This is a genomic window from Streptococcus sp. HMSC078H03 (assembly GCF_001808655.1).
GTDB lineage: Bacteria > Bacillota > Bacilli > Lactobacillales > Streptococcaceae > Streptococcus > Streptococcus salivarius_G.
This window is the reverse complement of record NZ_KV794123.1, coordinates 1-52,326: the sequence shown is the minus strand read 5'-3', so window position 1 is coordinate 52,326 and position 52,326 is coordinate 1. Positions and strand designations below refer to the sequence as shown.

The following is a 52,326-nucleotide window of genomic DNA, read 5'->3' as shown; positions in this document are numbered from 1 at the left end:
TGTGTCGGCGGTTCGATTCCGTCTCGCGCCATTTGTTTATATTTTGGAAGGGTAGCGAAGAGGCTAAACGCGGCGGACTGTAAATCCGCTCCTTCGGGTTCGGGGGTTCGAATCCCTCCCCTTCCATAGTTACGGGCATAGTTTAAAGGTAGAACTAAGGTCTCCAAAACCTTCAGTGTGGGTTCAATTCCTACTGCCCGTGTTAGTAAAGTGGCGAATGTGGTGAAGTGGTTAACACATCAGATTGTGGCTCTGACATTCGGGGGTTCGATTCCCCTCATTCGCCTATATTTTTGGGGTATAGCCAAGCGGTAAGGCAAGGGACTTTGACTCCCTCATGCGTTGGTTCGAATCCAGCTACCCCAGTTATACTTTGCCGGCGTGGCGGAATTGGCAGACGCGCTGGACTCAAAATCCAGTGTCCGCAAGGACGTGCCGGTTCGACCCCGGCCGCCGGTATAAGTTACACTCCTTAAGGAGTGTTTTTTTGTCTATAGGAGTTTATTTTTTATGTCTGATAAATTTCAGCTTCTCTTAAAACAAATTCGTTTTCCTGAGGATCACGATGCTTTTAAAGAAATTAAAGATGGTTCTATCGAAACAGTAAAGTTATTTAAATCAAAGCGCCAGTGGTTTTTTGTTTTTTCTTTTCCTAGTGTTTTGTCTTATGAGTCTTTTGTTCTTTTTGATAGTTTACTTCACTCTTGTTTTAATTCTTTAGGTGCTAAAGCTTCTTTTGAGATTCGTTTAGTTTCTACTGCTTGCGATGATTCTTTACTTGGAGATTACTTTTCATATGCTTTAGATAGTTTAAAAGTGTCACACTTTTCTATTTACTCTTTATTCTCAAATCTAAAGCTTGAGATTTCGAATAATAGTATTTTTGTTAAGGCTCCAGAGCATATTATAAAGGAAAATTTACAGGATAGATTTATTTTTTTGATATCTAAATCTCTTTCTCAAGTTGGTTTATCTGATGTATCCATTTCTGTTGTCGAAGATAAGGAAGCTTCATCTTCTTTAGAAGAGGCTTACCAAACAAATAAGGTTTCTTTACAAGAACAAGCTGAGTCTCAGGCTAGACAGGCGCTTCAATCTATTATTGAAAGTGCCCCAGCACCGAAACCTGTGATCGAACCATCACAAAATTTTGCTGAGAAACAAAGTCAACGTCAAGCTAGTTTTGATAAGGCTGAAATAACGCCAATGGTTGATATTAATTCTGAAGAGAATCGTGTTGTTTTTGAAGGATATATTTTTGATGTAGAGCAACGTGAAACAAAGACGGGTCGAATTATTATTAATTTTAAGGTAACTGATTATACCTCTAGTTTTGCTATGCAACGATGGGTCAAAGATAGTGATGAGCTCGCTAAGTTCGATATGATAAAAAAGGGGAACTGGGTTAGGGTTCGTGGCCGTATCGAGAATAATCCTTTCACTCATAGTCTGACTATGAATGTGCAAGATATTAAAGAGATTTCCCATACTCCTCGTAAGGATTTGATGCCTGAGGGACAAAAGCGTGTGGAATTTCATGCGCATACCAACATGTCGACTATGGATGCAATGCCAACTGTTGAAGATCTTATTGATACAGCGTCTTCTTGGGGACATCCAGCAGTTGCCATTACTGACCATGCTAATGTTCAGAGTTTTCCTCATGGCTACCATAGGGCTAAGAAAGCTGGGATTAAGGCTATTTTTGGTCTTGAAGCCAATCTTGTTGAGGATAAAGTTCCTATTGTTTATAATTCCCAGAATTTGGAATTAAAAGAAGCAACTTATGTTGTATTTGACGTTGAGACAACGGGCTTGTCTGCTGTTCATAATGATTTGATTCAGATTGCGGCATCAAAAATGCATAAAGGTAATATTATTGAGCAATTTGATGAATTCATAGATCCAGGACATCCTCTTTCTGCATTTACTACTGAGTTGACCGGTATTACTGATAATCATGTTAAGGGTGCTAAACCTTTAGTGCAAGTTTTACAGGAGTTTCAAGAATTCTGTCAAGGAACTGTTCTAGTGGCCCATAATGCGACCTTTGACGTTGGTTTTATGAATGCCAATTACGAAAGACATCAGTTACCAACAATTTCACAACCGGTTATTGATACTTTAGAATTTGCACGAAATCTTTATCCTGAGTATAAGCGTCATGGTTTGGGGCCTTTGACGAAGCGGTTTGGTGTGGCTTTGGATCATCACCATATGGCCAATTATGATGCGGAAGCTACGGGCCGTTTGTTGTTTATCTTCATAAAAGATGTGTTTGATAAGCACGGTTTGACTAATCTAGAACAGTTGAATACGGAGTTGGTTTCTGAAGATTCGTATAAAAAGTCTCGTGTCAAACATGCGACGCTGTATGTTCAGAATCAAACTGGCTTGAAGAATATCTTTAAGTTGGTAAGTTTATCAAATGTCTCATACTTTGAGGGAGTAGCACGTATTCCTCGTACGGTCTTAGATGAGTATCATGAGGGAATCATTGTAGGTTCTGCTTGTGCTGATGGTGAGGTTTTTGATACGCTTTTGTCTCACGGTATTGACAAGGCGGTTGAAGTTGCTAAATATTATGACTTTATTGAAGTTATGCCACCGGCAATTTATGCGCCCTTGATTGCAAAGGATTTAATCAAGGATGAGGCGGCTATAGAACAACTGATTAGAGATTTGATTGAAGTCGCTAATCGTCTGGACAAGCCTGTGCTGGCTACAGGAAATGTACACTATATCAACCCTGAGGATGCCATTTATCGTGAAATCATTGTTCGTGCTTTGGGACAAGGAGCCATGATTAATAGGCCAATTGGTAAGGGAGAAAATGCGAAACCTGCTCCTTTACCTGAAGCTCATTTTAGGACAACTAACGAGATGCTAGACGACTTTGCCTTTTTAGGAAAAGACTTAGCCTATGAAATTGTTGTAACTAATACGCAAGCTATGGCAGATCAAATTGAAGAGGTTGAGGTTGTTAAAAAAGACTTGTACACACCTTTTATTGATCGTGCGGAAGAACAGGTTGCGGAGATGACATATGCTAGAGCGTTTGAGCTCTATGGTAATCCTTTGCCTGATATTATTGACCTGCGAATTGAGAAAGAGTTGTCTTCAATTCTTGGTAATGGATTTGCCGTAATCTACCTGGCTTCGCAGATGCTAGTTAACCGTTCAAATGAACGTGGCTACCTAGTTGGTTCGCGTGGATCTGTCGGTTCTAGTTTTGTTGCGACGATGATTGGAATTACTGAGGTCAATCCGATGCCGCCACATTATCTCTGTCCTAATTGTCAACACTCAGAGTTCATTACAGATGGATCTTATGGATCTGGCTTCGATTTGCCTGATAAGGAATGTTCAGAATGTGGAACGGAATATAAAAAAGATGGTCAGGATATTCCTTTCGAGACCTTCCTAGGTTTTGATGGGGATAAGGTTCCTGATATCGATTTGAACTTCTCCGGTGATGATCAACCATCAGCCCACTTGGACGTTCGTGATATTTTTGGAGAGCAATATGCTTTTCGTGCCGGAACAGTAGGAACTGTTGCAGATCGGACGGCTTATGGTTTTGTTAAAGGTTACGAACGTGATTACAATAAGTTTTACCGTGATGCCGAGGTCGATCGTTTAGCCATGGGGGCTGCGGGTGTTAAGCGAAACACAGGTCAGCACCCGGGTGGTATTGTTGTTATTCCAAATTATATGGATGTCTATGATTTCACACCTGTTCAATATCCGGCTGATGATGTAACGGCTGCCTGGCAGACGACTCACTTTAACTTCCACGATATCGATGAGAACGTGTTGAAGCTTGATATTCTGGGACATGATGATCCGACTATGATTCGTAAGTTGCAGGATTTATCAGGAATTGATCCAAAAGATATTCGAGCAGATGATCCAGATGTAATGAAACTTTTTTCAGGGACTGATATTTTAGGGGTAACACCTGAACAGATTGGGACACCAACGGGAATGTTGGGAATCCCTGAGTTTGGGACTAACTTTGTTCGTGGTATGGTCGACGAGACGCATCCGACGACCTTTGCGGAACTCTTACAGTTATCTGGATTGTCCCACGGAACAGACGTTTGGTTAGGTAATGCACAAGATTTGATTAAGGAAGGTATCGCCACTCTGAAAACAGTTATCGGTTGTCGTGATGATATCATGGTATACCTAATGCATGCGGGATTAGATCCTAAGATGGCCTTCACGATCATGGAACGTGTGCGTAAGGGGATGTGGTTGAAGATTTCCGAAGAAGAGCGTAATGGCTATATTCAAGCCATGCGTGAAAATAATGTTCCAGACTGGTACATTGAATCTTGTGGTAAAATCAAGTACATGTTCCCTAAAGCCCATGCGGCAGCCTACGTTATGATGGCCCTACGTGTAGCTTATTTCAAAGTGCACCATCCTATTTATTACTATTGTGCCTACTTCTCGATTCGAGCTAAAGCATTTGAGCTTAAGACGATGTCTGCGGGTCTTGATGCTGTTAAAGCTCGAATGGAAGATATTAAGGAGAAGCGCCAACGAAATGAAGCGACTAATGTTGAAAATGACTTATTTACAACGCTTGAAATTGTCAATGAAATGTTAGAACGTGGCTTTACCTTTGGTCAGTTGGATCTTTATAAGAGTCAGGCAACTGAATTTCTGATTGAAGGAGATACTTTGATTCCACCGTTTATTGCACTTGAAGGTTTGGGTGAGAACGTTGCTAAGCAAGTGGTTGCTGCGCGTGAAGAAGGTGAATTCCTTTCCAAGACAGAATTGCGTAAACGAGGAGGCCTATCATCAACCTTGGTTGAAAAATTGGATGAAATGGGCATCCTAGGAAATATGCCAGAAGATAATCAATTAAGTCTTTTTGATGATTTCTTTTAATGGCTGAAGAGAATTGTCATCAACTTTGAGAGAATGGAGTCAGTCTCCGTTCTCTTTTTGTTTAGGGGGCTGCATGTGATGCTAAAAAGCCAAAGCTGAGAGGAAACCTTTTTCTTCGTCTTATGGTATACTGATAGAAAATTATAGTTTCAAGGAGTTAATCATGGTTTTACCAAATTTTAAAGAAAATCTTGAGAAATATGCTAAATTACTGGTTGCTAATGGGATTAATGTGCAACCTGGTCACACAGTGGCCTTGAGCATTGATGTAGAACAAGCAGAGCTAGCACACCTCTTAGTTAAAGAAGCCTATGCTTTAGGAGCAGCTGAGGTAATCGTTCAATGGTCAGATGATATTATTAATCGCGAGCGCTTCCTGCATGCTGATATGGACCGCATCGAAGAGGTTCCTGCCTATAAAAAAGCTGAAATGGAATATTTGTTAGCCAAGAAGGCAAGTCGCTTAGGCGTTCGTTCATCAGATCCAGGTGCCCTTAATGGTGTAGCTCCTGAACGTTTATCTGCTCATGCTAAAGCTACTGGGGTGGCCTTTAAACCTATGCAGGTGGCAACTCAGTCTAATAAGGTTAGTTGGACTGTAGCTGCTGCAGCTGGTAAGGAATGGGCTAAGAAGGTCTTTCCTAATGCTTCGAGTGATGAGGAAGCTGTAGATTTACTTTGGGACCAAATTTTCAAGACCTGTCGTGTTTATGAAGAGGATCCTGTACGTGCCTGGAAGGAACATGCTGACCGTTTGGATGCTAAAGCACGCCTACTCAATGAGGCACAATTCTCAGCCTTACACTACCAAGCACCTGGAACAGATTTGACTCTAGGATTGCCTAAAAACCATGTTTGGGAGTCTGCAGGTGCCATTAATGCGCAAGGTGAAGGTTTCCTTCCTAATATGCCAACAGAAGAGGTCTTTACGGCACCAGATTTTCGTCGTGCAGATGGTTATGTCTCAAGCACAAAGCCTCTAAGCTACAATGGTAATATTATTGAGGGAATCAAGGTAACCTTCAAAGATGGTGAAATTGTAGATATCACAGCGGATCAAGGTGATGAAGTGATGAAGAATCTCGTCTTCAACAATAATGGAGCGCGTGCTCTAGGTGAATGTGCTTTGGTTCCAGATCCAAGTCCTATTTCACAGTCAGGCATCACTTTCTTTAACACTCTTTTTGATGAGAATGCATCCAACCACCTAGCTATTGGAGCAGCCTATGCTACCAGTGTTGAGGGAGGGGCAGACATGACAGAAGAGGAGCTTAAGGAAGCTGGTCTTAATCGTTCTGATGTACACGTAGACTTTATGATTGGTTCAAATCAAATGGATATTGATGGTATCCGCCAAGATGGTAGTCGTGTACCAATCTTCCGAAATGGGGATTGGGTAATCTAAGTATGATGGAGAATTTATCATGATTGGAAGTATGATAGTTGGTTTTCTAATTGGCCTTATTGCCTCTGCTATATCAAATAGGGGTGAACGTATGGGCTGTATTGGTAAGACCTTTGTTGGATGGCTAGGTGCTTTTGTTGGTCAGCTTCTTTTTGGAAATTGGGGACCGATGCTAGCAGATACTGCTATAGTCCCTTCGGTACTAGGTGCTGTTATCTTATTAGCCCTTTTTTGGAATCGTAATAGTTAGAAATGAAAGAGTTCTGAGGTATTGGTTAGATATCTAAGGACTCTTTTTTCTTATTTTTTCATTTTCATATACCACTTTTAGAAAAACTGTGGTAGAGTAATAAAAACAGCATCTATTTGGAAAGGACTAGAAATGAGTGACTTAGATAAAAACATGGCTGTAAAAAGTATGGTAGTTATGCGTAAGGCTTTTCGTACCATCGATGCCAAGGTTTCTGAGACCTTTAAAGAATTTAATTTGACACCAACTCAATTTGGAGTCATGGACGTGCTTAATGCTAAAGGACGTATGAAAATTGGCGAATTAATTGACCGCATGCTTGCCACCTCCGGGAATATGACTGTCGTCATTAAAAATATGGAGAAAAAAGGTTGGTTGACGCGAGAGGCCTGCCAAACAGATAAGCGTGCTTTCGAGGTTGATTTGACGGATGAGGGCCGTCGTATTATTCAAGCAGCAATCCCGCCACATCAGCGAGCTATTGAGGAGACTTTTTCCGTTCTGACACCTGAAGAGCAGGCACAGTTGGTAGAGCTCCTGAAAAAATTTAAGAATGTCTGAGCATATTTCTTTATATTTCTAATGGAATTATATATATTACTATGTAGTAGTAAATATTAATTATTAGAAATACAAAGGAAACGTATCATGAAAAACATTCTATTTATCGTTGGGTCTCTTCGCAAGGGATCATTTAACCACCAACTAGCAGAAGAAGCTGAGAAAATGCTAGCTGGTAAAGCTAATATTTCTTATCTTGACTATAGTCAAGTACCTGTTTTTAATCAGGATTTAGAAAGTCCAGTTCTTCCAGTTTTGGCAGAAGTTCGAGAACAGGTCTTGGCAGCAGACGCAATTTGGATTTTCTCACTGGTTTATAATTTCTCAATTCCTGGGCCAGTGAAAAATTTGCTTGACTGGTTGAGCCGTGCCCTTGACCTATCAGATCCTTCAGGGCCATCAGCTCTTCAAGATAAGATTGTAACCGTGTCATCAGTTGCTAATGGTGGTCACAATCAACTTTTTGATGCCTACAAAGACTTGTTACCATTTATCCGTACCCAAGTGGTCGGTGATTTTACAGCGACACGTGTAAATGATACAGCCTGGGCGGATGGGAAATTCCTAGCAACTGAAGAAGTTCTTGAAAGCCTTCAGAATCAAGCGGAAGCTTTGATTGAAGCCATTAAATAAGAATAATGGATACCCGAGGTTTCTAGCTTCGGGTATTTTTATATGCAATAATGAAAAAAAAGACACCCTAAGGTGTCTTCGCATTATGAAGGCGGTAGACGGATTTGAACCGACGATCAAGCTTTTGCAGAGCCGTGCCTTACCACTTGGCTATACCGCCATAACAGATACCATTCTATCGAAAAAAAAAAGATTCGTCAAGTCTCTTTCATCAAATTGACTGGTTGATTGTTCAAACTGCCTATTTACAAGAAACATAAAGAGGTTGAAAGACATTCAACCTCTTTATATTAATTATAACTGTTGAAGATAGATTACTAACACGTAAGTGTTGATTATTGTCTAATCAAGTAATCAAAGGCTCCAATAGCAGCCGTAGCACCAGACCCCATGGAGATAATGATTTGCTTGTAGGCACTATCTGTACAGTCACCTGCAGCAAAAATACCAGGGATATTTGTTGAACCAAATTTATCAACGATAATTTCTTGGCGCTCATTGAGTTCAATACCACTATCTTTGAGCCAAGCAGTACTTGGTACAAGACCAATTTGAACAAAGACACCTTCAAGATCAAGATGTTTTTCTTCGTTTGTATCACGCTCAACGTAATTCAAACCAGTTACATGATCTTGACCAACAATTTCTTTGGTTGCAACGTTCTTAAGAATGGTTAGATTATCAGTTTTAGCAGCTCGTTCTTGTAAGACTTGATCTGCCTTTAATTCAGGTAAGAACTCTAAGACTGTAACATGTTTAGTAATGCCTGCTAAATCTAAAGCCGCTTCCAAACCTGAGTTACCACCACCGATAACTGCAACATTCTTCCCTTCAAATAGTGGACCATCACAGTGTGGGCAGTAAGTAACCCCTTTATTGCGGAATTCTTCCTCGCCAAGAACGTTGATATTACGCCATTTAGCTCCGAGAGCTAGGATAGCAGTTTTGGATTTTAAAACGGCACCGTTAGCCAGTGTCACTTCAATAAGTTCTTTCTTCTCAATGCCAGTAGCTAATTGACTTTTGATGATATCAACATCATAAGATTTCGTATGCTCTTCAACTTGGGCCATTAACTTAGGACCTTCTGTATATAGCGTACCAATCATGTTCTCAATGCCGACTGTCTCGATAACTTGTCCACCAAAGGTTTCTGCTAAAAGACCAGTTTTTAAACCTTTACGGGCAGCATAGATGGCCGCACTGTTTCCAGCAGGACCACCACCAATAACCAAAACATCATAGACACCTTTATCAGCGAAAGCATCAGCATCAAGTGGTCCGTCCAATTTTTCAACAAGCTGTTCAATGGTTGCACGACCAGATGTAAATTCTTCTTGGTCTTTGTAAACCGTAGGAACAGACATGATACCTTTGGCTTTGACCTCATCCTGATACATACCACCTTCAATCATGGTGTGAGTGATATTTGGGTTCAAAACAGCCATTATATTAAAGGCTTGCACAACGTCTGGACAATTGTGACAAGTTAATGAAACATAAGTCTCTAAGTCGATGGGTTTATCAATCTTCTTGATACGTTCGATAGTATCCTCATCAACTTTAGGTGGACGACCAGAAACTTGCAAGAGAGCTAAAATGAAAGACGTGAATTCGTGGCCCATTGGTAAGCCTGAGAAAATAACGCGACTTTTTTGCCCTTTTTGTGCAATACCAAAACTAGGTTGACGTTTTAAATGTGTTGATTCAAGACTAATGCGGTCAGACATAGCGGCAATCTCGTCAAGAAATTCTTTTACTTTTCGAGAATTATCGTCATCCCCTAAATCTGTTTGTAATACAATATCAGATTCTAGTAAATTTAAATATTGTGCTAATTGCGTCTTGATTTCTTTATCTAAGACCATGGATACCCCCTGGTTGTTAAATTTTACCTACAAGATCTAAGCTAGGAGTAAGTGTTTCAGCTCCTTCTTTCCATTTGGCTGGACAAACTTCACCTGGATGTTGGCGAATATATTGAGCAGCACGAACTTTATCAATAAGAGTACTTGCATCGCGTCCAATACCATCAGCGTTGATTTCCATCATTTGGATAACGCCATCTGGATCAATGATAAACGTACCACGTTGTGCGAGGCCATCTTCTCCAAGAACATCAAAACCTTGTGAGATGTGGTGTGAAGGATCCCCAATCATAGGGTAAGTAATAGTTCCAACAACATCTGAGTCATCATGCCAAGCTTTGTGAACAAAGTGAGTGTCAGTAGAGACAGAGTAAACCTCTACACCAAGAGATTTAAGAGCTTCATATTGTTCTTGAAGGTCACCGAGTTCAGTTGGGCAGACAAATGAAAAATCTGCAGGGTAGAAGCAGAAGACCGCCCATTTTCCCTTAACATCTTCATCTGTAACAGTAATGAATTCCCCGTTGTGGTAAGCTTGTGCTGAAAATTCAATAATTTCTTTTCCGACTAATGACAAAATAATGTCCTCCTCTATTTTTGATAGCCTAATTATAAACGAAATACTTATCAACCTCAAAGAAAACGATTGCAATTTTAATAAGGGTGAATTTTTTCTAATGGTCAGACTGATTTTAGAGCTTGTCAAATGTCACTTTTTTTGATAAACTACTATAGTTGCGTAAAGTGACAAATACTCATTCTAAGCCGATTGTGGTCTTGTTGCCGCAGGGTGGGACTGCAAGTCTAAAGCTTAGAAGAGGAAAAAACAATTTTTAAGGAGAAATACTCATGGCAGTAATTTCAATGAAACAACTTCTTGAGGCTGGTGTTCACTTCGGTCACCAAACTCGTCGCTGGAATCCTAAGATGGCTAAGTACATCTTCACAGAACGTAACGGAATCCACGTTATCGACTTGCAACAAACTGTAAAAATGGCTGATACAGCTTACGAATTCGTTCGTGAAGCAGCAGCTAACGATGCAGTAATCTTGTTCGTTGGTACTAAAAAACAAGCAGCTGAAGCAGTAGCTGAAGAAGCAACTCGTGCTGGTCAATACTACATCAACCACCGTTGGTTGGGTGGTACACTTACAAACTGGGATACTATCCAAAAACGTATCGCTCGTTTGAAAGAAATCAAACAAATGGAAGCTGATGGAACTTTCGAAGTTCTTCCTAAGAAAGAAGTTGCACTTCTTAACAAACAACGTGCACGTCTTGAAAAATTCTTGGGTGGTATCGAAGATATGCCTCGCATTCCAGATGTAATCTACATCGTTGACCCACACAAAGAACAAATCGCTGTTAAAGAAGCTAAAAAACTTGGTATCCCAGTTGTAGCGATGGTTGATACAAACGCTGATCCAGATGAGATCGATGTAATCATCCCAGCTAACGATGACGCTATCCGTGCCGTTAAATTGATCACTTCAAAAATGGCTGATGCTATCATCGAAGGTAACCAAGGTGAAGATGCTTCTGCAGATTTCCAAGAAGCAGCTGCAGCTGATTCAATCGAAGAAATCGTTGAAGTTGTCGAAGGTGACAACAACTAATCTTTAAGATTGGTTAGGGCTCGATGCCTACTAAAGATACGACAAACACCTAAGGGGCGGGGCTCAGCCCTGCCCCTTAGTTTGATAAAATAAATTTGGAGAAAAACAAAATGGCAGAAATTACAGCTAAACTTGTTAAAGAATTGCGTGAAAAATCTGGTGCTGGTGTCATGGACGCTAAAAAAGCATTGGTTGAAGTTGAAGGTGATATCGAAAAAGCGATTGAATTGCTTCGCGAAAAAGGTATGGCTAAAGCAGCTAAGAAAGCTGACCGTGTTGCAGCTGAAGGTTTGACTGGTGTTTACGTTAACGGTAACGTTGCAGCAGTTGTTGAAGTTAATGCTGAAACTGACTTCGTTGCGAAGAACGCTCAATTCGTTGAGTTGGTAAACGAAACAGCTAAAGTAATTGCTGAAGGTAAACCAGCTAACAACGAAGAAGCACTTGCATTGACTATGCCTTCAGGTGAAACTCTTGAAGCTGCATACGTAACTGCTACAGCTACTATCGGTGAAAAGATTTCATTCCGTCGTTTTGCAGTTGTTGAGAAAACTGATGCACAACACTTCGGAGCTTACCAACACAACGGTGGACGTATCGGTGTTGTTTCAGTTATCGAAGGTGGAGATGATGCTCTTGCAAAACAAATCTCAATGCACATCGCAGCGATGAAACCAACTGTTCTTTCATACACTGAATTGGACGAACAATTTGTTAAAGATGAATTGGCACAACTTAACCACGCTATCGATCAAGATAACGAAAGCCGTGCTATGGTTAACAAACCAGCTCTTCCACACCTTAAATATGGTTCTAAAGCTCAATTGACTGATGCTGTTCTTGCTCAAGCTGAAGAAGATATCAAAGCTGAGTTGGCTGCTGAAGGTAAACCAGAAAAAATCTGGGATAAAATCATCCCAGGTAAAATGGACCGCTTCTTGCTTGACAACACTAAAGTTGACCAAGCATACACACTTCTTGCTCAAGTTTACATCATGGACGACAGCAAAACAGTTGAAGCTTACCTTGAATCAGTAAATGCTTCAGTAGTAGAATTCGTTCGTTTTGAAGTTGGTGAAGGTATCGAAAAAGCATCTAACGACTTTGAATCAGAAGTTGCAGCTACAATGGCAGCAGCTCTTAACAACTAATTCTAGTTGCTAGATAAAAAGAAAAGAAGTTACGTGAATGAATCGTAACTTCTTTTTTGTTGCTATTAAAAAAACGTCTGAGCATGGCCCAGACGTTGAAAAAGTAATTAATGAGCGAAGGTATTTACACCAAGTAGAAGAGAGAGTGTTCCCATGATGATACCTGCAAGGATAACCCCAAGCATAACAGCAATAACACTACGTTTAAAGTCCCAATCTAGGATAGATGCTGCTAGGGTACCAGTCCAAGCTCCTGTTCCTGGAAGCGGAATTCCCACAAAAAGGAGAAGGGCCCAAAAGACACCCTTATCTCCGGCAGCTTTTTCAAGTTTTTGGCCACCACTGTGACCTTTTTTAAGACACCAGGTAAAGAAGCCACCAATCAGAGGCTTGTCTGCCCCCCATTCGAGGACACGGCGGGCGAAGAAGAAGATAATTGGAACTGGAATCATGTTCCCAATGACACAAAGAATTAGGGCTTGCCACCAAGGGATACCTGAGGCAATAGCAACAGGAACGGCTCCACGGAGCTCAACCAAAGGAATCATAGAGATTAAGAGTGCAATGATGTATTTCATGAGTAACCTTTCATAGGGAAATAAAATAAGAGATAAGACTCAAAATGACATGAGCTTTATCAAGAGTGATAAGACTAGTACTACTGCTAAAGTGCTAAAAAGTACTTGTTGGATTAGGTGGGTCTCAGCCTGTTAAAGTGGATAGAAAATTTGAATCAAACACCTTAAGTAACCTAATATTTTAGTCTTATTTATTGTATCTTATATGGTCTCTAATGACAACTTTAAAAAGCTTTTTGAAGGTATAGTTTCCCATGAGCTGACATTTTTGGTATAATAATAGTCAGTTATAGTCAAATTAGACTGGAGGAATTAAGATGGCAAGAAATACATCAGATAGTATAGAAGAATATATTAAAGAATTGCTGGGCCAGTCTGGAATTGCTGAGATTCAACGCTCGAACTTAGCAGATACTTTTCAAGTTGTACCGAGTCAGATTAACTATGTTATTAAGACTCGTTTTACAGAAAGTCGTGGTTATATTGTTGAGAGTAAACGTGGAGGCGGCGGTTATATTCGTATCGTCAAGGTCAGATTCTCCGACAAGCACCACATGATTAATGATTTGCTTCAGAACTTAGCAGATCAGCTCAGCGAGCAGGTATTTACAGACTTGATTCAGTTGCTTTTTGATGAAAAAATCATCACTGAACGTGAGGGAAATTTGATTTTAGCAACTGCTAGTGATGATGTTTTAGGCGAAGATGCGGCTGCTATTCGTTCGCGTATTCTACGCTCGCTATTACTTAGATTGGATAGAAAAGGAAATTAGATGACGACATATTCAAGAAAAATGCAGGCCATTTTCCATCGTGCTCAGCTTGAGGCAGAGCGTTTTGGAAGTCCTTTCTTGGAGACTTGGCATGTGCTTCTGGCTATGGTTGAGGTTCCAGGATCTGTAGCCTACCTAACATTTACTGATTTTGAGGACCGTATTCGTGCGGAAGAGATTGAGACCGCCGCTGTACTAGCGATGGAGAAAAGTCCAAAAGACTTGTCTGAATCCGATATTATCGATTTACGTGCACAGTCACATGCTTTAGGGGCTATGTTGCAAGAGGCAGAGGGAATTGCTAGTGTGACTGGTGCTGTAGAGGTAGGGTCTGAACATGTATTGATGGCCTTCCTTCTTCATAAGGATTTGATGGTTTGTCGTCTCCTTGAAGTTGCTGGTTTTCAATATAAGGATGACAGCGATAAGCCTCGTATTATCGATTTACGACGTTCTTTGGAGCGTTACGCAGGTCTTAGTAAGCAAGATTTGAAGGCCATTCATGACCTTCGTAAGCCTAAAAAATCAAAGGCATCAGGAAATTTTGCTAATATGATGCAGCCTCCTCAATCTTCTACTGGGGAACTGTCAGATTATACCAAAGACTTAACGGCAGTAGCCGAATCAGGTGCTCTTGATCCTGTTATTGGACGTGAGAAAGAAATTTCACGCATGATTCAGGTTTTGAGTCGTAAAACGAAGAATAACCCAGTTCTTGTGGGTGAAGCAGGTGTTGGTAAGACGGCACTTGCGCTTGGCTTAGCACAGCGTATTGCTTCAGGCGAAGTACCTTTTGAGTTGGCTGATATGCGTATCTTAGAGCTTGATATGATGAGTGTGGTTGCAGGAACACGTTTCCGTGGCGATTTCGAAGAACGTATGAATCAGATCATTGATGAGATTGAAGCTGATGGAAAAATCATTCTCTTTATTGACGAATTGCATACGATTATCGGTTCTGGTTCAGGTATTGATAGCACCTTAGATGCGGCGAATATTTTGAAACCCGCTCTAGCACGTGGAACCCTTCATATGGTTGGAGCAACTACTCAAGCTGAGTACCAGAAGCATATTGAAAAAGATGCAGCTCTTTCTCGTCGTTTTGCTAAAATTACAATTGAGGAGCCAAGTGTACCTGAGGCGATTGATATTCTAAAAGGCCTACGGTCGTCTTATGAAGACTATCATCGTGTAACGATTACTGATGAGGCGGTTGAGATAGCAGTCAAGGCAGCCCACCGTTATTTGACGAGTAAAAACTTACCCGACTCTGCCATTGATCTTTTAGATGAAGCGAGTGCAACTGTTCAAGGTCGTATCAAAAAAGAAGCCAAACGTGAGATAACGCCTTTGGATGAAGCACTTCTATCTGGTGATATGAAGGCTGCTGTTAAACAATATAAGGCTAGCCAAAAAGCAAAATTACCAAAACCTGCCTTGGTAGATGCAAATCAGATTATGCAAACCCTTAGTCGTCTATCAGGTATTCCTGTTGAGAAGATGACACAGGCAGATAGCAAGCGTTACTTGAATCTGGAAGCAGAGCTTCACAAACGTGTTATTGGTCAAGATGAAGCAGTTTCGGCGATTAGTCGTGCTATTCGTCGTAACCAGTCAGGTATTCGTACCGGAAAACGCCCGATTGGTTCCTTTATGTTCCTTGGCCCTACTGGTGTTGGTAAGACAGAATTGGCCAAGGCTTTGGCGGAAGTTCTCTTTGATGATGAGTCAGCTTTGCTTCGCTTTGACATGTCAGAATACATGGAAAAATTTGCGGCTAGCCGACTAAACGGTGCTCCTCCAGGTTACGTTGGATATGATGAGGGCGGTGAATTAACAGAGAAAGTTCGCAATAAGCCTTACTCAGTTCTCCTCTTTGACGAGGTGGAAAAGGCTCACCCAGATATTTTCAACATCCTCTTACAGGTTTTGGATGATGGTGTCTTGACGGATAGCCGAGGTCGTAAAGTTGACTTCTCAAATACCATTATCATTATGACTTCGAACTTGGGAGCGACTGCTCTTCGTGATGATAAGACTGTTGGATTTGGTGCCCAAGACATTTCTCATAATCACCAAGCTATGCAGTCACGTATCATGGAAGAACTTAAGAAGGCCTACCGTCCAGAGTTTATCAACCGTATTGATGAGAAGGTTGTCTTCCATAGTCTAGAGGAAGAACAACTTCGTGAGATTGTCAAGATTATGGTGAAACCGTTGGTATCAGCTTTGGCTGAAAAAGGGATTGACTTGAAATTCCAACCAGCTGCTCTCAAGCATTTAGCTAAAGATGGCTATGATGTTGAGATGGGTGCTCGTCCATTACGTCGTACGATTCAAACTCAAGTGGAGGACAAGTTATCTGAGCTCTTACTAGGTGGTCAAGTAGTTAGTGGACAAACTCTTAAAATCGGCTGCTCGAAAGATAAATTAACCTTTACAGTAGTGTAAAAATCAAACAAAAAGACAGATTACAGGTGTAGTCTGTCTTTTTTTGTGTCAATAGGAGTCAAGGTAGAGTCAATCTTTCTGTAAAGATGGGGTAAAAGAAAAAGCCGAGCAAAGCTCGACTGTAATGATTAGAGTTTTTCGTTGACAAAGTTGACAAAGTGATTCCACCAGACCTTGAGGAAGAAGCTTTTCTTAACTTCTTTACCAGCAACCAGTTCCATGCTAGGCATACCTTGGTTAGGCAAGTAACCTTCTCCTACAAGTGACTTATCTTCAAAGGTAGCAGTTCCAACCTTGTCACTTGAGTTGACAGGGGCTTGGACTTGATTTGTAGTAACTTTAATATGTTTACTATTGTTAGCATCTATTTTTTGGATGATATTAAAGTCAGACTTAGCGACGGCAGTGACTTGCTTAGATTTACCATCAATAACATGGGCTTGACTTTTACCGATGGCTTGTCCTTTTTTGGCAATGGTCTTACTTTCCCAATGATAGACTACGTAGTTAAGTAGGTCATTGGTTGCAGTGAAACGGGCGTAGTCATCAGTATCGGTATTATCAGCATTCATAATGACTGTGATAATGCTCATGCCACTTTCATTTGAGTGGGCCACGAAGGAAGCACCAGCTAAATCAGTGGTTCCCGTTTTTAGGCCATCCACTCCTTTACGGTAACTAGGTTGTCCCTTAAGCATATAGTTGAAGGTTTTGAGTTTGTTGACACCATCAAAATCAGCCTCAGTTTTTTTAGTGATGTCGAGAATTTCAGGATATTCTTTTACCACGTGTTGTGCAATGATAGCAACATCTTTAGCACTCATGGTATTTTCTTCGTCTGATTTAGAGCCTGGATAGATATTGTCACCTAAGTAAGAATTATTGAGACCAGAGGCATTGACAATCTTGGCATCAGTGATACCCCAATCTTTAAGTTGGGCTTTCATCATGTCGACAAACTTACTTTCGGTTCCTCCGATTTCCTCGGCTAGAGCAATAGATGCACTGTTGGCACTGGAAATAAGAGTTGCGTCAAGAAGTTGTTTGACAGTGTATTTGCGGGCATCTAGTGGAATATTAGATACTCCTGCACTGACAGTTAGTTCAAAGGGGTAGTCAGAAATGTCAACTTTGCTGTTCCATTTGAGGTCTCCCTGATCTACCGCTTTATAAACCATATAGGCTGTTAGGAGCTTGGTAATAGAGCCAATCCCTGTAGAGGTGGTTGCATCTTTTTCATATAAAATTTTGCCAGTATTAGCTTCGACAGCGATGGCATGTTTGGCTGCGGCATCATATCCTTTTTTCTTATCTGCTGCAAAAGCAGGGGCTACGCTTCCCAGACAGAGTAAGAAGGTCATCATAAGCGTAATCAGTTTTTTCATGGTTTGTTCCTTCATGTGTTTTGGATATTTATTATACCACATTTTGAGAGGAACTTAAGGTGTTGAGAAGGGGCTTTTACTTACAAGACTAATTTTTATGGCAAGATAAAACTACCTTTTGATAGCTAAAAGGTAGTTTTGTGTTTACTTGTTTCCTGTAAAGAAATTAACGATATGGTTCCACCAAACTTTTAAGAAGAAACTTTTCTTGATAGATTGGTTGGCTGTTACAGAAATTTGAGGTGGATCAGAGATGTAACCTGTTCCAACGAGATCCTTATCATCAAAGGTTGCTGTTCCAATAGTGTCACCTTTTTTAATAGGTGCTGTTATAGTTTTTGCTTTGATTTTAACAGCATCATTTTGGCTGTTTATTTTTTGAACGACTGTAAGGTCCGACTCGAGTTTAGCAGAGATGGTTTGACTGTCTCCATCGGCTACCTTAATATCATTTTTCTTGACGATTTGTCCCTTGGTGTTAAGGGTTTTGATTTCCCAGTTTTGAGTCACATAATCTAGCAACTCATTTGTGGCTGTGAATCTGGCAGCTTCATCTTCTCCACCATTATCTGCATTCATGACAACGGTAATCAAACTCATGCCATTTTCATTGGAGTGGGCTACAAAGGATGCTCCTGCAAGTTCAGTTGTTCCAGTCTTGAGTCCATCAACGCCTTCACGGTAGTTGTCTTGCCCCTCCAACATGTAGTTGTGCGTCGTTAATTTGTTGTCACCTTCAAAATCAGTTTCGGTTTGCTTGGTGATTTCAAGTACCTGAGGATAGTCTTTAATGAGGTGGTTTGCAATAATGGCAACATCTAGAGCGCTCATAGTATTTTCGTCATCTGCTTTAGAGCCAGGATAGCGGTTATCCCCAAGGTATTTATTGTTTAGGCCAGAAGCGTTAAATAATTTAGCATCTGTAATGCCCCACTCTTTAAGTTGGGCTGTCATAGTGTCAACAAATGCACTCTCTGATCCTGAGATTTTTTCAGCTAGAGCAATAGCAGCACTGTTAGCGCTAGAAATGAGGGTGGCATCTAGGAGCTGTTTAACAGTGTATTTTCGGGAATCCAATGGGACATTTGAAACTTCTGAATCAACTGTTAGGTTGAAAGGATAGTCTGAGATATCGACTTCAGTGTCCCAGGTAATTTTTCCTTGGTCAACTGCTTTATAGACCATGTAGGCTGTTAGGATTTTAGTCATTGAAGCCACACCATCAGGAGTAGTGGCGTCCTTTTCATAGAGGACTTTCCCTGTAGTTGCTTCGATAGCAATCGCATGTTTAGCGGAAACATTGAAGTTATCTGTCTGTTCTTGTGCTAGAGCAGGTGTTACTAGGCCTAGTAAGATTAAGGCAATCATAATGATGTGTTGTAATTTTTTCATAGTCATTCCTTTGTCTCTCATAAGTGTTTATTATATCACAAAACGACTTAAATATCTGAGAGAAAGGGAGACTTGGGTGCTAACTTATGCCGGAGCTCTGCCATTTTTGACTATATTATGGTAAAATGAAAGTTATATCAAATGAATGACATAAAGTTGACCGGTTCGTTTTTGTAAGGGCTGGTCATGGATAAAAAGAGGGATCAAACATGGCTAAACAAACTTTTGAGATGACCTTTGCAGGACGCCCGCTTGTCGTTGAAGTTGGGCAGGTAGCTAAGCAGGCTAATGGTGCTGTCGTCGTGCGTTATGGAGATACAACGGTATTATCAACAGCTGTTATGTCTAAAAAGATGGCAACGGCAGATTTCTTTCCTTTACAGGTTAATTACGAGGAGAAAATGTATGCAGCTGGCAAGTTCCCGGGGGGCTTTAACAAGCGTGAGGGTCGGCCTTCAACAGACGCCACTTTGACTGCTCGTCTCATTGATCGTCCTATTCGTCCTATGTTTGCGGAGGGCTTTCGTAACGAAGTTCAGGTCATTAACACGGTTCTCTCTTATGATGAGAATGCTAGTGCTCCGATGGCGGCTATGTTTGGGAGTTCTTTAGCTCTTTCTATCTCTGATATTCCTTTCAATGGTCCAATTGCTGGGGTTCAAGTAGCCTATGCTGCAGAAGATGTCATCATCAATCCAAGTGCAGCGGATAAGGAAGTTTCACTTTTAGATTTGACAGTGGCAGGTACCAAGGAAGCTATCAATATGGTAGAGTCAGGTGCCCAGGAATTGTCTGAGGATATTATGTTGCAAGCACTCTTGAAGGGACATGAGGCAATTCAAGAGTTGGTTGATTTCCAAAATTATATCGTTGCAGCTGTTGGTAAGGAAAAGGCTGAGGTTGAACTTCTACAAGTTGATGCTGATTTGAAAGTCGAAATCGAAACGGCTTATTATGATCAGTTAGCTAAGGCTGTTCAGGTGGAAGAAAAACTGGCGCGTGAAGCAGCAACCCAGGCTGTAAAAGAAGAGGTCCTCGCTTCTTATCAAGAACGCTTTGCAGAAGATGAAGATAAGGAAACCATTCTGCGTGATGTAGCAGAAATCCTCGAGCAGATGGAACATGCTGAAGTGCGTCGTCTGATTACAGAAGACAAGGTTCGTCCAGATGGCCGTCGTGTGGATGAAATCCGTCCTTTGGACGCAGAGATTGACTTTCTTCCTAAGGTTCATGGTTCAGGTCTCTTTACACGTGGTCAAACTCAAGCCTTGTCAGTTTTGACTTTGGCACCTATGAGTGATACACAGCTTGTTGATGGTTTGGATCCAGAGTATAAGAAACGTTTCCTTCACCACTATAATTTCCCTCAGTATTCAGTGGGTGAGACAGGGCGTTACGGTGCACCAGGTCGACGTGAGATTGGTCACGGAGCCTTGGGTGAACGTGCCCTTGCTCAGGTTCTCCCAAGTGTCGAAGAGTTCCCTTATGCTATCCGTTTGGTAGCAGAAGTCTTGGAGTCAAATGGTTCTTCCTCACAAGCTTCTATTTGTGCAGGAACCTTGGCTCTTATGGCTGGTGGTGTACCGATTAAGGCACCTGTTGCAGGTATTGCCATGGGACTTATCTCAGATGGTACTAACTACACTGTCCTAACTGATATTCAAGGTTTGGAAGATCATTTTGGAGATATGGACTTTAAGGTAGCTGGTACACGTCAAGGAATTACAGCTCTTCAGATGGATATTAAGATTTCGGGTATTACACCGGCCATTCTCGAAGAGGCTTTGGCTCAAGCAAAGGTAGCTCGTTTTGAAATTCTTGATGTTATTGAGTCAGCAATCGCTGAGCCACGTCCAGAATTGGCACCAACAGCACCTAAGATTGATAGCATTCAGATTCCTGTTGACAAGATCAAGGTTGTCATCGGTAAAGGTGGCGAAACTATTGACAAGATTATCGCTGAGACTGGTGTCACAATTGATATTGATGAAGAAGGTCTTGTTCAGATTTTCTCTAGTGATCAGGATGCCATTAACCGTGCTAAAACCATCATCTCTAATCTTGTACGTGAAGCTAAGGTTGGTGAAGTTTACACTGTACCCGTTGTGCGTATTGAAAAGTTCGGTGCCTTTGTCCACCTTTTCAATAAGACAGATGCTCTCATCCATATCTCAGAACTAGCTTGGGAACGTACTGAGCATGTCGAAGATGTGGTTAAAGTTGGGGGTACGGTAACTGTTAAGATTATCAAAATCGATGAAAAAGGACGTATCGATGCCTCAATCAAGGCCTTGCTTCCTAAGCCTGAAAAACTTGAGGATGGGGAAAATGGAGGAGAGCATCGTCACCGCCGTCGTTCTCATCATAAACCACGCCACCATAATGAAAGTGGTGAAGCACCGAAAAATCCTGATAAATCAGAAACGAAAGAACAGGCAGAAGAATGACAGAAAATCAAGAATTGCAAGCTTTTGATGAAACTCTAAAAGAATTTTTAAAGGAACCAGACCACTTTTTGACTAGTCTGGCTTTGGTTAATCATCTACAACGTACTCCCGTCTTGGCTGCCCAAGACCTCTACGCAGTTGAAGTGGAAGGAAAGAAGGTTGTTCCTGTCTTCACCAACGAACAGGACCTACAATCTTTCAAATCTACTCAAGAGAGTGCTCGAGAGCAAACTTGGGTAGAACGTTCGAGCTTAGATGTTTTAACACAACTGGTTCAGGCAGAGCTTTTTGGTCTTGCTTTCAATTTAAAAGAGGATGGTGACTTCTCGAATACCACTCTTTTTGCAAGCAGTGAACTCATCCAGTTTATCAACTATTTCACTCAGACCCTTAATAATCTTTTGGGTGAGGAAAATCAAAAGGCAGATCCTAAAGATAAGATTTATCTTGTTCCAGCCTTCATTCATAAACGTGAGGAAGATGGCCAGGATGACCGTCTCTTTGCGACCATGTCGAATGCAGAGGGACAGAGTTATGTGCCTGTGTTTACGAACTTAACGAGCTTTGCAAAATGGTACGGGAACGAGACTTTTGGCCTACCTTTCCGTAAGGCTAAAGGGACGATTTTGCAATGGCCACTGTCAGAAATTTATCAGCCTTCAACAGGTGAAAATGAGTTGGATAAGGTTCAAGGTATTGTCATCAATCCGTTTGATGAGCAGCCTGAGTTAGTCGACTGGTCTTATTTTGAAGGGGATAGCGAGTAGACCTAGTGTTGGTAGCTTTCCACTTTAAAGAATAATAGGCCACAGCAAACAATAATAACAATAATGATGTAAGGAGTGACCTAAATGGGTTGGTGGAAAGAAAGTATTGATATAGTAAAGAAAAATGACCCGGCAGCTCGGACGAGTCTAGAGGTTCTTTTAACCTACCCTGGATTAAAAGCCTTGGCTGCCCATCGTATCTCACATTTTCTCTGGCGCCACCATTGTCGACTCTTAGCGCGTATGCATAGTCAGTTTTGGCGCTTTTGGACTCAGATTGAGATTCACCCAGGGGCTCAGATTGCTGAAGGTGTCTTTATTGACCATGGCTCTGGCCTTGTCATTGGTGAGACAGCTGTTGTGGAGAAGGGGGCTATGCTTTACCACGGTGTCACTTTAGGTGGTACTGGTAAAGATGTCGGAAAACGTCACCCAACCGTTCGTGAGGGTGCCTTGGTTTCAGCCCATGCTCAGGTCATAGGCCCTATTGAGATTGGAAAGAATGCTAAGGTGGGGGCGGCAGCCGTGGTTGTTGCGGATGTCCCAGAAGATGTTACAGTCGTTGGTGTTCCTGCTAAGGTTGTGCGTGTTCATGGTCAAAAGGATGAAGAAGTTATCCACGATATTGAAGAAGGCCGTGAATACTATAGTGAAAAGCTAGAAGACCTTCTAAAAGCAGCTAGCTTCCACTCATCACGTCTATAAGGAAAGGAAACGATGAAACTCTTTAGTTCAAAGGTGACTCGATTGACGGTTGTGGGTCCTCTTGCTCTTGTTTACATTGCTTTACATAGAGCAGACTATAGCATGGCCGCCTTATGGTTTTGCATTGCTCTTTTATGGGCCGGTCTGGTTTTTAAGCAACGACACAAGTGAGATTTGAGTAATGAAAAAATTCTTCAAGGACAATCCTTTTTTGGTCTTCTATATAGTTGGGAGTTTTCTTTCAGCTATGTCTCTCTTGGCTCAAGGTCAGCTAGTTGCGGCTATTTGGATTATCATTCTCGTTATACTCTTGTGTTTGTACCTAAACCATATCAAGGATAAAAAATAGTTTCCAGTTAATTGAAAGGAATCTCAAGTGATTAAAATTTATGATACGATGACGCGTTCGCTCCGTGATTTTGTACCTTTGACAGAAAATGTTGTCAATATGTATGTCTGCGGACCAACAGTTTACAATTATATTCATATCGGAAATGCCCGTTCAGCAGTAGCTTTTGATACTATTCGTCGTTATTTTGAGTATTGTGGCTATACAGTCAACTATATTTCCAACTTTACGGATGTAGATGATAAGATTATCAAGGCAGCTAATGAAGCTGGTATTTCAACTAAGGAATTGTCGGACAAGTTTATCGCGGCCTTTATGGAAGATACCGGACAACTTGGCATCAAACCAGCGACACAAAATCCTCGTGTTATTAACTATATGGATGAAATCATTGCATTCGTGTCGACCTTGGTTGACAAAGGATTTGCCTATGTCTCTGAAGGTGATGTTTACTTCCGAGTAGCTAAGTCAAACAACTATGCTAAATTGGCTAACAAGACCTTGGAAGATCTTGAAATTGGTGCAAGCGGACGTACGGATGCTGAAACAGAACGTAAGGAAAATCCTCTGGATTTTGCCCTTTGGAAAGCTGCCAAAGAGGGAGAAGTTTCTTGGGACAGCCCATGGGGACCTGGTCGTCCTGGTTGGCACATCGAATGTTCTGTAATGGCGACTGAAATCCTTGGAGATACTATCGATATTCATGGTGGAGGGGCAGACCTTGAGTTTCCACACCATACCAATGAAATTGCCCAATCAGAAGCCAAAACTGGCAAGACCTTCGCTAACTACTGGATGCATAATGGTTTTGTCAATGTGGATAATGAAAAAATGTCAAAATCCTTGGGTAACTTCGTGACCGTTCACGATATGCTTCAAACGGTTGATGGTCAAGTGCTTCGTTTCTTCCTAGCGACACAACAGTATCGTAAACCAATTAACTTTACAGAAAAAGCTATCCATGATGCTGAAGTTAATCTTAAGTATTTGAAAAACACCCACAGTCTTCCGTTGACAGAACAGGTGAATCAAGCTGAGTTGCAAACTTATCTTGATGCCTTCCAAGAAGCTATGGATGATGACTTTAATACGGCAAATGGAGTGACTGTTCTGTTTGACATGGCCAAATGGATTAATTCAGGCAATTATGATCAAAACGTTAAGGATGCTTTTGAAAAAATGCTCCAAGTCTTCGGTATTATTTTCGAAGAAGAAGTCCTTGATGAAGATATCGAAAAACTCATTGAAGAGCGTCAAGCGGCGCGTGCCAACAAGGACTTTGCGACAGCAGACCGCATTCGCGATGAGTTGGCTGCTCAAGGTATCAAACTTCTTGATACCAAGGAGGGCGTGAGGTGGACACGTGACTAAACATCTTGATGTCAACCTTATTAACGGCATTGCTCTCGCTTTTGAGGGAGATGCTGTTTATTCCTTGTACATTCGCCGTCACCTGATTTTTCAAGGTCAGACCAAGCCAAACCAATTGCACCGTCTAGCTACACGCTATGTTTCAGCTAAGGCCCAGGCTAGTCTCATTGAAAAAATGCTAGAGCAAGAGCTTTTGACTGAAAAAGAGCTAGACATCTATAAAAGAGGTCGTAATGCGAATAGCCATACCAAGGCTAAAAATACCGATGTTATTACCTATAAAATGTCAACAGGCTTCGAAGCAGTCATGGGCTATCTTCATATGACCGAGGATATCGCTCGCTTAGAGGAACTGATTGCTTGGTGTATTGACGAAGTTGAAAAAGAAATCTAAAAATTCTGCCGAGAGCAGGATTTTTTGTTATCTAAAGGCTATAAAAATTGTAACAGTTAGCCAGAGTTTTAACATTTAGATTATTTGAGAATCAAAGTAATTCAGCGTCTTGACAATGAAAAAATAAGATGAAACTAATATTTAGCACCTTAAAAATGAGAAAGTTAAAGGGTATCTGACACGTGTAAAACCCCGATATTATAGCGTTTTTTAATAAAACTAATTTGACAGAAAGTAAAAAAAAAGTCTATAATATTAGTAAATGAGGCCATAAAAAAATGAGGAGGTGAATGGAAATAGCTAAGAAAAAAGTTTTCTATACAACTTTTGCTGCTTTGATTTTATCTAGCTTTACGCTTCAAACAGGTAAAGCAGATGAGGTTCAGGTAAAATCTGATGAAGCTAAAATAGATTATGTTAATAGTGAGGCACCGGCTCCAGTTGCTCCTCAGGCTGATTTTTCTTCAGTAGGAGCTAAGGCAGAGCCAGCGAGTCAAGTAAGTTCAGTAGTGACCTCAACATCACTGATGGTTGTCTCTTCAAGTGAGACAGATGAGGGGCTTCTTGAGGTACATTCTCAAGTTGATATCGTGGAGACTAGCGTTTCTACGACGACACCTCATTCAGAAGAGGCTCGTGCCCAGGCTTTTGGTGAGGATCGATCAGTAGCGGCATCTGAACGAGGAGATGCAAACCCAACATCTGATTCTGAACAAGCAAAACCAAATATTGTGCTTACTTATGATAAGTCTCGTGAGGCTACAGCAACTGCAGAGTCTCAAGCTGTGACTTCAATGTATAAGAGTGAAAGCACCCTATATACATCTGAACTTGCTGGAAATACACATGCAGTTATTGAAAAATCAGAGTATTCTTCACTGGATTCTCATACGACATCTGTAAGTGCGACTCCTACTAGCCAAGCTATTGCAACTTCTGAAGTCGCTTCTGAGTCTGCAAGTACTGCAAGCTCTCTTGCATCTACGGCTCCAGAAACGAGTCAGTTAAATAATAATTCAGAAGATAGCTTAACTGTCCTTACGGTTGGCTGGAAAGATTCATCATCAACTTCTGAGGTCTTTAAAACTTCTGAAGTGGTTTCTATGTTGCAAAGTGAGAGTTTGACCTATTCGTCAGAGGTAACCTTTACGGATGGACTCATCTCAGAAATCTTAGCGACTCCAATCACTTCTGAAGTATATACCGTTGTTCCAAAACGAGACAGTACTGGAGCGCTTCTTGAAGATCAACCTGCTGTTACAGGGAATACAGATATTCTTTATTTAGCACGTGGTGAAATCTTTAACGTCAACTTTGATGTTAACAAGATGGAAGGTAAGAAGATTAAGGGCCTTAATCTAGTCCTTGATGGCAAACAAATTCATCATAGCTACTTTGTTGAAGGAACTCTGGATGAGGTCAATGCTGGTTTGAGTGCCTACCATTTGGCAGAGCAAACGACTGGTATTCATAAAATGACCTTTGAGTTGATTGATACGAATAATAATATTCATTACCTGACACAGACTTTCAGTGTCTTTAATGAAGGTGAGCGTCCAGTGACACCTGATAGTTACCGTAGGAATCAGTATTCATCAACAACGACAACAACGACTGTACCGGTTACTTATAATACCAGTGCAAATAGCTACACTGAAACCGCCAATCATATACAAGCTACGGCTGTTAATGAGTTGGCTGAGACAACTAGAGCGCTAACACAGCAATTGGCAGAACAAATTGCTGAGGTTTTGAGTGGTTGGTCTTCAGCGATTTCTGGAAATAGTTCAACAAGCACAGGTTCAATTGATATCTTCCAAGCAACAGGTAAAACCATTACTCAAGCTGCGAGAAAGATTGCAGAATCAATCTCAGATCCAGATACAATTGGTAAGCAAGCTTTGGCTGCTGCAACTGTTGTTCTCGTTCTTCTAGTGCTTTACCTAGCAGCAATTACATTTATTTAACATGCTTTGCCCTCGTAAGAGGGCTTTTTTTATGATAGAATTAGCTTATGAAAACAACTAAAGAATCAAGTCTAGACATTGTTTATGGTGTGCATGCCGTAACAGAGAGTCTGGAAGCAAATACTGGAAATAAACTCTATATTCAAGATGATCTTCGAGGGAAAAATGTTGATGCCATTAAGGCTTTGGCAGCTGAAAAGAAGGTTTCCATCTCTTGGACACCTAAGAAAACCTTGTCTGATATGACAGGTGGAGCTGTGCATCAAGGTTTTGTTCTTCGTGTGTCAGAGTTCGCTTATTCTGAACTCTCAGTTATTATGGATAAGGCTGAACAAGAGGAGAATCCTCTAGTCCTCATTTTAGATGGACTCAACGATCCTCATAACTTTGGTTCTATCCTACGTACAGCTGATGCTACTCAGGTGACAGGAGTTATTATTCCTAAGCATCGTGCTGTGGGGGTAACACCTGTTGTTGCCAAGACATCAACAGGGGCTGTGGAGCATATTCCCATTGCCCGAGTGACCAATCTTAGCCAAACTCTTGATAAACTTAAAGAAGCAGGCTTCTGGGTATTTGGAACAGATATGGATGGCACCCCATCTCATAAATGGAACACAGCTGGAAAGGTTGCCCTTATCATTGGTAATGAAGGTAAGGGAATCTCTGCTAACATCAAGAAACAAGTGGATGAGATGATTACTATTCCTATGAGTGGTCATGTGCAGAGCCTTAATGCCAGTGTGGCAGCTGCAGTTCTCATGTATGAAGTTTATCGAAACCGATTGTAACTATGAAAAAAAGAATACTTCTAGTTGATGGTTATAATATGATCGCCTTTTGGCAAGAAACCCGTCAACTCTTTAAGACCAATCAGCTTGACGAAGCTCGTGAAACATTGCTTCGTAAGCTCAATCATTATGCTAACTTTGAACATATTGATATTATCTGTGTGTTTGATGCTCAGTTTGTTCCAGGGAGCCGTCAACGTTATGATCAATATCGTATCAGTGTTATTTTTACTGAGGAAGATGAGACAGCAGATAGCTATATTGAGCGCGCAGCAGCTGAGATGAATACTGTTCAAAATCTAGTTGAAGTAGCAACTAGTGACTTAAATGAACAGTGGGCTATCTTTTCACAAGGAGCTTTACGTGTTTCGGCGCGTGAGTTGGAAGAGCGTGTCAATACAGTAAAGTCTGACTTAGACAAGATGTCGGTACATATTGACTTAAAGACACCAAAACTACGTCCATGGGACGATGCACAATTAGGGAAATTACAGGACCTTTTAAATGAAATAGAATAGAGGGATTTATGACATTTAACATTTTGACAGATTCCACAGCAGATCTAGATGAAAAATGGGCTCAGGAGAATAAGGTAGAGCTCGTTGGTTTGACCATCACGCTTGATGATATTGCCTATGAGACCGTTGGTCCTAACCGTTTAACGAGTGACCGTCTCTTAGAACGTATGCAAGAAGGCAGTCAGCCCACCACAAGCCAGGTGAATGTTGGTCAATTTGAAGAGGTTTTTCGTCGTCATGCCAAAAATGGTGATGCTCTTCTCTATATTGCCTTCTCATCAGTGCTTTCAGGTACTTATCAAAGTGCTGTTATAGCGCGTGACATGATTGTGGATGAATACCCAGAAGCTGTCATTGAGATTGTAGATACCCTGGCGGCAGCAGGTGGGGAAGGTTATCTCTCTATCTTGGCGGCAGAAGCTCGTGACCAAGGTAAGAGCTTACCTGAAACGAAAGCCATGATTGAGGACATTCTGCCACGTTTACGGACCTATTTCTTAGTTGATGATCTCTATCATCTCATGCGTGGGGGTCGCCTTTCTAAGAGCTCAGCCATTATTGGTAGTTTGATTAATATCAAACCCCTTCTTTGGTTGGACGCTTCAGGCAAGTTGGTTCCTCTGGCCAAAATCCGTGGACGCAAAAAGGCCATTAAAGAAATGGTCCTACAAGCTACCCAGGATATTGGACATAGCACAGCAATTGTTGCTTATGCCAATGATATTGAAGCTGCGGAGAATCTAAAAGAACAATTGTTAGCAGTTGACGGTATTGAGAAAGTTCTCATTATGCCACTTGGACCAGTCATCTCTACCCACGTCGGACCAGATACCTTAGCTGTCTTTACGATTGGTAAAGAAGCTAGATAGAAAAAGTGTCAGATAGGATTTCCTATCTGATTTTTTGTTTTCTGAAATGCTAGATTAATAGAATATAAAAAGATAATTCATACAAAATGAATGATATATTTGACATAACGTAAAATAGTGCTATAATGAATCTAGAAAATGGAGGAAACAAAATGAAAAAGTCAAAGAAAAAAGTAGCTAGCACGATGGATGAACGTGCTCAGTTGATTAGCGGAGAATCTTCTGCTAGAGGTTATTGGGTAGCCATGCTTGGTCTATTTGTAACGATTATGGTTGCTAGTAAGACGCACTCCGTCGAATTAGTGCAGTCACTATTAATCATCACTTTCTTTGGTTCTATGTGCCTAGTATTAGTTCACAGCGTATCACGTAATGGGCATCCATGGTTGCTAGACAAAAAACTTGAAAAGAAGATGCTCAGATTATCCTGGGTAATGTGTTTTTTTGGAATTTTTATATCGCTAATGGGCCTCTTAAGTCTATTTCAGTCGTTTAAGATAGGGAAGAATCTTATGAGTAGTGTGGCATTTTTGACATTGGGTTTGACCCTTATTTGCGACTGCTGGGTTATTATTAACAGAATCAAGAAGAACCGTTTGGAAGAACTAGAAGACGAAGAATAGGATTTTTGAATGAAAAATTTAAAAATGAAGTCAGCTCGTGTAGCAAAGGATCTCACTCAACAAGGTTTGGCAGATGCTATAGGAGTTTCTCGTCAGACCATCTCAGCTATTGAAAAAGGTGATTATAACCCTACTATAAATCTGTGTATTGCTATCTGCAAAACTCTGGACAAAACTTTAGACCAGCTTTTTTGGGAGTCTGAGGATTAGTTTGTACTCTTTAGATGTTATTTAGGCATGAATTCTAGTCTTACACCTTATAAAATGATAGACTAAAAAAATACAAAAAATAAAAGAAAAACATCTCCAAATGACTTGCCTTGGATGTGTTTTTTTGATATTATGTTAAACGGTATTGTTTACCCCATTTGAAAGGCCCCGGAACCTTCCAAATACTTTTCGATGGGAAGGAACACCCATCACTCGTAAACAAAAATCGAACTATATATAGGAGAAATCATGAACAAAACAACATTTATGGCTAAACCAGGCCAAGTTGAACGTAAATGGTATGTCGTTGACGCAACTGATGTGCCACTTGGACGTCTTTCTGCAGTAGTTGCTAGCGTACTTCGCGGAAAAAACAAACCAACTTTCACACCACACACTGATACAGGTGACTTCGTAATCGTTATCAATGCTGAAAAAGTTAAATTGACTGGTAAAAAAGCAACTGATAAGATCTACTACACTCACTCAATGTACCCAGGTGGATTGAAACAAATCTCAGCAGGTGAACTTCGTTCTAAAAATGCTGTTCGTTTGATCGAAAAATCAGTTAAAGGTATGCTTCCACACAACACTCTTGGACGCGCACAAGGTATGAAATTGAAAGTCTTCGTTGGCGGTGAGCACACTCACGCTGCACAACAACCAGAAGTACTTGATATCTCAGGACTTATCTAATTCTAAGAGGAAAGGAGCACTAATATAATGGCACAAGCACAATATGCAGGTACAGGACGCCGTAAAAACGCCGTTGCACGCGTACGTTTGGTTCCAGGTACTGGTAAAATCACAGTTAACAAAAAAGATGTAGAAGAATACATCCCACACGCAGACCTTCGTCTCGTTATCAACCAACCTTTCGCAGTTACTTCAACTGAAGGTTCATACGACGTACACGTTAACGTTGTAGGTGGTGGATACGCTGGTCAATCAGGTGCGATCCGTCACGGTATCGCTCGTGCACTTCTTCAAGTAGATCCAGACTTCCGCGATTCATTGAAACGCGCTGGACTTCTTACTCGTGATGCACGTATGGTTGAACGTAAGAAACCAGGTCTTAAGAAAGCTCGTAAAGCTAGCCAGTTCTCTAAACGTTAAGAATCAGCTACAATACAGCATTTACAACACTTCATGGTTCACACCATGGGGTGTTTTTTTGATGATTTTCAGCAAAATTCACACCATTTTTCACACCAAATTCACACCATTACTTTTTAAGATTACGATAGACAATCTCTCCAACAGCCATTGGAATAACATTTGAAGTATTAACGTAAGTTTTGGTAGTGAGGATGTCGCTATGCGTTAGAGCTTCAGAAATAGCTTCTAAGCTCATTCCTGCTTGTGTAGCTAAAGTTGCTCCGGTATGGCGTAATTTGTGAGGTGTAGCATGTGCCAGCTCTTTATGTCGCTTTCTGATGCTTTTCATTTTATTGTTTAGATAGTCAGCATGTAAAGGCTTGTTGATGTTTCCTCTAGTGTCTATATAAGTAAAGACAAACTGTTCAGGTAGTATGTCTTGCATGCTGTTTACTTCTTGTCTCTTGTTTTAGGCTTTGAGATAATAGCGACAACAGAAGTAGTTGTGGATTATTTTTGTGAATGTTCAAATTAATCATTAGAAAATTGTTGGCAGTTGAGAGCTCTAAGTAAATTATGTTGATACAATTTATGGTCGCACATAGATAGTATGTCACAAAAGAAACTGCGGCTCGTTAAAAATTTCATTTTTTCAGAGATAGGTCTCTTTTTACATGATTTACCTATTAATATTAGTAAATGTTAAGGATAAGTATTCTTTTTATTTTTTGGCGAATGCCGGCTTTTTTGCCACAAATGAGTATCAACATCTTTCGAATGGAATAGTTGACAACTGTTTTTAAGAATTATACTATTGAATTGAATAGATAAGGAGTTGATTTGATGCAAGAGACAATGATTGATTACAAACAAAATATTTACCAAGAGCTATCTCGCTTAACAAAGGGGCTAGGAAGTGAGAAGCGTCTTGATATTTTAAATATATTATCACAGGGACCAAAGACAGTTGAGGGAATTGCGCATGCGACGGGTCTCTCTGTTGCCAATACTTCGCGCCACCTTCAGGTTTTAAAAGAAAGTCACTTGGTGGTGACGAGTCGAAATGGTAATTTTATCCGTTATAGCTTGGCTTCTGAAAAGGTTGTCCAGTTAGTCCTTCTGTTATTTGCCGTCGGTGAAGAACAGTTAGCAGAAGTCAGAGCGATTGAGTCAGACTATGATGAGGCAGCTGGTGTTCCTCAGATTGAGCTCGCTAATGCAATTGAATTAGCAGCTAAGACAGATGCTCTCCTACTTGATTTAAGGCCTGTTGAGGAGTATGAGGCAGGGCACTTGCCAAAAGCTCTTAATTTACCAATCGATGAGTTTGATCAAAAAAAAGCTCAGCTTCCCAAAGAGAAGACCATCATTGTTTATTGTCGCGGGCGCCAATGTGGCTATGCTAACCTAGCAGCACAGGATTTACAGAGTTTAGGCTACAGTATCTATAGTCTCAATCGCAGTTTTGCTGATTGGAAGTGGGGTACATCCTCTCGTTCAGAACTTGACTAAGGTGTATTCCTTAGTCTTTTCTTATAACCGGAGACTCGTGAGCAAAATCATTGCAAAATAGATTTAGTGTGCTATAATTCAATTATTCAATAAAACAGTTGAATTTCTTTTTTACTCAACCTGTTCAATAAATTTATTGAATTACATCTTTGAAATACTTCTTATTTAGTATCTCAAAGAAACTAAGTGATACAAATTGGATTTTTAGAAGGGCTAAGTTAACCTTTTTGAAATTCATTTTTTTATTCTTATGCTATTCAATTATATGATTGAATAGAAGCGGTTTATTTTAGATAGGAGTTTTTTATGACGACACAACTAACAACCGAAACATTTGCGAAATCTATCCAAAATGGGGTAAGTTTTATCGATTTTGGGGCGCAGTGGTGCCCACCTTGTCGGATGATGGAGCCGGTAGTGGAAGAACTTTCACAGGACTTTGACGGAAAAGTAACGATTGCTCAGGTGGATGTGGACCAATCACAAGATCTGGCCAATCTCTTTGGCATTCGTTCTATCCCAACAATGGTGATTTTTAAAGATGGCAAACCCGTTGATGCTCTTGTTGGTGTTCATCCTAAACAAACATTGATAGAAAAAATCCAAGCACAGTTATCATGAGGTGATTTATGTATGATGCAATTATTGTAGGTTCAGGACCTGCAGGGTACACAGCTGGCATTTATTTAAGTCGAGCTGGTTTGAAAAATCGATTGATCACAGGCTATTCTGAGGGTGGTCAATTAACCACCACAACCCTCGTAGAAAATTATCCAGGTTTTGAAAACGGGATTGATGGCAATGAATTAGTCCAAACAATGCGCCGCCAAGCAGAACAGTTTGGCACCGAAATGACCTTTGGATTTGTTCAAAAAATTGAAGGCGAATCGTCTCCTTTCGAGGTACATCTGGATAATGGTGAAATCATTGATACCAAGGCCGTTATTATCGCAACAGGCTCTAGCGCTAAATACCTAGGGATTGAAGGCGAAGAAGAGGCCATCGGAAAAGGTGTCAGCGCTTGTGCGACCTGTGATGCTTTCTTCTATAAAGAGCGTGAAATCCTTGTAGTTGGCGGGGGTGATGTCGCTATGGAAGAAGCCCTCTATTTGACACGCTTTGCATCGAAGGTGACCGTTGTCCACCGCCGCAATGAGTTACGCGCATCTGATATTATGGCCAAATGGGCTCAGGCAAATGATAAAATTCATTGGATGTTAAATTACACGCCTGTCAAAGTTACATCTAATCTGATGGGAATGACTGGTTTGGATGTTCGTAATAATGAAACAGGTGATATTGAGCACATTCAGGCTGACGGTCTCTTTGTGGCCATTGGTCATCAGCCAAACACCGATTTTCTTGATGGAAAATTAGCATTGGATGATAAAGGCTATATTCAAACACAGGCAGGAACAGCAAAGACCTCTGTTGCAGGTATTTTTGCAGCTGGTGATGTGCAAGATCCAAAATACCAACAAGCCATTACTGCAGCAGGTAGCGGTGCCATTGCTGCCCTAGATACATTGGCCTATATTGATAACCTATGATGAAATCAGTCACGTCTAGTATCGAATTAGAAGAACTGTTAGCCGAACATCAAAATCTAGCTCTTCTTGTTTCAGGAAATCAATGCAGTCTATCGTCTCTTGGGCAAAAAGAACTCATAGACACGGCTGAACGAGAGCATTTGGTGCTTTACCAAGCAGATATTTTTCAAGTGCCCCGTCTTATTTCTTTATTTGGCATTCAGCCTACCCTGACGAGTTTATTAGTCTTTAAAAAGGGTCAATTGGTGGATAAGAAAGAGGTTTAAATGGCAAGAAAAGCTTTGATACAAAGGAAAAAGAAGGCCTATCCGGTTCAAGAATACTCACGCTGTTTGGCATGCGGCCGCCCGCATTCGGTTTACCGCAAGTTTAAACTTTGTCGGATTTGTTTACGCCAGCAAGTTTACCAAGGTGTCATTCCTGGGTTGAAAAAAGCTTCTTGGTAGTAGAAAGAAAGGAAGAAATATGGAAATTAGTTACTGGTCAGATATTGCCTGTCCATTTTGTTACATTGGTGCTAGTCGGATGAAGCGTGCTATGGCAGCTGTTGGTTTAAACCCGGAAGATCTGACAATGAAAGCTTACCAGCTAAATCCCAATGCGCCTTTAGAAACAAGTGAAACCATGCTCACAGAGTTTGCTGCCAGTCACGGTATGACCACTGAGCAAGCTAAAGCTCAGTTTGTGCACATGGAAAGCGTGGGAAATGAAGAAGGGCTTCGTATTGATATGGCGGGGATTATCCCAACCAACACCTTTTCAGCTCACCGTCTTATTAAATGGTCGCAGAAGTATTTAGATAAAAAAGATCATCAAAATTTCATTATGGCCTTGTACTATCTTTACTTTGAAGAACATGCCAATATTGCGGATCATTCTGTGTTACTAGCTGTTATCAGTGAGTTCGCTCTACCACAAGAAGAGGCAGTGCAGGTTCTTGCTGGCGATGCGTTTGCTGACGAGGTCAAACGCGATATCTTAGAAGCCAATCAATCAGGCGTTCAAGGTGCACCTTTCTTTGTTCTGAACAATAAGTATGGCATTTCAGGTGCTCAGCCTTATGAATACATGTTAGCGGTATTAAAACAAATTCAAGCAGAGGAAGGAGCACAATAAAATGATAGATACCCCTTTTCAACTATTAGACAGCAATTCAGAAGAGACAGGTTTAGTTTGTGGGATTGATGGCTGCAGCATAGAGCCCTCAACACAGCCGTTAGAAACTACCTCTCAGCCATTAGAAAAAAGCAAAAAAGCAGTCATTAGGAGGGCAGAATGGAAAAACAAAGGGTAGAAGCCTTGTCAGATGCTATATTGGCCATTATTGTCACAATTATGGCCTTGGAGTTACAGTTACCTGAGGAATTGACAGTAGTAGGACTTAGAAGCATGCTACCCATGCTTTTTATCTACATTACTAGTTTTTTGCAAATCATGGCAGTCTGGCTATATTATCATGAACTCTACAAATTAGTAGATCATGTCAGCTTTCGTTTATTTGGAGTCAATAGTTTTTGGCTTTTAACAGCTAGTTTTGTTCCCTTAGCGACTCGAGGGATTGGACAGCATTCCGCTAATTTTGCCTTTCTCCTGTTTTACCTCATCGTTCTTGCCCTTTGGGATGTAGCTTGGATAATCATGACAGCAATGGTGATCAAGACGAGTCAAAGACCGTTATCAGCTGAAGAAAAAAGATACCTTATCGGTGGGCACTATTATATGGATTGCAGCTAGTGATCATATTATTAGTTGGTTATCTTTTTCCAAATTTTATTTCTCTTGCCCCGCTACTGATGATTGTTAATGTTATCTATGGTTTTTTAAGCAACAAATCTTGAAAAAGACTAAAAATAATGGCTAAATAGCATCGGTTATAAAAACCAGGTCTTAAGAAAGCTCGTAAAGCATCACAGTTCTCAAAACGTTAATTCGTTGCTGGGAAGCACAATACAAACGAAAATACTTTGCAACTTGCAAGGTGTTTTTTGTATGAGAATTGGCGGTGCGCAATTAGGATAGCTCTAGCGACTTTAGTCGCATAGAGATATGCTATGCATAGTTGCCCCAAGAAAACAAGCGAAGCGACATTTGATTGGATGGCAACCACTGCACTCAAAACGTTAATCGATACGATTATATCAACGTTTCAAAGCACTCAAGAGTTTACCTCATGGGTGCTTTTTTGTATAGATTTCTGAAAATTGTTCAAAATCTTACTAGAGTTTTGTCTTCATCTTGAAATTCTTATAACAATGTGATATATTTATAACAGATAAGGTGTGATGTATTTATAACATGGTGAAAGAAGGTGACGAAAATGAAAATGTCGAAGAACTTAAAGATAATCCTTTATATCGCTAGCGTGCTTATTGTTGTATGTTTAGTTTTATTGCTGGGGAATCACCTACCGATTCTAGCAAAAGGTGCTATTATGACGATGTCTTGGCTTCCTACGTATTTGGCTTGTACGATGCAATCGGTCCTCTCAAAATCAACCTATCAAAAGAAAGAGAAAAATATGTTTGGGATTACTGCAAAATTATATACAGTGCTTGTACTTCTCTCGTCATCGATCTATACAATTGGAGTTTGGCTTCTAACTCCTGGTTCTTTGATTAAGAATATAATGTTAGGAATTGGATTAAGTGTTCAATTGTTATTAATGTTTTACTTCTTATTCAAGAGAATTAATGAAGAACCTGATGAACGATTTTATAGAAATATTGCAAAGTCCTCTTCCATTTTGTTTACAATAGCAATCTTTATATTATTGGGAATTGCAACCTTGATAGCTGTCTGTAAAGTTTTCGTTTTGAATGCTGGATTTCTTTATATTTTGGTGGCTTTTTTACTCTTATTATTTGCCATTACTTACTTTATCATTGAAAAAAGGGGATGAAATATGGCGAAAGAAAGTAAAATAAAGACTAACTTGAAAGAAGTAAGGGAAGCTTATGGTATGACTCAACAAGATTTAGCAGATCAAGTAGGAATACGGAGAGAAACGATTGTTCACTTAGAAAATAACCGCTACAACCCTTCGTTGGAAATGGCTTTAAAAATAGCACAAGTCTTTAATAAACAAGTGGAAGAACTATTTCGTCTGAAATAAGAGAAGTAAAACAATCCAATTGATTTGTGTATTAGTTTTTTGGAGACTTGTTTTTCTGAGAAGAGGTTTTGGTAAGAGGGAGTGTTTTCAAAGGAATTTTCTTGACTTCACCTTAGTTGAAACGCATTCAAAAATAAGATAATAGTTTATTTTTCAAGCATTTTAACCCAATAATAGAACTTTTTAGGCCGAAATACTTTCAAAAATGCTAATATTTCTCTAATCTATTCAATTTTGAGGTCTTGCATATTATGTAGTTATCATACAAAAGCGCTCAGAGTGAATGAGTACATTCATTTGAAAGATGATATTGTTATATACTTCAAACATATTATCAGTAAAGGGTTTTATGCGTCTATTAAATATCTCTTGATTTTTGGCCAAAAAACTTCACATAATAATGAATGTATATTTTACAAATTATGCTTTTATATATGATTTAAATTTGTATTTAAACTTAGCAGAGGACATAATAAATTACCTAAAATAACATTAAAATTAAAAATGATTAATTATTACTATTTGGTAACAGACTTCAAAAACCCTTTGTTTGTAGGAATTGTAGGATATATTAAAAATTTAAAAAAGTTTTTAAAAATTGTTGACATATCTCTAGATAGTGTTATAATCTATAGATGTCAGGGAGGTCCTGATACTAAATATATAATAATCCATTAGAGGAGAAACAATTATGAAAAAAGTATTGCTTACATCAGCTGCAGTTCTTGCAGTATTCGCTTCATCAGCAGCAGTATTCGCTAACGACGGTAACGTTCACACTGGAAACCTTGATAACAAAACTGAAGCAACTGGTGGTGACTTCTTCACAAACAACGAAGGTGGTCTTACTCAAGCTGCTAAAGATGGTCTTAACAACGTTGACGCAGATTCAACTAAACAAAAATTTGAAGATGCTGGTGAACACATCGAACCAAAACGTGATGCTAACGGAAACATCATCAAAGATGAGTTTGTAGTTACTGATAAAGCTAACGCTAACAAAGACGCTAAAGAAGAAGCTAAAGCTGTTAAAGCTGCAGAAAAGAAAGCTCCAGCAGCTAAAGCTGAAGCTAAAGCTCTTCCAAACACAGCAGCTGTTAAATAATTAACTGCTATTGCAAAAAAGAATATCACTGGGGCTAGAGCTTCGGTGATATTTTTCTATGGATAAAGAAAAGGATTTGACATTTCATGAGTAATCATAATCGTAAATCTACTGGATCTCGCAAAAAACTGATTGCTGGGATTTCGGCCTTAGTCATTGCTGCTTTGGCTATCTTCCTTGGCTTCCAGTTTATGTCTCCGACAGCATCATCCTCTAATGGTGTTAAGAGTGTTTTAACGACTAAAAAAGCAAACACTTATAAAGTTTCAGATGAGGAGAAAGCCTACCTCAAAAATAAATTTGATGGTCTTGAGGCGACAAACCCTGATACTATCGCTTATGTCTATGCACCAGGGACTAAATTGGATGAGCCAGTTGTTCAAACAACGGACAATTCAACCTACTTAGATAAAACATTTGATGGAGGAAACGTTCCATATTTGGGAACTGTCTTCATGGATACAGATAATAAGAAAGATTTTAGCGATCGTTTGACTTGGCTCTTCGGTCATGCTCGAGGAAGTAAGGTTGCTGATAGTCGTATGTTCAACGATGTTAACTACTATAGTGATCAGTCGTTTTTTGATAAACACAAATATGTTGTTATTGAGACGCCTCAACGTAAGTATTATTATGAAGCGCTTGCTATGGTAATTGTGCCTGAAGACACAGCTTTCTATCGTACATCATTTGAAAGCGATAAAGACTTTAAACAACAGTTGGATATCATTTATGATCAAGCAAGTGTTAAAAACAAGGATTTGAAGGTTAGTGCTTCAGATAAATACCTCGTTCTTTCGACTTGTCGTGAGGAAGATGAAACGATTCGTGCTAATCTCTACTTGCGTCAAATTCCAGACTCTGAAATGTCTGATTTTGTAGCTAAACACGGTAAAGATTTGGAATACACACCAACACGTTAATCATTAACAAAACTCTACTTCATATGAAGTAGAGTTTTTATCTTGTCTAAGAAAACTGATGTTTTCAACCGTCGTGGAATTGAGATGTAACCGTTTATTAATCTTTTTTATCATCAATGGATAAGTTTTTTTGGTACACTAGAAGTATGAAAAAGGAGAGTATTATGAAACAGAGCCAGGCTAAAAAGCGTGACAATGCGATGACTAATAAGATTTTGATGGGGTTGATTGCTCTCGTCTTAGGTTTGCTTTTTCTTGAGATTTTAATTGTTCATAGTAAGAACGAACAGCAAAAGAATGCCTCGAACCAGGTACAGACAGCACGTATCATGGCTAATGGGGACTTGCTCTATCATGACGGTCTCTATATGAGTGCCCTGCAGGCAGATGGCAGCTATGATTTCACGGAGAATTTTACTTATGTGAAGCCGTGGTTAAAGCAGGCTGATTTGGTTTTGGGTGATTTCGAGGGAACGATTAATCCTGATTATCCTTTGTCAGGCTATCCTCTGTTTAATGCTCCTCAATCAGTGACAGCAGCTATTAAGGATGCTGGTTATGATGTTATGGATTTGGCCCATAATCATATCTTGGATTCTGGTTTAGAGGGAGCTTTTACAACGGCTGATGCTTTTAAAAAAGTGGGAATTGATCCTATTGGCGTTTACGAAAAGCCGGTGCGAGACAAGGCACCACTTCTTATCAAGAATGTTAATGGTATCAAAGTTGCAATACTTTCCTATGCTTATGGTTACAATGGCCTAGAGTCGAACTTGACGGATAAAGAGGTTGCAGACCACTTATCGAATTTGGATGAAAAACGTATGAAAGCCGAGATTCAGCGTGCCGAAAAAGAAGCGGATATCACGGTTATCATGCCTCAGATGGGTGTTGAATATCGTTTGGAACCGACAGATGAACAGGTTAAACTTTATCATAAGATGATTGATTGGGGTGCCGATATTATCTTTGGAGGTCATCCTCATGTGGTAGAACCTTCTGAGGTGGTTAAAAAGGATGGACAGCAAAAACTTATTATTTACTCAATGGGGAATTTCATTTCTAACCAGCGCATAGAGACTATGGATGGTGTGGATAGTGCAGAGTGGACAGAGAGAGGTGTCTTAATGGATGTCACCCTTGAGAAAAAGAATGGTCAAACCACGATTAAGACGGCTCAAGCACATCCGACTTGGGTTAACCGTACGCCTAAAGGAACAAGTTCGCCAGAGGGATACCCTTTGTATACTTACCAAACTTATATTTTAGAGGATTTCATTAAAGGTGGTAAATATAGAAATAAACTGGATGAAGAAACCAAAGAGCGTATAGATACTGCTTATAAAGAAATGAATGCCCATGTTAATTTAAAATGGAAATAAAGCTAAGATATCGCCTGAATTTGGCGATATTTTTTTGTTTATCGACAAGTTACCCACAGACTTATCCACAGGTGTGGAAAAGTCTGTTGATAGTGTTGAATCTTGATTTTTCAAGGTTTTATAAGAAAGATATTATTTAGGTTGTGAACAAGTTTATCCACAAGTAGTTGGGGCAAAGAGAGGATATTTTCATAAACGATATTAGTTAAATTCCTCGGAAACATTCGTCTTTTTCAAGAAAAAATATGCAAATTTCATAAAAAATAGCATTTTTAATCAAAATATGCTAAAATTATACAAAATAAAATGATGGAGGCTTCTCATGAAAGCGATTATTACAGTTGTAGGTAAGGACAAATCAGGTATTGTTGCGGGTGTTGCGACTAAGGTGGCAGAACTTGGCTTGAATATTGATGATATTTCTCAAACAGTTCTTGATGAATTCTTTACCATGATGGCGGTTGTATCATCAGAAGACAAACAAGATTTTACACACCTACGTGCTGAATTGGAAGCCTTTGGTGAGTCATTGAACGTTAAAATCAACATCCAAAGTTCAGCGATTTTTGATGCGATGCACAACTTGTAAGATAGGAGTAGCTTAAAATGGATATTAAACAGGTCACAGAAACCATTGCCATGATTGAGGAACAGAATTTTGATGTTCGTACCATTACCATGGGAATCTCACTCCTAGACTGTATCGATTCAGATATCGATAAGGCAGCTGAAAAAGTATATAACAAGATTGTATCTAAGGCTAAGGATTTGGTAACTGTTGGCGACGAGATTGCGGCTGAACTTGGTATTCCGATTGTTAATAAACGTGTATCTGTTACTCCGATTTCAATCATCGGTGCGGCAACAGATGCTACAGACTATGTACCTTTTGCGAAGGCGCTTGACCGAGCAGCTAAGGAAATCGGCGTTAACTTTATTGGTGGTTTCTCTGCGCTCGTTCAAAAGGGTTACCAAAAAGGTGATGAGATTCTTATCAATTCTATTCCACGTGCGCTTGCTGAGACTGATTTTGTCTGTTCGTCTGTTAACATTGGTTCAACAAAGACTGGTATTAACATGACAGCAGTACGTGACATGGGGCGTATCATCAAAGAGGCTTCTCAGGAAGATCCAATGGGTCCAGGTAAGTTGGTTGTCTTTGCCAATGCGGTTGAAGATAATCCATTTATGGCAGGTGCCTTCCACGGTGTTGGTGAGGCTGATGTTGTAATCAATGTTGGGGTTTCAGGTCCTGGTGTTGTGCAACGTGCAGTTGAGAAAGTTCCAGGCGAAAGTTTCGATGTTTTAGCTGAAACAGTTAAGAAGACTGCCTTCAAAATCACACGTGTTGGTCAGTTGGTTGGTCAAATGGCCAGTGAACGTCTTGGTGTCGAGTTCGGTATTGTGGATTTGTCTCTTGCGCCAACACCAGCAGTTGGTGATTCAGTAGCCCGTGTCCTTGAAGCGATGGGTCTTGAAGTTGTTGGTACGCATGGTACTACTGCAGCTCTAGCCCTTCTTAATGACCAAGTTAAAAAAGGTGGTATCATGGCATGTAACCAAGTTGGTGGTTTGTCAGGTGCCTTTATTCCAGTTTCTGAAGATGAGGGTATGATTGCGGCTGTTAAATCTGGTCATATCAACCTTGAAAAATTGGAAGCTATGACAGCTATCTGTTCTGTTGGTCTAGACATGATTGCTATTCCTGCTGATACGCCAGATACTACAATCGCGGCCATGATTGCTGATGAAGCGGCTATCGGTGTTATTAACCAGAAAACAACAGCTGTTCGTATTATTCCTTATGGTAAGGAAGGTGACATGCTGGAACTTGGAGGTCTTCTTGGGTATGCACCGGTAATGAAGGTAAACAAAGCTTCATCGGCTGACTTCATTGCGCGTGGTGGTCAAATCCCAGCTCCTGTTCACAGCTTTAAAAACTAAACGGATGATAAATGCTTTGCCAATTGGTAAGGCATTTTCTGATGGTCTCGCTGGCTAGATAGTCGAGGGGATTTGTGCTATAATGAATTCAAAAATGACGGAAAGAAGGGGCACTATGAGTAAGGTTAAGTTGTATATTGCAAGACACGGCAAAACCATGTTTAACACCATTGGTCGTGCACAAGGTTGGTCTGATAGCCCATTGACCCCATTCGGTGAAGAAGGTATTCGTGAATTAGGGGTAGGTCTGAAAGCAGCAGGTATTCCTTTTAAAGCTGCATATTCTAGTGATTCAGGTCGAACGATTCAAACTATGGATATCATTTTGCGTGAGACGGGTTTAGAAACTATTCCCTATAAACGTGACAAACGTATTCGTGAGTGGTGTTTTGGTAGTTTAGATGGTGGCTATGATGGTGAACTTTTCTACGGTGTGCTACCGAGAACAGATGCTTTTCAAGGTAAGGAGTTACATGAGGTAACTTATCCTGAACTTGCACAAGGTATCCTTGATGTGGATACGGCTGGTTGGGCAGAGTCTTGGGAAGTGCTCAGAAAACGTATTATAGAAGGGTTTACAGCTATTGCTGAGGATCTTGAGAGGTCTGGTGGTGGTGATGCTATCGTCGTTAGTCACGGTATGACTATCGCAACTTTTGCATGGTTAATTGATCCTTCTGTCGAGCATCCTTCATTGGACAACGGTTCGGTTACTGTTGTTGTTTATGAAAATGGTAAATTTACATTAGAAGCACTTGGCGATATGACTTATCGTCAGGTTGGGCGAGAGATAATAGAAAAAGAAAATGGTAAAAAATAACTATCCAAGTCGCCGTCAGGCGAAAAAGCAAACCAACTGGTTTTTGGTTATCAGTAGTGTCTTGATTGCAGTCCTTTTAGTTGCAGCAGGACTTTATTCTGTATTTGGTGTCAATCGTACGGTTCAACAAACCAATAGATCGTCGGTAATAAAAGGTAGTAAGCAAGCTACCGATGTGACTCAAAGCAAGGATACAAAGGGACTACCTGATGTATCGCCTAAAGACTGGGAATTGCTTTTGGTAAATCGAGATAATAAGTCTAAAGAACTTAATCCTGAGATTGTTGATGTCGATGGTGTTTCTGTAGATGCGAGAATTGCTAAGAATGTTAAGGAGTTTTTAGCAGCTGCTCAAGAAATTGATCCAAGTTACCACTTGATATCAGGTTATCGTAGTGTTGCTTATCAGACAGAACTTTATAACAGTTATGTTCAGCAGGAAATGGCTGCTGACCCAAGTTTGACGGAGTCTCAGGCGGAGAAAAAGGTTCAAACCTATTCACAACCACCAGGAGCGAGTGAACACCAGACGGGTCTTGCGATTGATATGAGTACTGTAGATAGCTTAAATGAAGCAGATCCAGATACAGTAGCTAAAGTCAAAGAGTTGGCGCCGAAATATGGCTTTGTTCTTCGTTTTCCAGATGGTAAAACATCATCAACTGGTGTAGGCTACGAGGATTGGCATTTCCGCTATGTTGGTAAAGAGTCGGCAGAGTATATGACTGAACATAATCTTACTTTGGAGGAATATTTGGCATTATTAAAGGAGAAAGCTAAGTGAGACGACGTTTTAAACTAAAAGCCTTCATTACCTTAGTTGTTGTTTTTGCTTTAGGTATTCTCTTACCTTTGATTCTTCATGCCTCTACAGATGATAATGCTCGTGCGGTAAAGGTTGCTTACACACAGCAAGAATTTATTGAGACCTTAGCTCCAACAGCTCAAAAGATGTCTAAAAACTATGGTGTACCTGCGTCTATTCTCCTTAGTCAAGCTGCATATGAGTCAAATTATGGTAGCAGTCTTTTATCTGTTAAATATCATAACATCTACAGTCTCCCTGCTCAGCCAGGTCAAGAACGTATTCGTTTAAAGGATAGTATCTACAGTAAAGGGAAATGGCAATACCAAAAGGTGGATTTTGCAGTTTTTAAGGATTGGTCAAGTTCTATGATGACTTATTTAGAAGAACTTCGCCAAGGAACATGGGGCGAGTCGACCTATAAAGAGGTAGCAGGAACGACTAGTTATAAAGTTGCGGCAGAAAAACTACAAGCTGCGGGTTTTAGCAGTGATCCAGATTATGCCAAACACCTCATATCTATTATTGAGACCTATCATTTGTCAAAATATGATTGATAAGATTAGAGTGCCTCTGAGGTGCTCTTTTTTTGCTTTTCTAGGTCTTAAGATGTATTTTTAGCACTCTTATTATAAGAGTGCTAATTTTTTGGTTTTTTGGGTTGACATGTTCAAGTTTAGGTGTATAATAGAATCATAAGTTAGCAGTCGATGTGTTAGAGTGCTAATAAATAGAAATGAGGTGACATCGTGATTACGCAAAGGCAAAACACTATTTTGAATTTGATAGTTGAGATGTTCACTCGTACACATGAACCGGTTGGTTCTAAAGCATTACAAGAATCAATTGATTCGAGTTCAGCGACCATTCGTAATGACATGGCCAAGCTTGAAAAAATGGGCTATCTTGAAAAAGCTCATACTTCTAGTGGGCGTATGCCAAGCCGAGCAGGTTTCCAGTATTTCGTCGCTAATTCTTTGAATCTTGATACGATTGATGAACAAGATGTTTATCAAGTGGTCAAGGCCTTTGATTTTGAAGCCTTTAAACTTGAAGATATCTTGGATGCAGCGGCGAAGCTGCTGGCAGAAATGACAGGATGTACAGCAGTGATTCAAGATGTGGAACCGACACGACAACGTCTGACTGGATTTGACATTGTTCATCTATCCAATCACGACGCTTTAGCGGTTCTTACTCTAGATGAATCTAAGCCTGTGACAGTTCAATTTGCTATTCCAAAAAATTTCTTGTCTAGTGATTTGGAAATTCTTCATAAGCTTGTTCAAGAACGTTTTTTAGGAAACACTGTCTTAGAGATCCATTACCGATTGAGAACTGAGATTCCTCAGATTGTGCAAAAGTATTTCAAGATAACAGATAATGTTCTAGATTTGTTTGATTATATCTTTTCACAACTTTTTAAGGAATTGATTTTCATCGAAGGTAAGGTTGCATCACTGACTTATGCCGACTTAAAAACCTATCAATTTTTGGACAATCCACAACATGTGGCACTTGAGCTTCGATCAGCTATCTCCGATGATGAAGTGACCAAGATTTCGGTTGCAGAATCAACTGAAGAAGCGCTTGAAAATGTCACAGTTATGAGTCATAAATTCCTAATTCCTTATCGTGGGATGGCACTCATGCATGTGATTGGTCCAGTTGAAATGGATTATCGTCGCATGGTTAGTTTGGTCAATGTTATTAGTAGAGTTTTGGTTATGAAGTTGACGGATTATTACCGTTACCTCAATAGTAACCATTATGAAGTTAGCTAAAATATAACATTTAAAAAGTATAGAAAGAGGTGTATGCCTTGACTGAAGATATTAAAAAAGAAGACGTGAAAGAAGAGGAAGCTACGGAGACAACTGAAGAAGTTGTAGAGGAAGTAAGCGAACCTTCTGAACTTGAAGAAGCCCAAGCGCGTGCCGAAGAATTTGAAAACAAATACCTTCGTGCCCATGCAGAAATGCAAAACATTCAGCGACGTGCAAATGAAGAACGTCAACAATTGCAAAAGTATCGTAGCCAAGATTTGGCAAAAGCGATTTTGCCATCACTTGATAACCTTGAACGTGCTCTTGCCGTTGAGGGCTTGACTGATGATGTCAAAAAAGGTTTGGAAATGGTGCAAGAAAGTTTAGTGCATGCTCTTAAAGAGGAAGGAATTGAAGAAATTCCAGCTGATGGTGATTTCGATCATAACTTCCACATGGCAATTCAAACAATGCCTGCAGATGATGAACATCCAGCAGACACGATTGCACAAGTTTTCCAAAAAGGATATAAACTCCACGAACGCGTCTTACGCCCAGCCATGGTAGTTGTATACAACTAGGATACAAAGTCCGTAAAAGCTCACAGTAAAAATAGGAGATTGACGAAGTGTTCGATGAACACAAGGAAATCTATCTTTTTTACCCAGAGCTTAGGGCGTGTTCAACTAGGCAATTCTGACGGTTGCTGAAGCAACTCGTCAGAAAACGGCAAGCGCCATAGCGATTGCCTAGCCTCCTTACTAACTCGTCGTCAAAATAAAATCGATTTCGACTTCTTGTGTCGTAACATAATTGAAAACTTGTCCGAAATGACAGAAAACTATGAATGAAAGATAAAAAAAGCAAAATAGAAATTAAAGTAAAAAGGGGAAAAACATATGTCTAAAATCATTGGTATTGACTTAGGTACAACAAACTCAGCAGTAGCAGTTCTTGAAGGAACTGAATCAAAAATTATCGCAAACCCAGAAGGTAACCGCACAACTCCATCTGTTGTGTCATTCAAAAACGGTGAAATCATCGTTGGTGACGCTGCAAAACGTCAAGCAGTAACAAACCCAGATACAATCATCTCTATCAAATCTAAGATGGGTACTTCTGAAAAAGTTTCTGCAAACGGTAAAGAATACACACCACAAGAGATTTCAGCTATGATTCTTCAATACTTGAAAGGTTATGCTGAAGATTATCTTGGTGAAAAAGTAACTAAAGCAGTTATCACAGTTCCTGCTTACTTCAACGATGCACAACGTCAAGCAACAAAAGACGCTGGTAAAATCGCTGGTCTTGAAGTAGAACGTATCGTCAACGAACCAACAGCAGCAGCTCTTGCTTACGGTTTGGATAAGACTGATAAAGAAGAAAAAATCTTGGTATTCGACCTTGGTGGTGGTACATTCGACGTATCTATCCTTGAACTTGGTGACGGTGTCTTTGACGTGTTGGCAACTGCAGGGGATAACAAACTCGGTGGTGATGACTTTGACCAAAAAATCATCGACCACATGGTTGAAGAATTCAAGAAAGAAAATGGAATCGACTTGTCAACAGACAAGATGGCTCTTCAACGCTTGAAAGATGCAGCTGAAAAAGCTAAGAAAGACCTTTCTGGTGTTACTTCAACACAAATCAGCTTGCCATTCATCACTGCTGGTGAGGCTGGACCTCTTCACTTGGAAATGACATTGACTCGTGCGAAATTCGATGATTTGACTCGTGACCTTGTAGAACGTACGAAAACTCCAGTTCGTCAAGCCCTTTCAGATGCAGGTTTGAGCTTGTCAGATATTGACGAAGTTATCCTTGTCGGTGGTTCAACTCGTATCCCTGCCGTTGTAGAAGCTGTTAAAGCTGAAACTGGTAAAGAACCAAACAAATCAGTTAACCCTGATGAAGTAGTTGCCATGGGTGCTGCTATCCAAGGTGGTGTTATTACTGGTGATGTCAAAGACGTTGTCCTTCTTGACGTAACTCCATTGTCACTTGGTATCGAAACAATGGGTGGAGTGTTCACAAAACTTATTGACCGCAACACTACTATTCCAACATCTAAATCACAAGTCTTCTCAACTGCAGCAGACAACCAACCAGCCGTTGATATCCACGTTCTTCAAGGGGAACGCCCAATGGCAGCAGATAACAAGACTCTTGGACGCTTCCAATTGACTGATATCCCAGCTGCACCTCGTGGTATTCCACAAATCGAAGTTACTTTCGATATTGATAAGAACGGTATCGTATCTGTTAAAGCTAAAGACCTTGGAACTCAAAAAGAACAAACAATTGTCATCCAATCTAACTCTGGTTTGACAGACGAAGAAATTGAAAAGATGATGAAAGATGCTGAAGCAAATGCTGAAGCAGATGCAAAACGTAAAGAAGAAGTAGATCTTCGTAACGAAGTTGACCAAGCTATCTTTGCGACTGAAAAAACAATCAAAGAAACAGAAGGTAAAGGCTTCGACACAGAACGTGATGCTGCTCAATCAGCTCTTGATGAACTTAAGAAAGCTCAAGAATCAGGCAATCTTGATGACATGAAGGCTAAATTGGAAGCTCTTAACGAAAAAGCTCAAGCTCTTGCAGTTAAACTTTACGAACAAGCTGCAGCAGCACAACAAGCTCAAGCAGGAGCAGAAGGTGCACAAACAGCAGATAACTCAGGCGACGATGTTGTAGACGGAGAGTTTACTGAAAAGTAAGATGTAAAGTCCATTAAAACCTCACAGTAAAAATAGGAAGATTTTTCTTTTTCACCAAGAGGTTAGGGTGTGCTCAGTTCGGTAAGGTGTTGAGCTTAGCTAGTAAATGATAAAAAGAAATCCAGAGGTTGCAAACCAGCCTCTGTTTTTCGCTAAAATAAGTGAAGTGAATATAAGATATAGTTTTACTTCGTATCGTAACAAATATAAAATAGAAAGGAACAAAGAGTGTTCGTCGTTGAACACGGGCTAGGGATTAAGCCAAAAAGATAGTTGGTTTCAAGGGACTAGGTGTTCATCTTCAAAACTATTACTTTGGCTTTCTCCATTAGATGCCCTTTGTATCTAAAATTATGAACAATACCGAATATTACGATCGTCTTGGGGTATCTAAGGATGCCTCTCAAGATGAAATTAAACGTGCCTATCGTAAGATGTCTAAGAAATACCACCCAGACATTAATAAAGAACCGGGTGCGGAAGAAAAATATAAAGAGGTTCAAGAGGCCTACGAAACTTTAAGTGATGACCAAAAACGTGCAGCCTATGACCAATACGGACCAGATGGTGCGAATGGTTTTGGTGGTCAAGGAGGCTTTGGTGGCTTCGATGGTGGTGCAGGCTTTGGTGGCTTTGAGGATATCTTCTCTAGCTTCTTTGGTGGTGGTGCTACTCGTAACCCGAATGCTCCACGTCAAGGTGATGATCTTCAGTACCGTGTCAACCTAAGCTTCGAAGAGGCGATTTTTGGTGCCGAAAAAGAAGTTCACTACAATCGTGAAGCAACATGTAAGACATGTTCGGGATCTGGTGCAAAACCTGGCACAAGCCCTGTAACTTGTGGTCGCTGTCATGGTCAAGGGGTTATCAATGTCGATACGCAAACACCACTTGGTATGATGCGTCGTCAAGTAACCTGTGATGTCTGTCATGGAACAGGTCAAGAAATTAAAGAGCCATGTCAAACTTGTCACGGAACAGGACATGAAAAACAAAGCCACAAAGTATCTGTCAAGATTCCAGCAGGTGTTGAAACAGGTCAACAAATCCGTCTTGCAGGTCAAGGTGAAGCTGGTTTCAATGGTGGTCCTTATGGAGACCTCTTTGTAATCATCAATGTTAATCCAAGCGATAAGTTTACTCGTGATGGATCAACAATTTACTATACACTTAACATTTCCTTTGTCCAAGCTGCTCTTGGTGATACTGTCGAAGTACCAACAGTTCACGGAAATGTTGAGATGACCATTCCAGCAGGGACTCAAACAGGCAAAACTTTCCGTCTAAAAGGAAAGGGGGCTCCACGTCTTCGTGGAGGTTCACAAGGAGACCAACACGTTACAGTTAAGATTGTAACTCCTACGAAGCTAAACGATGCTCAAAAAGAAGCTCTCCTTGCATTTGCCAAAGCAAGTGGTGATGAAAAAATCGCACCACAGAAAAAAGGTTTCTTCAATAAAGTAAAGGATGCCTTAGAAGATTTATAAAGGAAGGACGTTGAAGGCGTCTTTTTCTTTATTTCGAAAATTGTATGGGGTCAGTTGCTAATCGACCTACTTCTTATCCTTGAAAAAATCTGATATGATAATCTTATGGTTAGATACAAAGCGACAATTTCCTATGATGGTACACTTTTCTCAGGTTTTCAAAGACAACCAAATGCACGTTCTATTCAAGAAGAACTTGAAAAGACTCTCTTACGGTTAAATAGCGGAACACCTGTCACCGTTCATGGAGCGGGTCGTACAGATGCAGGTGTTCATGCCTATGGACAAGTTATACACTTCGATTTGCCCCAGGAGCGGGATCCAGAGAAGTTACGTTTTGGTTTAGATACACAATGTCCAGATGACATTGATGTTGTTAGTATTGAACTTGTATCAGAAGAATTTCATGCACGATACAATAAACACAGTAAAACCTATGAGTTTCTAGTAGATGCAGGGCGACCTAAGAACCCCATGATGCGTAATTATGCGACCCACTATCCCTACCCTCTAAGTTTAGCACCTATGCAGAAGGCTGCTAAGGATTTGGTCGGTACACATGATTTTACAGGCTTCACAGCTTCAGGAACTTCTGTAGAAAATAAAGTACGCACAATTACTCAGGCTAGTGTATCTATCGATGAGAAAACTGGATTTTATATCTTTACTTTTTCTGGCAATGGTTTTCTCTATAAGCAAGTTAGAAATATGGTCGGTACCTTGTTGAAGATTGGCAATGGTCGCATGCCTGTTTCACAAGTTAAGACAGTGTTGGAAAGTCGTGATCGTAATCTCGCAGGACCAACGGCAGCAGGAAATGGATTATATTTGAAGGAGATAAGATATGAGTGATGAATTGATTTTAGCGATTTCAGGGAATGATATTTTTAGTGGTGGCGGACTTCATGCAGATTTAGCGACGTTTACCACTAATAAACAGCATGGATTTGTGGCTCTTACCTGTTTGACAGCTATGACTGAGAATGGTTTTGAGGTCATTCCGGTTGATACTAATGTTTTTAAACAACAACTTGACTCACTAAAAGATGTCCCATTCTCAGCAATAAAAATTGGTTTGTTGCCTAACGTTGAAATCGCAGAATTAACGTTGGATTTTGTTAAAAAACATTCTGATATTCCAATTGTCTTGGATCCCGTTTTAGTATGTAAGGAGACTCATGACGTTGAAGTTTCTCAACTACGTGATGAATTGGTTAAATTTTTCCCTTATACCACGGTTATCACTCCGAACTTACCTGAAGTCGAACTGCTTATAGATAGAAAGGTTAAGACTATTGATGACATGAAGCATGCGGCTAGCTATCTCAATGAATTAGGTGCTAAGACTGTCGTTGTCAAAGGTGGAAATCGCTTGGATGGTAATAAAGCGATAGATGTCTTTTATGATGGAACAGACTACAAATTGTTTGAAGAAGCTGTGCTGGATAAAAATAATACCGGTGCAGGATGTACATTTGCTTCAAGTATAGCTAGTGAATTAGTTAAAGGATGTTCAGAAACTGAAGCTGTGGCAAATGCTAAAGCCTTTGTTTATGAATCAATTAAACAATCAAATGAATTTGGAGTAGTTCAATATGCAAAATAAGAAAACAAAAGAGCTAACATTATTAGCTATCTTAACTGCTTTATCAGTGACCTTTGGATTCGTAGCTAAAATTCCGACTCCAACAGGGCTTTTAACTTTGGTAGATGCAGGAATCTACTTCACATCCTTCTATCTTGGCAAGAAAGAAGGAGCAATTGTAGGAGGATTATCTGCATTTTTGATAGATTTGCTATCATCTGCTCCGCAATGGATGTTCATTAGTTTGTTAATCCATGGTGCACAAGGTTATTTTGCTGGATTTAAAGGTAACTATCGTATCCTAGGCCTTCTGATTGCTACAATTGTGATGGTGGGTGGCTATGCACTTGCTTCAGTATTTATGTATGGAACAGGAGCTTCAATCGCAGAAGTGATTCCTAATTTCTGCCAAAACGCTCTCGGCCTAGTCGTTGGATGGGTATTGTATCAAGGATTCAAAAAGGTTCAATCTAAAAAAGATTAATAGCTTTACTAAAATCCTATTGACAAGTATTGATTTGGATGTTAAGATAT

General features: G+C 40.2%; 51 protein-coding genes, 6 tRNA genes and 1 pseudogene. 51 read left to right on the top strand and 7 right to left on the bottom strand.

The window, feature by feature from the left end:
• The first annotated feature begins 45 nt into the window (after nucleotides 1-45).
• The 10 genes from HMPREF2607_RS09975 (at nucleotide 46) to HMPREF2607_RS09930 (ending at nucleotide 7,754) form a co-directional block, all read left to right on the top strand.
• Nucleotides 46-126 (top strand) — tRNA-Tyr (locus HMPREF2607_RS09975).
• Nucleotides 127-131: 5 nt separating this feature from the next.
• Nucleotides 132-202: transfer RNA gene (locus HMPREF2607_RS09970), tRNA-Trp, on the top strand.
• An 11-nt stretch (nucleotides 203-213) separates the two neighbouring features.
• Nucleotides 214-286: transfer RNA gene (locus HMPREF2607_RS09965), tRNA-His, on the top strand.
• An 8-nt stretch (nucleotides 287-294) separates the two neighbouring features.
• Nucleotides 295-366 (top strand) — tRNA-Gln (locus HMPREF2607_RS09960).
• A 9-nt stretch (nucleotides 367-375) separates the two neighbouring features.
• Nucleotides 376-459: transfer RNA gene (locus tag HMPREF2607_RS09955), tRNA-Leu, on the top strand.
• A gap of 51 nt (nucleotides 460-510) precedes the next feature.
• Nucleotides 511-4,905, top strand: a complete 4,395-nt coding sequence (locus tag HMPREF2607_RS09950; protein WP_070476874.1) for a PolC-type DNA polymerase III — start codon at nucleotides 511-513, stop codon at nucleotides 4,903-4,905.
• 163 nt (nucleotides 4,906-5,068) lie between these two features.
• A complete protein-coding gene (locus HMPREF2607_RS09945) occupies nucleotides 5,069-6,310 on the top strand; it encodes an aminopeptidase (RefSeq protein WP_014633779.1) in 1,242 nt (413 codons plus the stop codon).
• A 19-nt stretch (nucleotides 6,311-6,329) separates the two neighbouring features.
• Nucleotides 6,330-6,560, top strand: coding sequence for a GlsB/YeaQ/YmgE family stress response membrane protein (locus tag HMPREF2607_RS09940; RefSeq protein WP_002889604.1), 231 nt, complete (start codon nucleotides 6,330-6,332; stop codon nucleotides 6,558-6,560).
• A gap of 132 nt (nucleotides 6,561-6,692) precedes the next feature.
• Nucleotides 6,693-7,121, top strand: coding sequence for a MarR family winged helix-turn-helix transcriptional regulator (locus HMPREF2607_RS09935; RefSeq protein ID WP_002886332.1), 429 nt, complete (start codon nucleotides 6,693-6,695; stop codon nucleotides 7,119-7,121).
• A gap of 87 nt (nucleotides 7,122-7,208) precedes the next feature.
• Entirely contained in the window at nucleotides 7,209-7,754 is a 546-nt protein-coding gene (locus HMPREF2607_RS09930; RefSeq protein ID WP_070476872.1) for an NAD(P)H-dependent oxidoreductase, read from the top strand.
• 89 nt (nucleotides 7,755-7,843) lie between these two features.
• Here the strand turns inward: HMPREF2607_RS09930 and HMPREF2607_RS09925 are convergent.
• The 3 genes from HMPREF2607_RS09925 to ahpC form a co-directional block, all read right to left on the bottom strand.
• Nucleotides 7,844-7,914 (bottom strand) — tRNA-Cys (locus tag HMPREF2607_RS09925).
• Between the two features lie 175 nt (nucleotides 7,915-8,089).
• The gene (gene ahpF, locus HMPREF2607_RS09920) at nucleotides 8,090-9,622 is read right to left on the bottom strand and encodes an alkyl hydroperoxide reductase subunit F (RefSeq protein ID WP_021143436.1); all 1,533 of its coding nucleotides are present in this window, start codon (nucleotides 9,620-9,622) and stop codon (nucleotides 8,090-8,092) included.
• A 16-nt stretch (nucleotides 9,623-9,638) separates the two neighbouring features.
• Entirely contained in the window at nucleotides 9,639-10,199 is a 561-nt protein-coding gene (gene ahpC / locus HMPREF2607_RS09915; protein ID WP_002886340.1) for an alkyl hydroperoxide reductase subunit C, read from the bottom strand.
• 272 nt (nucleotides 10,200-10,471) lie between these two features.
• Between ahpC and rpsB the strand changes: the two genes are divergently transcribed.
• Nucleotides 10,472-11,239, top strand: coding sequence for a 30S ribosomal protein S2 (gene rpsB, locus HMPREF2607_RS09910; protein ID WP_002886342.1), 768 nt, complete (start codon nucleotides 10,472-10,474; stop codon nucleotides 11,237-11,239).
• Nucleotides 11,240-11,349: 110 nt separating this feature from the next.
• Nucleotides 11,350-12,390, top strand: coding sequence for a translation elongation factor Ts (tsf, locus tag HMPREF2607_RS09905; RefSeq protein ID WP_002886343.1), 1,041 nt, complete (start codon nucleotides 11,350-11,352; stop codon nucleotides 12,388-12,390).
• Nucleotides 12,391-12,497: 107 nt separating this feature from the next.
• Here the strand turns inward: tsf and HMPREF2607_RS09900 are convergent, their stop codons facing one another.
• Nucleotides 12,498-12,968 carry a COG2426 family protein gene (locus tag HMPREF2607_RS09900; RefSeq protein WP_004182164.1) on the bottom strand — a complete coding sequence of 157 codons (471 nt, stop codon included), beginning with the start codon at nucleotides 12,966-12,968 and terminating at the stop codon, nucleotides 12,498-12,500.
• A gap of 317 nt (nucleotides 12,969-13,285) precedes the next feature.
• Between HMPREF2607_RS09900 and HMPREF2607_RS09895 the strand changes: the two genes are divergently transcribed.
• On the top strand, nucleotides 13,286-13,741 hold the full coding sequence (locus HMPREF2607_RS09895; protein WP_014633783.1) for a CtsR family transcriptional regulator: 456 nt from the start codon (nucleotides 13,286-13,288) through the stop codon (nucleotides 13,739-13,741).
• Nucleotides 13,742-16,192: an ATP-dependent Clp protease ATP-binding subunit gene (locus HMPREF2607_RS09890; RefSeq protein WP_021143437.1), complete on the top strand. Its 2,451-nt coding sequence runs from the start codon at nucleotides 13,742-13,744 to the stop codon at nucleotides 16,190-16,192. It begins immediately after the preceding gene.
• A 128-nt stretch (nucleotides 16,193-16,320) separates the two neighbouring features.
• Here the strand turns inward: HMPREF2607_RS09890 and pbp3 (HMPREF2607_RS09885) are convergent, their stop codons facing one another.
• Nucleotides 16,321-17,577 (bottom strand): D-alanyl-D-alanine carboxypeptidase PBP3, encoded by a 1,257-nt coding sequence (gene pbp3, locus HMPREF2607_RS09885; RefSeq protein WP_059749066.1) that lies wholly within the window; start codon nucleotides 17,575-17,577, stop codon nucleotides 16,321-16,323.
• A gap of 144 nt (nucleotides 17,578-17,721) precedes the next feature.
• Nucleotides 17,722-18,969 carry a D-alanyl-D-alanine carboxypeptidase PBP3 gene (gene pbp3 / locus HMPREF2607_RS09880; RefSeq protein WP_037620085.1) on the bottom strand — a complete coding sequence of 416 codons (1,248 nt, stop codon included), beginning with the start codon at nucleotides 18,967-18,969 and terminating at the stop codon, nucleotides 17,722-17,724.
• 209 nt (nucleotides 18,970-19,178) lie between these two features.
• Here pbp3 (HMPREF2607_RS09880) and pnp point away from each other — a divergent pair, with 209 nt between their 5' ends.
• The 13 genes from pnp (at nucleotide 19,179) to rpsI (ending at nucleotide 31,096) form a co-directional block, all read left to right on the top strand.
• Nucleotides 19,179-21,416, top strand: a complete 2,238-nt coding sequence (gene pnp, locus HMPREF2607_RS09875; protein ID WP_002889622.1) for a polyribonucleotide nucleotidyltransferase — start codon at nucleotides 19,179-19,181, stop codon at nucleotides 21,414-21,416.
• The gene (locus HMPREF2607_RS09870) at nucleotides 21,413-22,183 is read left to right on the top strand and encodes an SseB family protein (RefSeq protein WP_002889625.1); all 771 of its coding nucleotides are present in this window, start codon (nucleotides 21,413-21,415) and stop codon (nucleotides 22,181-22,183) included. The genes pnp and HMPREF2607_RS09870 overlap by 4 nt, the downstream gene beginning before the upstream one ends.
• 84 nt (nucleotides 22,184-22,267) lie before the next feature.
• Nucleotides 22,268-22,888 carry a serine O-acetyltransferase gene (cysE, locus tag HMPREF2607_RS09865; protein WP_002886354.1) on the top strand — a complete coding sequence of 207 codons (621 nt, stop codon included), beginning with the start codon at nucleotides 22,268-22,270 and terminating at the stop codon, nucleotides 22,886-22,888.
• A 376-nt stretch (nucleotides 22,889-23,264) separates the two neighbouring features.
• Nucleotides 23,265-24,608: a cysteine--tRNA ligase gene (cysS, locus tag HMPREF2607_RS09860; protein WP_021143440.1), complete on the top strand. Its 1,344-nt coding sequence runs from the start codon at nucleotides 23,265-23,267 to the stop codon at nucleotides 24,606-24,608.
• Nucleotides 24,601-25,002, top strand: coding sequence for a Mini-ribonuclease 3 (locus HMPREF2607_RS09855; protein ID WP_002886359.1), 402 nt, complete (start codon nucleotides 24,601-24,603; stop codon nucleotides 25,000-25,002). The genes cysS and HMPREF2607_RS09855 overlap by 8 nt, the downstream gene beginning before the upstream one ends.
• Nucleotides 25,003-25,292: 290 nt before the next feature.
• A complete protein-coding gene (locus HMPREF2607_RS09850; RefSeq protein ID WP_070476870.1) occupies nucleotides 25,293-26,969 on the top strand; it encodes a hypothetical protein in 1,677 nt (558 codons plus the stop codon).
• 47 nt (nucleotides 26,970-27,016) lie between these two features.
• On the top strand, nucleotides 27,017-27,760 hold the full coding sequence (gene rlmB, locus HMPREF2607_RS09845) for a 23S rRNA (guanosine(2251)-2'-O)-methyltransferase RlmB (RefSeq protein ID WP_002886369.1): 744 nt from the start codon (nucleotides 27,017-27,019) through the stop codon (nucleotides 27,758-27,760).
• A 2-nt stretch (nucleotides 27,761-27,762) separates the two neighbouring features.
• Nucleotides 27,763-28,278, top strand: a complete 516-nt coding sequence (locus HMPREF2607_RS09840) for an NYN domain-containing protein (RefSeq protein WP_037620088.1) — start codon at nucleotides 27,763-27,765, stop codon at nucleotides 28,276-28,278.
• A gap of 8 nt (nucleotides 28,279-28,286) precedes the next feature.
• Nucleotides 28,287-29,147 (top strand): DegV family protein, encoded by an 861-nt coding sequence (locus tag HMPREF2607_RS09835; RefSeq protein ID WP_070476869.1) that lies wholly within the window; start codon nucleotides 28,287-28,289, stop codon nucleotides 29,145-29,147.
• A gap of 125 nt (nucleotides 29,148-29,272) precedes the next feature.
• Nucleotides 29,273-29,770, top strand: a complete 498-nt coding sequence (locus HMPREF2607_RS09830; protein WP_241672707.1) for a hypothetical protein — start codon at nucleotides 29,273-29,275, stop codon at nucleotides 29,768-29,770.
• 9 nt (nucleotides 29,771-29,779) lie between these two features.
• Nucleotides 29,780-29,980 (top strand): helix-turn-helix transcriptional regulator, encoded by a 201-nt coding sequence (locus tag HMPREF2607_RS09825; protein ID WP_002886373.1) that lies wholly within the window; start codon nucleotides 29,780-29,782, stop codon nucleotides 29,978-29,980.
• A 249-nt stretch (nucleotides 29,981-30,229) separates the two neighbouring features.
• Nucleotides 30,230-30,676, top strand: coding sequence for a 50S ribosomal protein L13 (gene rplM / locus HMPREF2607_RS09820; protein WP_002886374.1), 447 nt, complete (start codon nucleotides 30,230-30,232; stop codon nucleotides 30,674-30,676).
• A gap of 27 nt (nucleotides 30,677-30,703) precedes the next feature.
• Nucleotides 30,704-31,096, top strand: a complete 393-nt coding sequence (gene rpsI / locus HMPREF2607_RS09815) for a 30S ribosomal protein S9 (protein WP_002888293.1) — start codon at nucleotides 30,704-30,706, stop codon at nucleotides 31,094-31,096.
• Between the two features lie 109 nt (nucleotides 31,097-31,205).
• On the opposite strand, the pseudogene HMPREF2607_RS09810 reads toward rpsI, so the two are convergent.
• Nucleotides 31,206-31,505 (bottom strand): annotated as a pseudogene (locus HMPREF2607_RS09810) (tyrosine-type recombinase/integrase); the annotation flags it as partial.
• 416 nt (nucleotides 31,506-31,921) lie between these two features.
• Between HMPREF2607_RS09810 and HMPREF2607_RS09805 the strand changes: the two are divergent.
• The 24 genes from HMPREF2607_RS09805 to HMPREF2607_RS09690 all read left to right on the top strand — a co-directional run bounded on the left by HMPREF2607_RS09805 (nucleotide 31,922) and on the right by HMPREF2607_RS09690 (nucleotide 52,276).
• Nucleotides 31,922-32,590 (top strand): ArsR/SmtB family transcription factor, encoded by a 669-nt coding sequence (locus tag HMPREF2607_RS09805; RefSeq protein WP_021143446.1) that lies wholly within the window; start codon nucleotides 31,922-31,924, stop codon nucleotides 32,588-32,590.
• A 306-nt stretch (nucleotides 32,591-32,896) separates the two neighbouring features.
• Nucleotides 32,897-33,211: a thioredoxin gene (gene trxA, locus HMPREF2607_RS09800; protein WP_002889674.1), complete on the top strand. Its 315-nt coding sequence runs from the start codon at nucleotides 32,897-32,899 to the stop codon at nucleotides 33,209-33,211.
• An 8-nt stretch (nucleotides 33,212-33,219) separates the two neighbouring features.
• On the top strand, nucleotides 33,220-34,140 hold the full coding sequence (trxB, locus tag HMPREF2607_RS09795) for a thioredoxin-disulfide reductase (protein WP_070476866.1): 921 nt from the start codon (nucleotides 33,220-33,222) through the stop codon (nucleotides 34,138-34,140).
• A complete protein-coding gene (locus tag HMPREF2607_RS09790) occupies nucleotides 34,137-34,406 on the top strand; it encodes a hypothetical protein (RefSeq protein WP_037620098.1) in 270 nt (89 codons plus the stop codon). Before trxB ends, HMPREF2607_RS09790 begins: the two co-directional genes overlap by 4 nt.
• Entirely contained in the window at nucleotides 34,407-34,586 is a 180-nt protein-coding gene (locus HMPREF2607_RS09785; protein WP_014677714.1) for a type Z 30S ribosomal protein S14, read from the top strand.
• Between the two features lie 19 nt (nucleotides 34,587-34,605).
• Nucleotides 34,606-35,256, top strand: a complete 651-nt coding sequence (locus HMPREF2607_RS09780) for a DsbA family oxidoreductase (RefSeq protein WP_021143450.1) — start codon at nucleotides 34,606-34,608, stop codon at nucleotides 35,254-35,256.
• 159 nt (nucleotides 35,257-35,415) lie between these two features.
• Complete coding sequence (locus tag HMPREF2607_RS09775) at nucleotides 35,416-35,874, top strand: TMEM175 family protein (RefSeq protein ID WP_230578928.1); 459 nt, start codon at nucleotides 35,416-35,418, stop codon at nucleotides 35,872-35,874.
• A 583-nt stretch (nucleotides 35,875-36,457) separates the two neighbouring features.
• On the top strand, nucleotides 36,458-37,039 hold the full coding sequence (locus HMPREF2607_RS09770; RefSeq protein WP_021143452.1) for a hypothetical protein: 582 nt from the start codon (nucleotides 36,458-36,460) through the stop codon (nucleotides 37,037-37,039).
• 3 nt (nucleotides 37,040-37,042) lie between these two features.
• The gene (locus HMPREF2607_RS09765; protein ID WP_002886384.1) at nucleotides 37,043-37,252 is read left to right on the top strand and encodes a helix-turn-helix transcriptional regulator; all 210 of its coding nucleotides are present in this window, start codon (nucleotides 37,043-37,045) and stop codon (nucleotides 37,250-37,252) included.
• Nucleotides 37,253-37,943: 691 nt separating this feature from the next.
• Nucleotides 37,944-38,357: an LPKTxAVK-anchored surface protein gene (locus HMPREF2607_RS09760; RefSeq protein ID WP_002889684.1), complete on the top strand. Its 414-nt coding sequence runs from the start codon at nucleotides 37,944-37,946 to the stop codon at nucleotides 38,355-38,357.
• A gap of 86 nt (nucleotides 38,358-38,443) precedes the next feature.
• The gene (srtB, locus tag HMPREF2607_RS09755) at nucleotides 38,444-39,280 is read left to right on the top strand and encodes a class B sortase, LPKTxAVK-specific (protein WP_014633795.1); all 837 of its coding nucleotides are present in this window, start codon (nucleotides 38,444-38,446) and stop codon (nucleotides 39,278-39,280) included.
• Between the two features lie 164 nt (nucleotides 39,281-39,444).
• The gene (locus HMPREF2607_RS09750; RefSeq protein ID WP_014633796.1) at nucleotides 39,445-40,662 is read left to right on the top strand and encodes a CapA family protein; all 1,218 of its coding nucleotides are present in this window, start codon (nucleotides 39,445-39,447) and stop codon (nucleotides 40,660-40,662) included.
• A 322-nt stretch (nucleotides 40,663-40,984) separates the two neighbouring features.
• Nucleotides 40,985-41,251 carry an ACT domain-containing protein gene (locus HMPREF2607_RS09745; protein ID WP_002886390.1) on the top strand — a complete coding sequence of 89 codons (267 nt, stop codon included), beginning with the start codon at nucleotides 40,985-40,987 and terminating at the stop codon, nucleotides 41,249-41,251.
• A 17-nt stretch (nucleotides 41,252-41,268) separates the two neighbouring features.
• On the top strand, nucleotides 41,269-42,606 hold the full coding sequence (locus tag HMPREF2607_RS09740) for a PFL family protein (protein ID WP_037604034.1): 1,338 nt from the start codon (nucleotides 41,269-41,271) through the stop codon (nucleotides 42,604-42,606).
• Between the two features lie 115 nt (nucleotides 42,607-42,721).
• Entirely contained in the window at nucleotides 42,722-43,426 is a 705-nt protein-coding gene (locus HMPREF2607_RS09735) for a histidine phosphatase family protein (RefSeq protein WP_021143458.1), read from the top strand.
• Nucleotides 43,413-44,210 (top strand): M15 family metallopeptidase, encoded by a 798-nt coding sequence (locus HMPREF2607_RS09730; RefSeq protein WP_021143459.1) that lies wholly within the window; start codon nucleotides 43,413-43,415, stop codon nucleotides 44,208-44,210. Before HMPREF2607_RS09735 ends, HMPREF2607_RS09730 begins: the two co-directional genes overlap by 14 nt.
• Nucleotides 44,207-44,788 carry a glycoside hydrolase family 73 protein gene (locus HMPREF2607_RS09725; RefSeq protein ID WP_004182173.1) on the top strand — a complete coding sequence of 194 codons (582 nt, stop codon included), beginning with the start codon at nucleotides 44,207-44,209 and terminating at the stop codon, nucleotides 44,786-44,788. The genes HMPREF2607_RS09730 and HMPREF2607_RS09725 overlap by 4 nt, the downstream gene beginning before the upstream one ends.
• Before the next feature lie 192 nt (nucleotides 44,789-44,980).
• Nucleotides 44,981-46,015 carry a heat-inducible transcriptional repressor HrcA gene (hrcA, locus tag HMPREF2607_RS09720; protein WP_021143460.1) on the top strand — a complete coding sequence of 345 codons (1,035 nt, stop codon included), beginning with the start codon at nucleotides 44,981-44,983 and terminating at the stop codon, nucleotides 46,013-46,015.
• Between the two features lie 38 nt (nucleotides 46,016-46,053).
• A complete protein-coding gene (gene grpE, locus HMPREF2607_RS09715; RefSeq protein ID WP_021143461.1) occupies nucleotides 46,054-46,578 on the top strand; it encodes a nucleotide exchange factor GrpE in 525 nt (174 codons plus the stop codon).
• A gap of 318 nt (nucleotides 46,579-46,896) precedes the next feature.
• Entirely contained in the window at nucleotides 46,897-48,720 is a 1,824-nt protein-coding gene (dnaK, locus tag HMPREF2607_RS09710) for a molecular chaperone DnaK (protein ID WP_070476865.1), read from the top strand.
• A gap of 353 nt (nucleotides 48,721-49,073) precedes the next feature.
• Nucleotides 49,074-50,207 carry a molecular chaperone DnaJ gene (dnaJ, locus tag HMPREF2607_RS09705; RefSeq protein WP_002886399.1) on the top strand — a complete coding sequence of 378 codons (1,134 nt, stop codon included), beginning with the start codon at nucleotides 49,074-49,076 and terminating at the stop codon, nucleotides 50,205-50,207.
• Nucleotides 50,208-50,312: 105 nt separating this feature from the next.
• Nucleotides 50,313-51,059, top strand: coding sequence for a tRNA pseudouridine(38-40) synthase TruA (gene truA, locus HMPREF2607_RS09700; protein ID WP_021143462.1), 747 nt, complete (start codon nucleotides 50,313-50,315; stop codon nucleotides 51,057-51,059).
• Nucleotides 51,052-51,813 carry a bifunctional hydroxymethylpyrimidine kinase/phosphomethylpyrimidine kinase gene (locus HMPREF2607_RS09695; RefSeq protein WP_021146694.1) on the top strand — a complete coding sequence of 254 codons (762 nt, stop codon included), beginning with the start codon at nucleotides 51,052-51,054 and terminating at the stop codon, nucleotides 51,811-51,813. Before truA ends, HMPREF2607_RS09695 begins: the two co-directional genes overlap by 8 nt.
• The gene (locus HMPREF2607_RS09690) at nucleotides 51,803-52,276 is read left to right on the top strand and encodes an ECF transporter S component (protein WP_021143465.1); all 474 of its coding nucleotides are present in this window, start codon (nucleotides 51,803-51,805) and stop codon (nucleotides 52,274-52,276) included. Before HMPREF2607_RS09695 ends, HMPREF2607_RS09690 begins: the two co-directional genes overlap by 11 nt.
• Nucleotides 52,277-52,326: the final 50 nt, after the last annotated feature.

Excerpts from the sequence above, each read along its gene's own strand:
- rpsB (WP_002886342.1), top strand. The coding sequence starts at position 10,472 with ATGGCAGTAATTTCAATGAAACAACTTCTTGAGGCTGGTGTTCACTTC.
- pnp (WP_002889622.1), top strand. The coding sequence starts at position 19,179 with ATGGCTAAACAAACTTTTGAGATGACCTTTGCAGGACGCCCGCTTGTC.
- rplM (WP_002886374.1), top strand. The coding sequence starts at position 30,230 with ATGAACAAAACAACATTTATGGCTAAACCAGGCCAAGTTGAACGTAAA.
- HMPREF2607_RS09770 (WP_021143452.1), top strand. The coding sequence starts at position 36,458 with ATGAAAATGTCGAAGAACTTAAAGATAATCCTTTATATCGCTAGCGTG.
- HMPREF2607_RS09785 (WP_014677714.1), top strand. The coding sequence starts at position 34,407 with ATGGCAAGAAAAGCTTTGATACAAAGGAAAAAGAAGGCCTATCCGGTT.
- pbp3 (WP_059749066.1), bottom strand. The coding sequence starts at position 17,577 with ATGAAAAAACTGATTACGCTTATGATGACCTTCTTACTCTGTCTGGGA.
- ahpF (WP_021143436.1), bottom strand. The coding sequence starts at position 9,622 with ATGGTCTTAGATAAAGAAATCAAGACGCAATTAGCACAATATTTAAAT.
- HMPREF2607_RS09695 (WP_021146694.1), top strand. The coding sequence starts at position 51,052 with ATGAGTGATGAATTGATTTTAGCGATTTCAGGGAATGATATTTTTAGT.
- HMPREF2607_RS09870 (WP_002889625.1), top strand. The coding sequence starts at position 21,413 with ATGACAGAAAATCAAGAATTGCAAGCTTTTGATGAAACTCTAAAAGAA.
- truA (WP_021143462.1), top strand. The coding sequence starts at position 50,313 with ATGGTTAGATACAAAGCGACAATTTCCTATGATGGTACACTTTTCTCA.
- HMPREF2607_RS09780 (WP_021143450.1), top strand. The coding sequence starts at position 34,606 with ATGGAAATTAGTTACTGGTCAGATATTGCCTGTCCATTTTGTTACATT.
- HMPREF2607_RS09835 (WP_070476869.1), top strand. The coding sequence starts at position 28,287 with ATGACATTTAACATTTTGACAGATTCCACAGCAGATCTAGATGAAAAA.
- HMPREF2607_RS09730 (WP_021143459.1), top strand. The coding sequence starts at position 43,413 with ATGGTAAAAAATAACTATCCAAGTCGCCGTCAGGCGAAAAAGCAAACC.
- HMPREF2607_RS09850 (WP_070476870.1), top strand. The coding sequence starts at position 25,293 with ATGGAAATAGCTAAGAAAAAAGTTTTCTATACAACTTTTGCTGCTTTG.
- srtB (WP_014633795.1), top strand. The coding sequence starts at position 38,444 with ATGAGTAATCATAATCGTAAATCTACTGGATCTCGCAAAAAACTGATT.
- HMPREF2607_RS09740 (WP_037604034.1), top strand. The coding sequence starts at position 41,269 with ATGGATATTAAACAGGTCACAGAAACCATTGCCATGATTGAGGAACAG.
- HMPREF2607_RS09735 (WP_021143458.1), top strand. The coding sequence starts at position 42,722 with ATGAGTAAGGTTAAGTTGTATATTGCAAGACACGGCAAAACCATGTTT.
- trxA (WP_002889674.1), top strand. The coding sequence starts at position 32,897 with ATGACGACACAACTAACAACCGAAACATTTGCGAAATCTATCCAAAAT.
- HMPREF2607_RS09945 (WP_014633779.1), top strand. The coding sequence starts at position 5,069 with ATGGTTTTACCAAATTTTAAAGAAAATCTTGAGAAATATGCTAAATTA.
- HMPREF2607_RS09900 (WP_004182164.1), bottom strand. The coding sequence starts at position 12,968 with ATGAAATACATCATTGCACTCTTAATCTCTATGATTCCTTTGGTTGAG.
- HMPREF2607_RS09940 (WP_002889604.1), top strand. The coding sequence starts at position 6,330 with ATGATTGGAAGTATGATAGTTGGTTTTCTAATTGGCCTTATTGCCTCT.
- HMPREF2607_RS09935 (WP_002886332.1), top strand. The coding sequence starts at position 6,693 with ATGAGTGACTTAGATAAAAACATGGCTGTAAAAAGTATGGTAGTTATG.
- HMPREF2607_RS09790 (WP_037620098.1), top strand. The coding sequence starts at position 34,137 with ATGATGAAATCAGTCACGTCTAGTATCGAATTAGAAGAACTGTTAGCC.
- HMPREF2607_RS09765 (WP_002886384.1), top strand. The coding sequence starts at position 37,043 with ATGGCGAAAGAAAGTAAAATAAAGACTAACTTGAAAGAAGTAAGGGAA.
- HMPREF2607_RS09830 (WP_241672707.1), top strand. The coding sequence starts at position 29,273 with ATGAATCTAGAAAATGGAGGAAACAAAATGAAAAAGTCAAAGAAAAAA.
- rpsI (WP_002888293.1), top strand. The coding sequence starts at position 30,704 with ATGGCACAAGCACAATATGCAGGTACAGGACGCCGTAAAAACGCCGTT.
- HMPREF2607_RS09840 (WP_037620088.1), top strand. The coding sequence starts at position 27,763 with ATGAAAAAAAGAATACTTCTAGTTGATGGTTATAATATGATCGCCTTT.
- trxB (WP_070476866.1), top strand. The coding sequence starts at position 33,220 with ATGTATGATGCAATTATTGTAGGTTCAGGACCTGCAGGGTACACAGCT.
- HMPREF2607_RS09760 (WP_002889684.1), top strand. The coding sequence starts at position 37,944 with ATGAAAAAAGTATTGCTTACATCAGCTGCAGTTCTTGCAGTATTCGCT.
- HMPREF2607_RS09825 (WP_002886373.1), top strand. The coding sequence starts at position 29,780 with ATGAAAAATTTAAAAATGAAGTCAGCTCGTGTAGCAAAGGATCTCACT.
- HMPREF2607_RS09750 (WP_014633796.1), top strand. The coding sequence starts at position 39,445 with ATGAAACAGAGCCAGGCTAAAAAGCGTGACAATGCGATGACTAATAAG.
- HMPREF2607_RS09895 (WP_014633783.1), top strand. The coding sequence starts at position 13,286 with ATGGCAAGAAATACATCAGATAGTATAGAAGAATATATTAAAGAATTG.
- HMPREF2607_RS09805 (WP_021143446.1), top strand. The coding sequence starts at position 31,922 with ATGCAAGAGACAATGATTGATTACAAACAAAATATTTACCAAGAGCTA.
- HMPREF2607_RS09950 (WP_070476874.1), top strand. The coding sequence starts at position 511 with ATGTCTGATAAATTTCAGCTTCTCTTAAAACAAATTCGTTTTCCTGAG.
- cysE (WP_002886354.1), top strand. The coding sequence starts at position 22,268 with ATGGGTTGGTGGAAAGAAAGTATTGATATAGTAAAGAAAAATGACCCG.
- HMPREF2607_RS09930 (WP_070476872.1), top strand. The coding sequence starts at position 7,209 with ATGAAAAACATTCTATTTATCGTTGGGTCTCTTCGCAAGGGATCATTT.
- pbp3 (WP_037620085.1), bottom strand. The coding sequence starts at position 18,969 with ATGAAAAAATTACAACACATCATTATGATTGCCTTAATCTTACTAGGC.
- dnaJ (WP_002886399.1), top strand. The coding sequence starts at position 49,074 with ATGAACAATACCGAATATTACGATCGTCTTGGGGTATCTAAGGATGCC.
- HMPREF2607_RS09890 (WP_021143437.1), top strand. The coding sequence starts at position 13,742 with ATGACGACATATTCAAGAAAAATGCAGGCCATTTTCCATCGTGCTCAG.
- dnaK (WP_070476865.1), top strand. The coding sequence starts at position 46,897 with ATGTCTAAAATCATTGGTATTGACTTAGGTACAACAAACTCAGCAGTA.
- HMPREF2607_RS09775 (WP_230578928.1), top strand. The coding sequence starts at position 35,416 with ATGGAAAAACAAAGGGTAGAAGCCTTGTCAGATGCTATATTGGCCATT.
- HMPREF2607_RS09690 (WP_021143465.1), top strand. The coding sequence starts at position 51,803 with ATGCAAAATAAGAAAACAAAAGAGCTAACATTATTAGCTATCTTAACT.
- tsf (WP_002886343.1), top strand. The coding sequence starts at position 11,350 with ATGGCAGAAATTACAGCTAAACTTGTTAAAGAATTGCGTGAAAAATCT.
- rlmB (WP_002886369.1), top strand. The coding sequence starts at position 27,017 with ATGAAAACAACTAAAGAATCAAGTCTAGACATTGTTTATGGTGTGCAT.
- HMPREF2607_RS09745 (WP_002886390.1), top strand. The coding sequence starts at position 40,985 with ATGAAAGCGATTATTACAGTTGTAGGTAAGGACAAATCAGGTATTGTT.